Annotated in this window: 51 protein-coding genes and 4 tRNA genes (1 of these 55 running past the window's edge); 28 read left to right on the top strand and 27 right to left on the bottom strand. The window is 55.8% G+C overall.

Features of this window, described 5'->3' with window-relative positions; all coding sequences use genetic code 11:
- The 3 genes in view from HMPREF2756_RS01060 to HMPREF2756_RS01050 are tightly spaced (at most 50 nt apart) and all read right to left on the bottom strand, a layout consistent with a single transcriptional unit that may run on beyond the window.
- Positions 1–634, bottom strand: partial view of a 1,4-dihydroxy-2-naphthoate polyprenyltransferase gene (locus HMPREF2756_RS01060; RefSeq protein WP_070617323.1) — the 5' portion only. Its footprint begins 281 nt before the window's first position; only the first 634 of its 915 coding nucleotides appear in the window; its start codon is at positions 632–634; its stop codon lies off the left edge, out of view.
- Between the two features lie 50 nt (positions 635–684).
- Positions 685–2,190 carry an AMP-binding protein gene (locus tag HMPREF2756_RS01055; RefSeq protein WP_246825774.1) on the bottom strand — a complete coding sequence of 502 codons (1,506 nt, stop codon included), beginning with the start codon at positions 2,188–2,190 and terminating at the stop codon, positions 685–687.
- Between the two features lie 32 nt (positions 2,191–2,222).
- Positions 2,223–3,176, bottom strand: coding sequence for a 1,4-dihydroxy-2-naphthoyl-CoA synthase (locus HMPREF2756_RS01050; protein ID WP_023133243.1), 954 nt, complete (start codon positions 3,174–3,176; stop codon positions 2,223–2,225).
- Positions 3,177–3,484: 308 nt separating this feature from the next.
- Between HMPREF2756_RS01050 and HMPREF2756_RS01045 the strand changes: the two genes are divergently transcribed.
- Positions 3,485–4,867, top strand: coding sequence for a hypothetical protein (locus HMPREF2756_RS01045; protein WP_070617321.1), 1,383 nt, complete (start codon positions 3,485–3,487; stop codon positions 4,865–4,867).
- A gap of 109 nt (positions 4,868–4,976) precedes the next feature.
- On the opposite strand, the gene putP is transcribed toward HMPREF2756_RS01045, so the two are convergent.
- Together putP and gluQRS are read right to left on the bottom strand one after the other, a co-directional pair.
- Positions 4,977–6,473 carry a sodium/proline symporter PutP gene (gene putP / locus HMPREF2756_RS01040; protein ID WP_070617319.1) on the bottom strand — a complete coding sequence of 499 codons (1,497 nt, stop codon included), beginning with the start codon at positions 6,471–6,473 and terminating at the stop codon, positions 4,977–4,979.
- Between the two features lie 301 nt (positions 6,474–6,774).
- Positions 6,775–7,767, bottom strand: coding sequence for a tRNA glutamyl-Q(34) synthetase GluQRS (gene gluQRS, locus HMPREF2756_RS01035; protein WP_371440697.1), 993 nt, complete (start codon positions 7,765–7,767; stop codon positions 6,775–6,777).
- 173 nt (positions 7,768–7,940) lie between these two features.
- On the opposite strand from gluQRS, the gene HMPREF2756_RS01030 reads away from it, so the two are divergent.
- Entirely contained in the window at positions 7,941–8,834 is an 894-nt protein-coding gene (locus tag HMPREF2756_RS01030) for an MBL fold metallo-hydrolase (protein WP_070617317.1), read from the top strand.
- A gap of 155 nt (positions 8,835–8,989) precedes the next feature.
- Here HMPREF2756_RS01030 and menD read toward each other — a convergent pair whose 3' ends face one another.
- Both menD and HMPREF2756_RS01020 read right to left on the bottom strand, forming a co-directional pair.
- Positions 8,990–10,921 (bottom strand): 2-succinyl-5-enolpyruvyl-6-hydroxy-3-cyclohexene-1-carboxylic-acid synthase, encoded by a 1,932-nt coding sequence (menD, locus tag HMPREF2756_RS01025; RefSeq protein ID WP_210393481.1) that lies wholly within the window; start codon positions 10,919–10,921, stop codon positions 8,990–8,992.
- A gap of 102 nt (positions 10,922–11,023) precedes the next feature.
- On the bottom strand, positions 11,024–12,076 hold the full coding sequence (locus HMPREF2756_RS01020) for an o-succinylbenzoate synthase (RefSeq protein ID WP_070617315.1): 1,053 nt from the start codon (positions 12,074–12,076) through the stop codon (positions 11,024–11,026).
- A gap of 141 nt (positions 12,077–12,217) precedes the next feature.
- Here HMPREF2756_RS01020 and HMPREF2756_RS11380 point away from each other — a divergent pair, with 141 nt between their 5' ends.
- Positions 12,218–13,708, top strand: a complete 1,491-nt coding sequence (locus tag HMPREF2756_RS11380; RefSeq protein WP_246825773.1) for a phosphatase PAP2 family protein — start codon at positions 12,218–12,220, stop codon at positions 13,706–13,708.
- A gap of 140 nt (positions 13,709–13,848) precedes the next feature.
- Positions 13,849–14,226, top strand: a complete 378-nt coding sequence (locus HMPREF2756_RS01010) for a cupin domain-containing protein (RefSeq protein WP_246825772.1) — start codon at positions 13,849–13,851, stop codon at positions 14,224–14,226.
- 214 nt (positions 14,227–14,440) lie between these two features.
- On the opposite strand, the gene HMPREF2756_RS01005 is transcribed toward HMPREF2756_RS01010, so the two are convergent.
- The 3 genes from HMPREF2756_RS01005 to HMPREF2756_RS00995 all read right to left on the bottom strand — a co-directional run bounded on the left by HMPREF2756_RS01005 (position 14,441) and on the right by HMPREF2756_RS00995 (position 16,996).
- Positions 14,441–15,244: an amino acid ABC transporter ATP-binding protein gene (locus tag HMPREF2756_RS01005; RefSeq protein WP_070617312.1), complete on the bottom strand. Its 804-nt coding sequence runs from the start codon at positions 15,242–15,244 to the stop codon at positions 14,441–14,443.
- Positions 15,245–15,271: 27 nt separating this feature from the next.
- Positions 15,272–16,075 (bottom strand): amino acid ABC transporter permease, encoded by an 804-nt coding sequence (locus tag HMPREF2756_RS01000; protein ID WP_013397707.1) that lies wholly within the window; start codon positions 16,073–16,075, stop codon positions 15,272–15,274.
- 87 nt (positions 16,076–16,162) lie between these two features.
- Positions 16,163–16,996 carry an ABC transporter substrate-binding protein gene (locus tag HMPREF2756_RS00995; RefSeq protein WP_070617310.1) on the bottom strand — a complete coding sequence of 278 codons (834 nt, stop codon included), beginning with the start codon at positions 16,994–16,996 and terminating at the stop codon, positions 16,163–16,165.
- A 303-nt stretch (positions 16,997–17,299) separates the two neighbouring features.
- Between HMPREF2756_RS00995 and HMPREF2756_RS00990 the strand changes: the two genes are divergently transcribed.
- The 5 genes from HMPREF2756_RS00990 (at position 17,300) to HMPREF2756_RS10875 (ending at position 22,623) form a co-directional block, all read left to right on the top strand.
- Positions 17,300–18,025, top strand: a complete 726-nt coding sequence (locus tag HMPREF2756_RS00990; RefSeq protein WP_004005403.1) for a demethylmenaquinone methyltransferase — start codon at positions 17,300–17,302, stop codon at positions 18,023–18,025.
- Positions 18,026–18,093: 68 nt separating this feature from the next.
- Positions 18,094–19,155: a polyprenyl synthetase family protein gene (locus tag HMPREF2756_RS00985; protein WP_070617308.1), complete on the top strand. Its 1,062-nt coding sequence runs from the start codon at positions 18,094–18,096 to the stop codon at positions 19,153–19,155.
- A gap of 119 nt (positions 19,156–19,274) precedes the next feature.
- Complete coding sequence (locus tag HMPREF2756_RS00980) at positions 19,275–20,585, top strand: hypothetical protein (protein WP_070617306.1); 1,311 nt, start codon at positions 19,275–19,277, stop codon at positions 20,583–20,585.
- A 290-nt stretch (positions 20,586–20,875) separates the two neighbouring features.
- Positions 20,876–22,486, top strand: a complete 1,611-nt coding sequence (locus tag HMPREF2756_RS00975) for a sodium-dependent transporter (RefSeq protein ID WP_004005400.1) — start codon at positions 20,876–20,878, stop codon at positions 22,484–22,486.
- Positions 22,486–22,623, top strand: coding sequence for a methionine/alanine import family NSS transporter small subunit (locus HMPREF2756_RS10875; RefSeq protein ID WP_080513847.1), 138 nt, complete (start codon positions 22,486–22,488; stop codon positions 22,621–22,623). The genes HMPREF2756_RS00975 and HMPREF2756_RS10875 overlap by 1 nt, the downstream gene beginning before the upstream one ends.
- Positions 22,624–22,771: 148 nt before the next feature.
- On the opposite strand, the gene rarD is transcribed toward HMPREF2756_RS10875, so the two are convergent.
- Both rarD and HMPREF2756_RS00965 read right to left on the bottom strand, forming a co-directional pair.
- Positions 22,772–23,881 (bottom strand): EamA family transporter RarD, encoded by a 1,110-nt coding sequence (gene rarD, locus HMPREF2756_RS00970; RefSeq protein WP_070617304.1) that lies wholly within the window; start codon positions 23,879–23,881, stop codon positions 22,772–22,774.
- Between the two features lie 246 nt (positions 23,882–24,127).
- Positions 24,128–25,630: a DUF6882 domain-containing protein gene (locus HMPREF2756_RS00965; protein ID WP_070617302.1), complete on the bottom strand. Its 1,503-nt coding sequence runs from the start codon at positions 25,628–25,630 to the stop codon at positions 24,128–24,130.
- A 254-nt stretch (positions 25,631–25,884) separates the two neighbouring features.
- On the opposite strand from HMPREF2756_RS00965, the gene HMPREF2756_RS00960 reads away from it, so the two are divergent.
- The 3 genes from HMPREF2756_RS00960 to HMPREF2756_RS00950 all read left to right on the top strand — a co-directional run bounded on the left by HMPREF2756_RS00960 (position 25,885) and on the right by HMPREF2756_RS00950 (position 29,555).
- Complete coding sequence (locus HMPREF2756_RS00960; RefSeq protein WP_070617300.1) at positions 25,885–27,240, top strand: SseB family protein; 1,356 nt, start codon at positions 25,885–25,887, stop codon at positions 27,238–27,240.
- A gap of 189 nt (positions 27,241–27,429) precedes the next feature.
- Positions 27,430–28,197: an ABC transporter ATP-binding protein gene (locus HMPREF2756_RS00955; RefSeq protein ID WP_070617298.1), complete on the top strand. Its 768-nt coding sequence runs from the start codon at positions 27,430–27,432 to the stop codon at positions 28,195–28,197.
- The gene (locus HMPREF2756_RS00950) at positions 28,194–29,555 is read left to right on the top strand and encodes an FtsX-like permease family protein (protein ID WP_070617296.1); all 1,362 of its coding nucleotides are present in this window, start codon (positions 28,194–28,196) and stop codon (positions 29,553–29,555) included. Before HMPREF2756_RS00955 ends, HMPREF2756_RS00950 begins: the two co-directional genes overlap by 4 nt.
- A gap of 115 nt (positions 29,556–29,670) precedes the next feature.
- On the opposite strand, the gene HMPREF2756_RS00945 is transcribed toward HMPREF2756_RS00950, so the two are convergent.
- Together HMPREF2756_RS00945 and HMPREF2756_RS00940 are read right to left on the bottom strand one after the other, a co-directional pair.
- Positions 29,671–31,161, bottom strand: a complete 1,491-nt coding sequence (locus tag HMPREF2756_RS00945; protein WP_070617759.1) for a catalase — start codon at positions 31,159–31,161, stop codon at positions 29,671–29,673.
- 129 nt (positions 31,162–31,290) lie between these two features.
- On the bottom strand, positions 31,291–31,869 hold the full coding sequence (locus tag HMPREF2756_RS00940) for a Fur family transcriptional regulator (protein WP_070617293.1): 579 nt from the start codon (positions 31,867–31,869) through the stop codon (positions 31,291–31,293).
- A gap of 293 nt (positions 31,870–32,162) precedes the next feature.
- Here HMPREF2756_RS00940 and htpX point away from each other — a divergent pair, with 293 nt between their 5' ends.
- On the top strand, positions 32,163–33,044 hold the full coding sequence (gene htpX / locus HMPREF2756_RS00935; protein WP_070617291.1) for a zinc metalloprotease HtpX: 882 nt from the start codon (positions 32,163–32,165) through the stop codon (positions 33,042–33,044).
- Between the two features lie 106 nt (positions 33,045–33,150).
- Here htpX and HMPREF2756_RS00930 read toward each other — a convergent pair whose 3' ends face one another.
- A complete protein-coding gene (locus tag HMPREF2756_RS00930) occupies positions 33,151–33,642 on the bottom strand; it encodes a YajQ family cyclic di-GMP-binding protein (RefSeq protein ID WP_070553935.1) in 492 nt (163 codons plus the stop codon).
- 149 nt (positions 33,643–33,791) lie between these two features.
- Between HMPREF2756_RS00930 and HMPREF2756_RS00925 the strand changes: the two genes are divergently transcribed.
- The 3 genes from HMPREF2756_RS00925 (at position 33,792) to HMPREF2756_RS00915 (ending at position 34,919) form a co-directional block, all read left to right on the top strand.
- Positions 33,792–34,148 carry a hypothetical protein gene (locus HMPREF2756_RS00925; RefSeq protein ID WP_004005392.1) on the top strand — a complete coding sequence of 119 codons (357 nt, stop codon included), beginning with the start codon at positions 33,792–33,794 and terminating at the stop codon, positions 34,146–34,148.
- Between the two features lie 145 nt (positions 34,149–34,293).
- A tRNA-Tyr gene (locus HMPREF2756_RS00920) sits at positions 34,294–34,375 on the top strand.
- Positions 34,376–34,553: 178 nt separating this feature from the next.
- Positions 34,554–34,919 carry a thioredoxin family protein gene (locus HMPREF2756_RS00915; protein WP_004005389.1) on the top strand — a complete coding sequence of 122 codons (366 nt, stop codon included), beginning with the start codon at positions 34,554–34,556 and terminating at the stop codon, positions 34,917–34,919.
- A gap of 101 nt (positions 34,920–35,020) precedes the next feature.
- Here the strand turns inward: HMPREF2756_RS00915 and HMPREF2756_RS00910 are convergent, their stop codons facing one another.
- A complete protein-coding gene (locus HMPREF2756_RS00910; protein WP_246825771.1) occupies positions 35,021–36,160 on the bottom strand; it encodes a DNA-3-methyladenine glycosylase family protein in 1,140 nt (379 codons plus the stop codon).
- Positions 36,161–36,379: 219 nt separating this feature from the next.
- Here HMPREF2756_RS00910 and HMPREF2756_RS00905 point away from each other — a divergent pair, with 219 nt between their 5' ends.
- From HMPREF2756_RS00905 to HMPREF2756_RS00885, 5 genes are all read left to right on the top strand, one after another.
- Positions 36,380–38,134 carry a DUF2079 domain-containing protein gene (locus tag HMPREF2756_RS00905; protein ID WP_070617289.1) on the top strand — a complete coding sequence of 585 codons (1,755 nt, stop codon included), beginning with the start codon at positions 36,380–36,382 and terminating at the stop codon, positions 38,132–38,134.
- A gap of 538 nt (positions 38,135–38,672) precedes the next feature.
- The gene (locus HMPREF2756_RS00900; protein WP_371440696.1) at positions 38,673–40,685 is read left to right on the top strand and encodes a DEAD/DEAH box helicase; all 2,013 of its coding nucleotides are present in this window, start codon (positions 38,673–38,675) and stop codon (positions 40,683–40,685) included.
- Between the two features lie 207 nt (positions 40,686–40,892).
- A tRNA-Thr gene (locus HMPREF2756_RS00895) sits at positions 40,893–40,964 on the top strand.
- 29 nt (positions 40,965–40,993) lie between these two features.
- Positions 40,994–41,067, top strand: a tRNA-Met gene (locus tag HMPREF2756_RS00890).
- Between the two features lies 1 nt (position 41,068).
- Positions 41,069–41,140, top strand: a tRNA-Thr gene (locus HMPREF2756_RS00885).
- A gap of 73 nt (positions 41,141–41,213) precedes the next feature.
- Here HMPREF2756_RS00885 and HMPREF2756_RS00880 read toward each other — a convergent pair.
- Positions 41,214–42,152, bottom strand: a complete 939-nt coding sequence (locus HMPREF2756_RS00880) for a cation diffusion facilitator family transporter (RefSeq protein WP_004005385.1) — start codon at positions 42,150–42,152, stop codon at positions 41,214–41,216.
- 169 nt (positions 42,153–42,321) lie between these two features.
- Positions 42,322–43,317: an LLM class flavin-dependent oxidoreductase gene (locus HMPREF2756_RS00875; RefSeq protein ID WP_048753197.1), complete on the bottom strand. Its 996-nt coding sequence runs from the start codon at positions 43,315–43,317 to the stop codon at positions 42,322–42,324.
- Positions 43,318–43,438: 121 nt separating this feature from the next.
- Here HMPREF2756_RS00875 and HMPREF2756_RS00870 point away from each other — a divergent pair, with 121 nt between their 5' ends.
- The 5 genes from HMPREF2756_RS00870 (at position 43,439) to HMPREF2756_RS00850 (ending at position 46,487) form a co-directional block, all read left to right on the top strand.
- Positions 43,439–43,894, top strand: a complete 456-nt coding sequence (locus HMPREF2756_RS00870) for a MaoC family dehydratase N-terminal domain-containing protein (RefSeq protein ID WP_070450932.1) — start codon at positions 43,439–43,441, stop codon at positions 43,892–43,894.
- Entirely contained in the window at positions 43,894–44,355 is a 462-nt protein-coding gene (locus tag HMPREF2756_RS00865; protein ID WP_070617285.1) for a MaoC family dehydratase, read from the top strand. Before HMPREF2756_RS00870 ends, HMPREF2756_RS00865 begins: the two co-directional genes overlap by 1 nt.
- Before the next feature lie 141 nt (positions 44,356–44,496).
- Entirely contained in the window at positions 44,497–45,606 is a 1,110-nt protein-coding gene (locus HMPREF2756_RS00860; protein ID WP_070617283.1) for a UDP-N-acetylmuramate dehydrogenase, read from the top strand.
- 198 nt (positions 45,607–45,804) lie between these two features.
- Positions 45,805–46,065: a type II toxin-antitoxin system Phd/YefM family antitoxin gene (locus HMPREF2756_RS00855; RefSeq protein WP_048778386.1), complete on the top strand. Its 261-nt coding sequence runs from the start codon at positions 45,805–45,807 to the stop codon at positions 46,063–46,065.
- 2 nt (positions 46,066–46,067) lie between these two features.
- A complete protein-coding gene (locus HMPREF2756_RS00850; RefSeq protein ID WP_070617281.1) occupies positions 46,068–46,487 on the top strand; it encodes a type II toxin-antitoxin system VapC family toxin in 420 nt (139 codons plus the stop codon).
- A gap of 95 nt (positions 46,488–46,582) precedes the next feature.
- Here HMPREF2756_RS00850 and HMPREF2756_RS00845 read toward each other — a convergent pair whose 3' ends face one another.
- Together HMPREF2756_RS00845 and HMPREF2756_RS00840 are read right to left on the bottom strand one after the other, a co-directional pair.
- Positions 46,583–47,119, bottom strand: a complete 537-nt coding sequence (locus tag HMPREF2756_RS00845) for a DUF1697 domain-containing protein (RefSeq protein ID WP_070617279.1) — start codon at positions 47,117–47,119, stop codon at positions 46,583–46,585.
- A 3-nt stretch (positions 47,120–47,122) separates the two neighbouring features.
- Entirely contained in the window at positions 47,123–47,560 is a 438-nt protein-coding gene (locus tag HMPREF2756_RS00840; RefSeq protein WP_070617277.1) for a MarR family winged helix-turn-helix transcriptional regulator, read from the bottom strand.
- Between the two features lie 69 nt (positions 47,561–47,629).
- On the opposite strand from HMPREF2756_RS00840, the gene HMPREF2756_RS00835 reads away from it, so the two are divergent.
- Entirely contained in the window at positions 47,630–48,136 is a 507-nt protein-coding gene (locus tag HMPREF2756_RS00835; protein WP_083301638.1) for a DUF1453 family protein, read from the top strand.
- A gap of 23 nt (positions 48,137–48,159) precedes the next feature.
- On the opposite strand, the gene HMPREF2756_RS00830 is transcribed toward HMPREF2756_RS00835, so the two are convergent.
- The 3 genes from HMPREF2756_RS00830 to HMPREF2756_RS00820 all read right to left on the bottom strand — a co-directional run bounded on the left by HMPREF2756_RS00830 (position 48,160) and on the right by HMPREF2756_RS00820 (position 52,755).
- Positions 48,160–49,878 (bottom strand): hypothetical protein, encoded by a 1,719-nt coding sequence (locus HMPREF2756_RS00830; RefSeq protein WP_070617275.1) that lies wholly within the window; start codon positions 49,876–49,878, stop codon positions 48,160–48,162.
- 308 nt (positions 49,879–50,186) lie between these two features.
- A complete protein-coding gene (locus tag HMPREF2756_RS00825; RefSeq protein WP_070617273.1) occupies positions 50,187–51,515 on the bottom strand; it encodes an MFS transporter in 1,329 nt (442 codons plus the stop codon).
- A gap of 427 nt (positions 51,516–51,942) precedes the next feature.
- Positions 51,943–52,755, bottom strand: coding sequence for a hypothetical protein (locus HMPREF2756_RS00820; protein ID WP_013397678.1), 813 nt, complete (start codon positions 52,753–52,755; stop codon positions 51,943–51,945).
- Between the two features lie 278 nt (positions 52,756–53,033).
- Between HMPREF2756_RS00820 and HMPREF2756_RS00815 the strand changes: the two genes are divergently transcribed.
- Positions 53,034–53,378 (top strand): PGPGW domain-containing protein, encoded by a 345-nt coding sequence (locus HMPREF2756_RS00815; RefSeq protein ID WP_070617271.1) that lies wholly within the window; start codon positions 53,034–53,036, stop codon positions 53,376–53,378.
- Between the two features lie 245 nt (positions 53,379–53,623).
- Here the strand turns inward: HMPREF2756_RS00815 and asd are convergent, their stop codons facing one another.
- The 4 genes from asd to HMPREF2756_RS00795 form a co-directional block, all read right to left on the bottom strand.
- Complete coding sequence (gene asd, locus HMPREF2756_RS00810) at positions 53,624–54,763, bottom strand: aspartate-semialdehyde dehydrogenase (protein ID WP_070617269.1); 1,140 nt, start codon at positions 54,761–54,763, stop codon at positions 53,624–53,626.
- 211 nt (positions 54,764–54,974) lie between these two features.
- The gene (locus HMPREF2756_RS00805) at positions 54,975–55,661 is read right to left on the bottom strand and encodes a dihydrofolate reductase (RefSeq protein ID WP_070617267.1); all 687 of its coding nucleotides are present in this window, start codon (positions 55,659–55,661) and stop codon (positions 54,975–54,977) included.
- A gap of 8 nt (positions 55,662–55,669) precedes the next feature.
- Positions 55,670–56,578: a thymidylate synthase gene (locus HMPREF2756_RS00800; RefSeq protein ID WP_070617750.1), complete on the bottom strand. Its 909-nt coding sequence runs from the start codon at positions 56,576–56,578 to the stop codon at positions 55,670–55,672.
- Between the two features lie 248 nt (positions 56,579–56,826).
- Positions 56,827–57,423, bottom strand: coding sequence for a hypothetical protein (locus HMPREF2756_RS00795; protein WP_070617265.1), 597 nt, complete (start codon positions 57,421–57,423; stop codon positions 56,827–56,829).
- Positions 57,424–57,464 lie beyond the last annotated feature (41 nt).

The raw sequence follows: 57,464 nt of genomic DNA, 5'->3' as shown, positions 1-57,464 counted from the left end.
AATCCCCAAGCCGCACCGCTAGCGTAAGCTTGCCGGATTCACGGTCGGTCGGAATATCGCGCACGTTATTTGCCATGAGCAGGGCGCAGGATATGAGTCCGATAGCTATCGCAGACACCCACCCGGTCACTGTCAGCTCATGAGACTGCGTGTAGAGGGTACCTAAGGTGGCGACCAGTCCGAAGTAGACAAACACGAAAATATCGCCCAAACCCATGTAACCGTAAGGGTGTTTACCGCCGGTATACCCCCAAGCGGCGAAGACCGCGGAGGCGCCAATCGCCAAGAACCACCACTGGTTTGCCAACGCCACCAGAATCAAACCGGAACACATGGCTAGAGCAAAGCACAAAAACGCGGCGTATTTGACAGATTTCGCGCTTGCCGCGCCGGAACCGACAAGGCGCATCGGACCAACCCTGCCCTCATCGGTGCCTTTGATACCGTCGGAATAATCGTTTGCGTAATTCACCCCGACCTGTAGAAAAAACGCCACCAAAAACGCTAAAAACGCATACCAGGGCTTGAACGCATCAATCTCGTACGCTGCGGCTGATCCGGCGATGATAGGGGCGACGGCAAGCGGTAAGGTGCGCAGGCGTGCGCCTTCAATCCACTCTGCGGGTGTTGCCACGGTGATCCCTCCGGTAGCGAGCGTGCGAAAACTGATTCTTGGCGGGGTCTTTAGCCCCTCGTATTTGTGTATTCTCTGTACAGCATACTGTATATAGCCTGCCGGTCGGGTTTGCCCGTGCTTGCGGTCGGAAAATCGGCGAGTATCCTCAGAAATTTGGGGGCACCCGCCGCACCTAGCTTGTCGGTGCAGAACTCACGCAGCATATCGCATGTAGCCTCGGAGGTATCGGGTGCACTCTGCGCCCCGGATGCGCCCCGCAGCGTGATCGCGGCAGCCACCGCCGAGCCCCAGCGCGCATCGGGAATGCCCATGACCACAGCCTCACGCACCGCCGGATGGCTTTCAAGAACGGCGGCAACTGCCCGAGCGGAAACTTTGACCCCTCCGGTAATAATCACATCATCGGAGCGTCCCACAATGTTCAGCATCGGGGCGCCCTCGTCCTCTGGCGCATTCGGGGCAGTGGGTGTGAGCGAGCCGTAATCGTCGGTGCGGTACCACCGGCACCCGTCGGCATCAACGAAGAAATGGGATGCGGTGCGCGCGTTATCGCCCATATACCCGCTGGCAAGGTGCTCACCACCAAGCCAAACGCGCCCGGTATTCTTGGTGTGCCCTGGCGCAGAGTCGCCGTTCTGCCCGGCATCCGCAGCAGAACTCGCCACAAAACTGTCTAATAAACCCGCGTCCTCGGGAACCACACGCAGCCGCACCCCGGGCAGCGCTACCCCCGAATAGACGCACCCACCGGCGGTTTCTGCGCTGCCATAGGTGGTGACCACGTTCAACCCAAGCTCTCGTGCTGCCGTCAGCAGGGACGCGCTCGCCGGGGCACCGCCAAGCAGGATGCCGGTGAACTGGCCGAGCGCATCGTAAATCTCTGACCCCAGTGCGGGGCTGGCTTCGGCGGCTTCTAGGAGCTTATGCACCTGCGTGGGCACAAGAGAAACGAACCGGCGGGCGCAGCTGAGCCGTTCGGCGGCATTCAGAAATACTTCGGGCGTGAAACTAACCCCGTCGGTAACCGATGCAGCAACTACCGGTGTCGTTCCGGCGAGCACCGACCGGGCGAGAACCTGGGCTCCCGCCACATAGTGCGCGGGCAGGGCAAGAAGCCATTGCGCCGGGTCCTCAGAAACCACCCGCCGAGGCTTCGACGAACCGATCGAAGGGTAGTCAGCAAAAAACCTCTCGGTCGCCCGAGCGGATGCCCGCAACGCCCGCACGCTTAACGCCGTCTGTTTGGGGGCACCCGTGGACCCGGAAGTACCCACCACGAGGGCAATAGACTCCGAGTCTTCTATTCGCCCGCGCGGGTCTTGATTATCGCGAGCATTGTTCGGCAAGTCCCCGGTGAGAGAGCGCTCGAAGGCGCGCAGAATCTCTTGCGGATCGGCGGGCTCATCGGCGCTGAGGAGAACCGCGTGCGGATGCAGCGCATCCTGGCGTGGGGCAGGAAGCGGCGTGAGTGAACCGGGGAATGCGCCTATCGCGGAGTCCGCCTCGCCGCTATTCACCCGGGACTTACGGGGAACGCGAGGGCCTTCCGACACAACAGAACGGTTATTCTGCAACGCGTGAAACCCTAGAAGTAGTAGGGATAGTTCGACCAGTCGGGGTCACGCTTTTGCAGAAACGCATCGCGCCCCTCCACAGCCTCGTCGGTCATATACGCCATGCGGGTTGCCTCGCCCGCGAAAACCTGCTGCCCGAGCATACCGTCATCGGGCAGATTGAAGGCGTACTTGAGCATGCGAATAGCCTGCGGAGACTGCCGGGCAATATGAGCCGCATATTCCAGGCCCTTATTTTCCAGTTCTGCGTGGGGCACCACATCGTTAACGGCACCCATCTCGTACATGCGCTGTGCATCATACTCTTTGGCGAGGAAGAAGATTTCGCGCGCAAACTTCTGCCCAACCTGCCGCGCCAAAAGCGCCGAACCGTAGCCTGCGTCGAAAGAGCCGACGGTCGCATCGGTCTGCTTAAACTTGCCGTATTCTTCGGAGGCAATAGTCAAATCCGCAACCACGTGCAGGGAATGCCCGCCGCCCGCAGCCCACCCGGAGACCAGAGCGATCACGACCTTGGGCATGGTACGAATAAGACGCTGCACCTCCAGAATATGCAGCCGCCCGGCACGTGCAGGGTCAATAGATTCGGCGGTGTCGCCGCTGGCGTAATGGTAGCCATCGCGCCCGCGGATGCGCTGGTCGCCGCCCGAACAGAACGCCCACCCGCCATCTTTGGGGGAGGGGCCGTTCCCGGTCAGAAGCACAGTGCCTACATCCGAGGTCATGCGGGCATGATCGAGCGCCCGGTAGAGTTCATCCACGGTATGCGGGCGAAAGGCGTTACGCACCTCGGGCCGGTTAAAAGCAATGCGCACGGTCGGCAAGTCGCGCAGGATTTCGCCCGTCTCGTCGCGCTGCACCTGGCGGTGGTAGGTGATATCGGTAAAATCCTCAAACCCGTCAACGATGCGCCAGTGCTGCGGGTTGAAAATATCGGAAACCTGGGGAGGGAACGTAACAGTCATGCCCCCTATTTTACGCAGTATGAACCCGCCCATGTTCCAGACCCGAGAGGATACTTCCGTCCCCCCTTGAACGATAAGCCGCGAAGCAGATGTAAATCGTACACACATTTCCCCGATAAAACCCGTTGTTTCCTTGAAGAAATATTGCAGGCCTGGGCACCATATTCAAGGGTTTTGTCGTGTGTTTACCCGATATCGTGATAAATACGACGAAACATGTCACATTCATATCCCTTGCGCATCCACTCCTGCTATAAGATGCTGGAAGAGCCTATTTATGCCCGCCCAGCCACCAAGGACAGAAGAATATGTCAGAGTACACGTCGCGAACTTCTGCAACACCCGATGATTCCCTCATCCACCTTCATGCAATGCGGCATGAACGGTATGCGGCGGCGACCGCGCTTTTAGGGGAGAGTGGATTTGCCACGCGCGTGGGAGGGTTTAACGCTCTGGTGCGTCTTGCCGATGAGTGGCTTGCAGATAATCGAACCCCCGAAGAACAGCGCCTTGCCGAGGCACAGGTTATTATCGATACATTTTGCGCGTGCATCTATGCCCCATTCCTGCCCGCCTCCAGGCATAAAGACTACATGCGGCTCAACCGAGAACCGAAAAAACGCTGGGATTCCCAGAAAAAAGCACGCTTCCGCGCCGAACAAGCCGAATTTCGTGCTGAGGCGCGGTTCCGCCAAACCGTTCTCGATACCATTCACCTGCGGGTTATGACCCGCTATGAGGGACCGGGACCGTGGAGCCGCCTCTCCTTCGACTTTTCGGGCAGCGTGTTCTTCTATCCGGTCAGCTTTGGGCGCTCGCAATGGGAAGGACGTCTGAACCTGCGTGGGTGCACCTACTACGCTGAAGCCGATTTTTCGGGTTCCACCTACACCTGGTACTTAGATTGCAGCAATTCCGCCTACTACACAGAGGCCGATTTTTCGGGTTCCACATACAACGGAGGGGTTAACGCGAGCTTCTGCAACTACCGCGGGAACGTCGATTTCAGCGAGTCCGTGTACCGTGCCAACGCCAGCCTGAGCTACAACGTCTACTGGGGCGAGGCTGCCCTGAACGACAGTATTTATGAGGGGCACGCCGATCTTGCCTGCTGCACCTATGTGGGTCACGCAAGTCTGGGGAACTGCGATTACAGGCGCGGCGCAGACCTGTTTTTGAGCACCTACGCGACTTTCGCCGATCTTGACCGGTGCACCTATGGCGGGCGTGCGAACCTGAGCAAGAGCGTCTATTACGGTCGGGCATGGTTCTGGCATTCGACCTATTTGCAGGAGGCCACGTTCGGGGATTCTATCTATAACGATTCCGTCGATTTCTCCGATTCGCATTTTGCCGGCCCCGTCAATCTTGAGGATTCGGCATATCTCGACACCACGAACTTTCAGAACACGATTTTTGAGGAGGACAGCCCCTCTTTCGCCCGGAGCGTGTATGTTCCCGAGAATAACGAGCACACGGGGTACAACTATGGGGTGGTGCGCGTGCTGACGCTGGACGAATTGCAGCATCTCGACCAGCTGCGAGAGCCGCGCTACGAGATTGAGCAGGAACTCTTCAACGTTGATGACGCTACGGATGCGAAAACGTACCGTATCCTGCGTAGAGCCTTGCTGGAGGCGAGCCACCCGATCCAGAAATGGTGCCAGGAACTGATGGCGGGCACGCTCTAAAAGCCGTGTGAATTAGTCCCTAGCCAGAGGCTAGAGCTGAAAATATTAAAAATTTGCCCCGACCCGTGCATTACGGGTCGGGGCAAATCTGTGAGCAGAAGTTCAGACCTTAGCCAGCCTTGGCGAGCTCTGCGGCCTTATCGAACTCTTGTTCAATTTCTTCGTTCTTCTGGTAGGTAGCCAGAGAGACCACGACGGTCACCAGGAAGGCTAGGAAGAACCCGGGGATCATCTCGTAAACATCGATCGTTTCGGTGAGGTTGAAGATCTGACGCCAGAAGAAGGTGACGACAGCACCCACGACCATGCCCGAGACCGCACCCGGTAGGGTGAGCTTACGCCAGTACAGCGAGAGGATCACGATTGGGCCGAAAGCCGAACCAAAGCCTGCCCATGCGAACTCCACGAGCGAGAGAATCGAGTTGTTCTTATCGAGCGCCATGAGAGTCGCGATGAGCGCCACAATCGCTACGCCCGCACGTCCAAGCCAGAGTGACTGGTTTGAGCTGAGCTTCTTCTTCACAAAGACACCGTAAAGATCTTCCACGAGAGCCGAGGAGCAGACCACTAGCTGCGAGGATAGCGTGGACATAATAGCCGCGAGAACGGCAGCCAGAATCATACCGGCGATAAAGGGGTGGAAGAGAATCTGCGCGAGATCCAGGAAGACTGTCTCCGCACTTTCCTTATCGGTGAGAGAAACTTCGGGGTGGGTTGCAAAGTAGGCTACGCCCACGAACGCCGTGCTGATGGAGCCTACCACGGTCAGGAGCATCCAGCTCATACCGATGCGACGCCCGGCTTTCGCATCCTCGGGAGTGCGCAGCGCCATGAAACGCACGATAATATGCGGCTGTCCGAAATAGCCTAGGCCCCAGGCGAGCGCCGAAGCGATGCCGATAAACGTAGTTCCCGCGAAAAGTCCCAGGGCGTCGGGGCGAACGTTGGCGACGGCATCCGTGACGTGGTCGAGTCCGCCCATATTGGTAATAGCCACGATCGGCACAGCAATCAACGCGGCGAGCATCAGAAGACCCTGCACCATATCGGTGTAGGAGGCACCCATAAAGCCGCCGAAGAAGGTGTAGAACATGGTGATACCGGCGACGAGAAGCATACCGGTGAGGTAGTCCTGGTGGAATGACGACTCGAAGAATTTACCGCCAGCAACCATGCCGGAGGAGACGTAGAAGGTGAAGAAGACGAGGATAATAATACCTGCAAAAATACGCAGAATATTGTATTTATCGTGCAGCCGGTTGCTGAGGAACACAGGGACGGTAACGGCATCGCCAGCGACTTCGGTGTAGCTGCGCAGACGGGGTGCAATATATTTCCAGTTGATCCATGCGCCGATTGTCAGACCGATAGCAATCCATGATTTGGAAAGACCGGCTAAATAGACAGCGCCGGGCAAACCCATCAGGAGCCAGCCGGACATATCTGCGGCGCCTGCCGAGAGAGCCGCGACGGTGGGGGAGAGCTGTCGTCCTCCAAGCACATAGTCGTCAAGGTCGTTATTTTTACTGTTTGCCCACAGACCAATCACAATCATGGCGATAAAGTAAATCGCCAGTGCGATGACTTGGAACGTACCGTCGGTCATCTCTCATTCCTATCTAGTGGTTGGGATTCCGTCACGTAACTATCTGTGTAATTATGCGCAACTCTATGACTTTATGAGTGGCTTGGGATACAGTCTAACCGCTCGGAATGGATTTACCAACTCGTAATGCATTCAGCGTGTTTGCATACTACTGAATATATATTCACATCATACGAGGCATGCCGTGGTAAAGCGTGGTTTTATGTGGGAAATTTTGGTGAAACAACCCCGAAAATTCGCGGCTCTTGAGGTTGCTTTGACCACAACGTGAACGGGTGGCGTGTGGTGATGCTTTTGCTTCTTATAAATCTAAAGGATTTGTAACGATCCACGGCTTGGGGCTCATGGCTTTAGGATCGAAGTATTCCAGAAAATCCTGCGCCGATTTCGGGAACTTTGGGGCATCAGGAATGGGAATAGAGGCGCGAATCCACTCCAAAATATCGGGCTCTACAAACCCTGCATCCCGAAGTTGCTTTAGTGTTACCGCGCCGTCGCGTTTCGCTAGACGCTTACCTTCCGTGTTGAGGGCTAGGGGGACGTGGGCATAGTGGGGCGGTTCATACCCTAGGAGTGCTGCCAAGTATGCCTGGCGTGGAGCGGAAGATAATAAATCGTCTCCGCGCACCACCTGGGTCACGCCCTGATAATGGTCATCGACCACGACGGCTAGGTTATAGGCGTAGGTGCCGTCGTTGCGGCGAACCACCACGTCATCGACGGCGCCCGTGTACTCACCGGCAAACATATCCTGTACCGTAAATTCACTGATTTCGGCGCGCAAACGCAGGGCGGGAGGGCGTATCTCACGGCGAGATTTACGCTCGGTATCACTCAGATTGCGACATGTCCCTGGATAGGAGCCGGGGATGCCGTGCGGTGCTGAGGTTGCCTCCAAAATCTCGCGGCGCGTGCAATAGCATTCGTAGAGCAGCCCCGCATCCTGGAGTTTCTGCACGGCGGCATCGTAGGCGGCAAGTCGTGTGCTCTGGCGTAAAACATGGTCGTGGCGCCTCGGGTCTTCGCCAGGCGTTGCATCCCAATCGAGCCCCAAAGATTTTAAATCGGCAAGCTGCTGTTCGGCGGCACCGGGGCGCACGCGATCGAGGTCTTCGATGCGCATCACAAAGCGCAGTCCCTCTTGTCGTGCGAGAAGCCATGCGAGAATTGCGGTGCGCAGATTGCCCAAATGCAGGTCTCCAGAGGGGGACGGTGCGTACCTGCCCGCGCCTGGTGAAGCAGGAGCGTGCATTGCAAAAGAATCCTGGGCGGTGCTGCTGCTGTGTAAGCTCATGGTTTTAATCCTAGCGGCACCTCTAAAAGTGCCTCACGCCATAGGATTCGACAAAAAATAACAAAATAATAACAATCTCACGGGAAACTTCGTGATAGACGTTCGCAAGTTTGTTATCAAACCTTTATAAAAATATTCCGTATCTGACGGTAAAGTCGAGTACCGTTAGAAGTATGGCAACCACGATTGAACTAGCGGACGGTGTTTATCGTATTGCAACCGATAACTACTGTCTAAATACCGGACTCATTCTCGGTCTTGAGAAAGCACTCGTGATCGATACCGGTGCAGGACCTCGACAGGCAACCGAAATTTATGATGAGGTTCGTCGTATTACCCGTATGCCTCTTGTCGTCGTCAATACGCATGCACACCCCGAGCGTTACTTCGGAAACGACGTTTTTGCGGCTATGGGCACCGAAGAGTTTTGGTCGCACCCGCGGGCGGCGCGCGCTATCAAGAAATACGGGGATAGGCAGCGCCTGTATGTGGAGACCCTAGAACCTGAGATGGCACACCACCAGGGAGCGGCAACCGATATCGTGGTGCCTAATCATCTGGTTGCTCAAAGCGGGGAAGGCATTACCTTTACCCCGGTTGATCTGGGGGAGCGCTCGGCAACCCTCATCTACTTGGGTCCGGGACATACCGAGGGCGATATCTTGGTGGGTATCGACGATGTGCTCTTTACGGGTGGTCTGCTGGAGCAGGGAACCGACCCATCCTTTGAAGATTCTTTCCCCGATCGTTGGGTAGAGACCCTAGGCGCGCTTCTTGAGCTTGATCGTTACCGCGTATACGTGCCCGGCTGCGGCGACCCCGTAGAGCGTGATTTTGTGGAGCGCTCTCAGGAGACCATGAAGAAGGCTATTTATGCTATTCGTCATTCGACTATTGACCCGAATGATGCGAGTACCACCGCCGCCATGTATCACCTGCCATATGCACCCGGACCTACCCGGTTCTTGCTAGATCGTATGGCGCAGCTTGAAGGTACCGAGGTGCCTACCGACAGCTCTGAAACCACCGGATACACCGGTCCTATCACGATTGGCATCCTGCACTAGCATAAGCGCAGACATATGACAGTCGGGTATGACATATATCGTCATATTCATAAGAATTTCTGAAAACCTCCGCATAGAGTACGTACCATTTTGAGGCTGTGGTGCGTTCCTGCGTGGAGGTTTTACTCTGTGAGTCTTAGAAGGAGCAAGGCGCACTAAGCCTGGGTATCGAAAATATCGTTCGGGCGGTGAATGCGCACCCGAATACCTGACTCCTCACCGAAGCCCGCCGCCATGCGTTCCAAATCCGTATTCGGCGCCGCCTGAACCGTAAAGAACCTCTCGACGGCGCGGGCAAATTGTGGATTCTGGGCGAGAGCGCCGTGTTCCAGCGCGGTGAAAATGCCGCCTCCGGCGTCGTCGTAGACGACGACGTCAAGATCGGGCAGAAGCTCCGTCATGGGCAGGTTCAGTGCAGAAATATCGTATTGAAAGGTCAAATCGCCGCATATGAGGATAACCGGAATCGGCGCGCCCGCCACATGGGCGGAAGCATCGACAGCCGTGCGTGCGTTGCCGGTGGGGTAGTAGCCCGCTAAAGAAACACCGACAGCCGTTGCGATAAGCCCGTCAATGCCGGAAAGCCCGCGGTTTGCGAGAACCCGTGCGGGCGCATCGGCACCAAGAGCGGGGGCGATAATATCTAGATCGCGCACAATACTCGACGAGCCGACGACAAGGGTACGGCGCTGCTGTGCGCATGTATTCCAGGTTTGGAGTGCAAGCGTCTGAGCGGGAATTCTAGCAGGCTGAGAAGTATGTGCACCGTCTTGGTGACATTCTTCGGATGGAGCAGAGGCCTGCGGCTGCACTGTTTCAGACTCGGCACAACGATAGGCTTCGATCAACGTGAGCGATGCCTCTTGAGCCCGCCGTCCGGCAGTGACCCAAGCATCAAGCCAGGTATCATCGGCTCGCATGCCCGATCCCATAAGCGCAAAGGCTTCAAGTTCGGAGGGCGAATCAATCTCGCGAATGGCACGAACCCCAGGCTCATACCAGCTGGCGCGCCGAGGCGCATAGTAGGCATGCTGCACATCGGTACGCGCTAAAAGCGCAGAAATAGCGCGCGAAAGCGTAGGATGCCCGCATAAAATAGTTCGCTCGATGCTCTGCCCCAGCTCGGAAGCCGCATGTTCCCCGAGTACCGTCGTGTACTGGGGAATCGAGGTAGCGCCGTGCCGCGCCTGCGAAGAAGGCTCCGCCAGCAGCGGCAGATTCAACGCGCGGGCAAACTCAGCGGCGAACGGCCCGGCACCGTCTCCCGCGATCACCACCGTTTTCGGGCAGTCTGGTGCGTCTTCGGGTTTAAGCGGCGAGGACTGAACCGCCTGTTCATGCTGCATCAGCCAAAACTTCTCGGCAGGACTCAGCTGCGCAGGCTCAAGCTCAACGGGGTACGATGCGGCCCCCGGGGCAATATGCTCGGCAAGCGATGCGGCCCAGGTGGGAAGAATCTCGGCTGTCCGAGCCGAAGGTGTGAGCGGGGCGTCGAAACACACGTTAATATGCGCCGGCCCCACGGGCTTATCGCTTGTGCGCGACCAATCTTGCGCATCGCTGCCGGTCAGCGCCGCTAAACATGCCATAAAATCGGCAGTCTGCTGCCCAGGATTATGTTCGGGGTACGAGGTCAAATCAGCACTTGCACGCACAAAGGGAGAGAAAAAATCGGTTTGAACCGTCGTCTGATTAGCACCGGTTCCACGCAGCCTTACGGGACGGTCCGCGCTCATGATCGCCAGTGGAACCCCGGCATGGTAAGCCTCCATCACGGCGGGCAAATACTCACCCAGCGCCGTTCCCGAGGTACACACTAACCCCACGGGCAGCCGCGAAGCTTTCGCGATACCCAGCGCCGTAAACGCTGCCACGCGCTCATCAACGCGCACGTGGGCAACCAACGCACCTGCCTCTTCGGCCGCCGCAACCGCATACGCCAGGGGAGCGCTTCGAGAACCTGGGGAAACCACCACATGCCGCATGCCCGCGCGAATCAGGGAATCGAGCACGGCGACGGCGGAGAGCATGGAGTCTGGAGCGGGGGGAGTTTGAACGGTGTCGGCACGGTCGGGGTTTTCAGTCACCCGTCTATTCTAGACCGGTGTTTGGGCGTGTGAAGAATATGGGGTCCCTAAACGGGCAGTTAGCCCCCAGAACACTGACCAGAGCGTTCAGAACATACCTGGCTAAAGACTCGTGTGCAAGGCTTCCTGAAGCACCAGGTAGCACCGTCGGATGCGCTCCACCCAGGCATCCCGCACTTCGCTCTCTGCTTCAACGCGACTCAGCGCCGATTCCGTAGGTGCAACCTGCCGCATCTGGAGTTCGCCATCGCGAGCAAGCAGCGAATTTTCGGTCACATCGGCGCTCATCAGTGAGACCGTACTCAGCCCGCACGCATAGGGAAGATTCGGCAGAGCCGCCGCCAGAGACACACCGGTTGCGATACCTACGGAAGATTCCAGCGCCGAAGACACCACCGCGGGTAAACCCGCCTGTTCAACGATCTTTAGTGCGCGCCGAGCCCCGCCTAAAGGCGCCGCCTTGACGATAAGCACATCGGCGGCGTGCGCCTGCGCCACCTTGAGAGGGTCACTAGCCTTACGCACGGATTCGTCGGCGGCGATGAGCATCGAAAGGCCGTGCTCGCGCACCAGGGCACACACCTGCGCAAGCTCCTCAACCGTGGCGACGGGCTGCTCGGCATAAAGCAGATCGTACTCGTTCAGCGCCGCAAGGGCTTCGAGAGCATCGGGGACGCTCCACCCCGCATTAGCGTCCACCTTTAACCGCGCGTTCGGGAGGGCACGCCGCGCCGCCGCAACGCGGGCAATATCATCGTCGAGAGTCTGCCCCTTTTCAGCAACCTTGATTTTAAGCTCGTGGATGGTTCCACGATAGTTGTTCAGCACTTCGGGAACCCGCTCGGCGCTCACCGCGGGAAGGGTCGCGTTCACCGGAATAGTGGTTCGTCGAACGGGCGGCGCCCCCAGCCAGGCGGACTCTAACGCACAGGCTAACCACGCCGCCGCCTCATGATCGTCATACTCTAAAAACGGCGCGAACTCGCCCCATCCGGCGGGACCCTGTATCAGCGCACTCTGGCGCCGATTGACTGAGCGGAAGGTCACCCGCATGGGAATATCAACCACTCGAACGGCGCGTAAAACCTGCTCTAACGGCGGCAAAGCTAAGCCCTCAGTGATGAACCCGTATCCCAACGGCGGCACGGATGACATGGCGTTTCTCCTTAAGGTATTCTCGGTAAACTCCCAGCTTGGAATTTAGAAAACACGTATTTTTCATAGCTTAACCTGAGATAGTGTTTTCTATGTCGTGTTTACAGACACCGCATCACAGACATTTTGGAGGGAAAAAGTATGTCACAGGGTCCTCACACATCGCGTGGTCATGTTCCTCGCCATACCAGTACCTCAAATGACACGGACGATGCTACGCGTATTCTATCTCCTCAGACTTTAGCCGATAACGACAGTGCCGATGCCGATGCGACGGTTCCGTTATCGAGCATCCAATCTTCCTATGAAACCGATGATGATGCGACCGAATTTCTGGACCTCCAGGACCTGCCATCTTCCTCACCAGATACGGACGCAACCCGCGCCATCCCAAACCCGCACGAGGCGCCTAAACCCCGTGAAAGCTCTGACACAGTAGCCCTCGACGCTCTTGACGATTCTCCAACCGAAGCCATCAGCGCATCGCAGGATCCGCGTGCTCACTACGTTCAGCACACGCGTGCCGCCCAGCCGCAAACTCGTGTGCAGCCGGATATAACACCTTCAGCTGATTCCCCCGCCACGGTCGCCATGCCAACGGGTGCTCCCGGTATGCAGACCACGCCCCCGGGCACGCAGTACAATGCCGCCGCGCATCCCCACGCCGCTAACCCGACGATGAGCGCCGCGAACTATGCCGGATACGGCGCTCGCCCGAACCCAGCGGCCCCCGGGGCAGGCGTTCCTGCAGAAGCACCCATTCCAAATGATCCGCCGAGCACCAAGGTTGTAGCGCAGCACCTGGGCGTTATGGTGCTGTTCGGTGCCCTGCTCTACGCCACGTTCCAGTTCTTCATCTACAGCCGTACCGGGCAGCAGCTCGACGAAAATGCGTTTACCGAATATGCCAGCCAGTTCGCGGAATACCAGCGTCCCACCCTGGCGGCGCTCGATAACCTGCCGACGATTACCGGCGTAATCGCGGTGATCGGCATTATTATTGGGCTGATCTGGAAGCACCGCATCCTGCCCGCTATCGTGGGTATTCTTGCGGGTACGGGCGCGTGTTTGAGCGTCCACGTTCTCAAGAATTATGTGATTACCAAGCCTAATTTCGGTATTCAGGAAGCCCTCTTGAACTCCGCGCCGAGCGGACACACGGCATTCGCCGCTTCTGCAGGTGCCGCGTTGTTCATCGCAGCGCCTCGCGCGCTTCGACCCACGATTGCGGTCTTGGCGGCGATGGCGACCTGCGCTACGGGCGCATCCACCATTATTAACGGCTGGCATCGCCCAGCGGATGTTATCAGTGCGATTTTGGTAGTTGCGCTCTGGACCGTTCTCGGCTTGGGTGTTCTTCGTTACCTGCGCCGTGCAGAATTCAACGCACCGACCCCTCGCGTGGTGGGAGCCATTGCGGTGCCGCTGCTGACGATTGCAAGCCTGTTTCTCTCCTTCTGCGCGGTCGCGATGTATGCGGTCACCATGTTTTCCACTATGCCCGGGGGAGTGTTCGTTGCCTCAACCTGCCTGATTTTGGCGGTTAGCACGGGCACCACGGCGATACTGGTGCGGCTTCTGCGCCCGCGTAACCAGGTATCTTCTCCCTATACGCGCGTGTGGGAATACTAGGGCCGTATCACGTTATGAAATATATATGTCACTGTTTGCCTACGCTCGTAAAACGGGCATAGAATTTAGTATAGTTCATGCAAATTTTAGGATGCGCGTATCCTAAAAGAACAACCATCATCGGCGAAAGGTTAGAACTCATGGCGGGTACTCACGAAGGGCGTGTGATTGTTTTCCCACAGCTCACCGAAGTTCTTACCCCCTTTGAGACTAAGCCGCAGGCAAAGAAAATCCTTGATGCCGATGGCGGCAGTATCACCCTAATGGAGCTGGCGGCCGGTCAATCTTGGCACGAACACCACAGTGTACATCCGGTGGTCGTGCAGGTGCTTAAAGGCAAGGTTGATTACAGTACCAAGGGGCAGAGCATTATTCTGGAACCCGGTAAACTCATCCACACCACGGCAAAGCTGTTGCACTCGGTAACGGCACTCGAAGACTCAACTCTGATGGTCATTATGCTGACCGGAGAATCATATCCGGAGCCTAATATCACTATTGAGGTTGAACAGGTCTAGGGCACAACGCCTTAGAAATAAATAAATCCCTTTAAGCACGGTAATGTCCCGTATCCAGCGACGGATACGGGACATTGTCGTATATTCTCCCCAACAGGCAAAGCTGTTATGAGCAGGTTTTCTGTGAAACGGTAAAAACCCCGCAGATACCTTCCTCACGGAGCACTTGGAGGAAAACGTATCTGCGGGGCTGGTCTGAAACAGGGCAAACGGGCTAGGCGTTTGCTGCCGCATCCTGATCTGCGGGGGTTTCATCCACGTGGGTGGGATCAAGCACACGCGCTAAGAACGTCTTGGTACGTTCATGCTGCGGGCTGCCGATCACCTGCTCGGCGGGTCCCTCTTCGACGACCACGCCATCCGCCATGAAGACGACCTTATCGGCGACATCGCGGGCGAAGCTCATCTCGTGGGTCACCACGATCATCGTCATACCTTCGTCGGCGAGATCACGCATAATCGTAAGAACATCGCCCACCATTTCGGGGTCGAGCGCGCTTGTCGGCTCGTCGAAGAGCATGAGTTCGGGGTTCATCGACAGCGCCCTAGCGATCGCCACACGCTGCTGCTGGCCGCCCGAAAGTTTACTCGGGTAGGCATTTTCCTTATCTGCCAGCCCCACTTTTGCCAGCTGTTCGCGGGCAATCTTCTCTGCCGTTGCACGATCACGACCCAAGACCTTAATCTGAGCAATCGTGCAGTTATCAAGCACGCTCAGATGCCCGAACAGATTGAACTGTTGGAACACCATGCCCATGCGGGTGCGCAAGGCATTAATATCGGCATCCGGATCGGTTACCTCGACACCGCCCACGGTAATGGTTCCTGCGTTGGGCTCTTCGAGCAGGTTTACGCATCGCAGAAGCGTTGATTTACCCGACCCCGAAGGGCCGATCAGGCAGACGACCTCGCCCGGTTCAACCTGAATATCAATACCGCGTAGCACCTCGTTTTTACCATAAGACTTATGTAGCCCCGTGATGCTCACCGATGCCGCCGATGTTACTGTGTCAGTCATGACAATCTCCCAAAGTCTTTGTCGTGGTTACTTGCGTGACGCGCCCGTGCGCTTCTCAAAATATGCGGATAGCTGCCCCAGCGGCACGGTAATAATCAGGTAGCACAGGCCCGCAACCACTAGGGGAGTGAGCCCTGCGCCGGATGCGGTAATACCTTCACGCCCGAATTTCGCCAGCTCGTACTGCGCGATTTGTACACCCAGCAGGTACACGAGGGAGGAATCCTTAGTCAGCAGAATAACTTCGTTAGTCAGCGGGGGGAGCACGATGCGGAATGCCTGCGGAATAATTACCGAGAGCATCGCCCGGGTGTGCGACATGCCCAGCGACCGTGCCGCCTCATACTGACCTTTCGGAACCGCCTGTAGGCCGGCACGCAGCACCTCGCTGATATAGGCAGAGGACACCAGTCCGAGGGAGAGTGTTACCGGAATGAGGTTATCGACAAACCGGATTTTGAAGGCGAGGGGAATGCCGTAGCCGAAGGCAAAGAACACCAAGAGCGCCGGAATGCCACGGAAAATTTCGACATAGATTGTCGCCAGCCACCGGTAGGGTGCGATCGATGAGATACGCATGAGTGCCAGGATAAGGCCAAGGCTTAGACCCACGGCGAAACCCAGGGCCGTGTAGATCAGGGTATTCTTGAGCGCTACTGTAATAACGTTCGGGAACTGCTTTTGCGCAACCTCAAGGTTGAATACCTGGCTGGACAGTGTTTTCCAGTCGGCAAGGGCAATAATAAGAACCGCGATAACCGCCAGCAGAGCATACTGGGAGTACCGGAACATAGCCTGTTTTTTGCGGGGAGATAGTTTATTCTGTGCCATCGTTACACTAACGTAGTCTGTGTTGATCGTGATATTCAGGATGCGCGGCGCACGTTAGCGAACGTACGCGCACCGCGCTAATCGCGGTTAGTTTGCGCTGGATGAAGATGCGGATGAGGGCGAAGACTTAGTCTTGGTCCACTTTTCCTTGATCTTATCGAGTTCGCCGCTGGACTTGAGCTGCTGAATTGTCTTATTTGCTTTATCCAGCAGGGCTTTCTTTTCGGGGGCTACCGCACCGGCAATCTGGTCGGCATTTTCCGAGGTCTGATAGGCGATCTTGAAAGAGTCGGGGTCTTTGGTCAGAGCCTCAGAAATAACCGAGAGGTTTGCCGAGACGGCCTGCACCTGACCGGTCTTCAATGCCGAGAACATGAGTTCGTTGTCCTCGTACTGCACAACGTCCGCGCCTTTTTCTTTGGCATAGGATTCGCCGCTGGTTGCCTGCTGAACGCCGACTTTGGCGTTCTTAAGATCTTCGACGGAGGAGATCTTGGAATTTTTGGGAACCAGAATTGCCTGGTTGTCTTCGAAATAAACGTCGGTGAATTCCATTTTGGATTTCCGCTCGTCGGTTACGCTGATACCCGCGAGCGCAATATCGCATTGTCCGCTGGTGAGCCCGGTACCCGAATCGAGGCCTTCAAAGCTGATGGAGGTGAGTTGTGCTTCTGCGCCCAGGTCTTTGGCGATAGCGTTTGCGATATCTGCATCGATACCTACGATTTTTCCGTTTTCTTCGTATTCGAAGGGCATGTAGGGGGTGTTGGTGCAGACGGTGAGGACGCCGTTGTTGATAAGGTTTACCTCTCCGTTTTCGCCGTCGGATGCGGTTGAGACGCATCCGGTGAGGACGAGGGGTGCGAGCGCGAGGATCGCGAGGGACTTTTTGAGGTTGGGTTTTGCGGTGAAAATCGACATGGTGTGCTCCGTGTGTAGAAAATTTTGATGTTTTCCATTGTGCACCTGTGCGATAAAGAATGCAAGTATGCCTATAAATATTCACTATTTTTCTGATTAAATGAAGAATTATGTATGCATAGTATGCATAAAACCAGGAATACTGTCGCGCCGTGGCGGGCGGCGGGAGAAACGTGCTGCACGTGCGCAACACCGGGCACAAGAGTGCATATTTTCGTGAGTTAAAGTGTTCGCCACCTCAGATGACGCATCAGGAGGTGCTCAACTACCCCACGGGCGGCAGAACATGCCACAATTGAAGGCGTGAGCAACGTAGAGAAAAATGTTCAGGGTACCCGCGCAACCCTTGACAAGAAGACCGGCGATATCGCCGCCATGTTTGACACCGTCGCGAAGCGCTACGACCTGATGAACGGCATCTTATCGCTGGGACGGCACATCTACTGGCGCAAGCAGACCGTTGCCGCCGTAGATGCGCATCCCGGGCAGAAGGTCCTCGACGTTGCCGCCGGTACCGGAACCTCATCTGAGCCTTTCGCCGACGCCGGGATTGATGTTATCGCCGCGGACCTTTCCGAAGGAATGCTGGAGGTCGGGCGCAAACGCCGCCCCGATATGACCTTCGTGCGGGCGGATGTCACCGACCTTCCCTTCGAAGACGACAGCTTCGATGCCGTCACCATGTCTTACGGTTTGCGTAACGTTGCAGACTATCCCCGTGCGCTGAGCGAACTGTACCGGGTTACTAAGCCCGGCGGGCGCATCGTGGTACTGGAATTCTCAACCCCAACCTTCGCCCCTTTCGGTAAGGTGTATAAGGAATACATTATGAAGGCGATACCGCCCGTAGCGCGCGCGATCTCCTCGAACCCGGAATCCTATGTATATTTGGCGGAGTCGATTATCGATTGGCCGGATCAGAGAACCCTTGCCCACAAGTTCGCGCAGGCGGGCTGGCAGGACGTCAAATATCGTAATCTCAGCGGCGGAATTGTGGCCATTCACCGTGGTTTCAAACCCCAAAACTAACACTCAGCACATCATCATTGAGCAACACACAGTATACAGCTACGCACCAACACACCGGAGAAGGCATCGTGAGCACCTCAGAGCAATCCATTGCAGCCACCGACCTGATGGCAGGACTTGATTTCAACCTGCCCGCCGGGTTTGAGCTCATTGCGTCCGACCCGCAGCTTGGCCCCCAGATTCTTACCTCACTGGCGCGGATTGAAGAGCGGCTTGCCGAGGCTATCAGCTACACCGATAAGCTCGCCGATGTTGCCGCCCGACACTTACTGCTCGCCGGTGGAAAGCGCGTGCGTCCCCTCTTGACTCTGCTTGCCGCCGCCGTGGACGGGCAGATTAACGACGACGTGATTGAGGCCGCAGTGGTCGTCGAACTCACCCATCTAGCGACCCTCTACCACGACGATGTGATGGACGATGCGCCCAAACGCCGCGGAGTCGATACCGCCCAGACCATTTGGGGAAATTCCGTCGCCATCCTGACGGGTGACCTCATTTTCTCGCGTGCCTCGCTGCTGGTCTCCGATCTGGGTACGCGACCCATGAAAATTCAGGCGCAAACCTTCGAAAGCCTGGTGCTGGGACAGCTCTACGAAACAACCGGCCCGCGCGAGAACCAAGATATTCTCGATCACTATATTGCCGTGATCGAAGGGAAAACAGGTTCGCTGATCGCGGCGGCGGGGGAGTACGGCTCACTCTTGGCGGGCGCCTCCGAAGAGGTTATTCAGATGCTCGCCACCTACGGCGAACTCGTGGGCGTGGCATTCCAGCTCGCCGATGATGTGATTGATATCGTCAGCGATGGTGCGTCCTCCGGGAAAACCCAGGGCACCGATCTGCGTGAGGGCGTGCCGACCCTGCCGACCATCCTGCTCAACCGTGCCGCAGAGGCCGGGGACGAATCAGCCCGTCAGGTTCGAACACTCATTGAGGCAGACCTCTCGAGTGACGATGCGCTTGCCGCCGCCGTATCCGCGCTCGCCGCGCATCCGGTCACGCAGGAAGCGTGGCAGATAGCCTATAATTGGGCGGATCGCGCGATCGCGGCCATTGCGCCGCTGCCGGATTCCACCGCGAAGGCGGCGCTGGAATCCTTCGCGCATGCCGTGGTGCATCGCGAGGGCTAAACTGCGTGATACGGTTGCTTCAGGAAGACTTCTTCACGAGAATGTGTATATCGATGCAGCGTAGTGTGTGAAGAACGCCCAGGTGGAGCTGAACTCGATAGAGTTCTTTAAGGGAAACTATGGCCCACAAGACCGTTACCGCATATCAATCTGCCGCAATATTCTTCAGTTCGGTTATAGCGGCTGCGGCAACGTTTGCTATATCGGTTATTGCTGCATACTTTTTATCGCACAGTGAATTTAGGCAGTTTCAGTCCGCATTCTGGCCTCTCGTGTTCGGAATTTACGGCATAACCGGCGCTATTCAGCAGGAAACAACGCGGGCAGTCGGGGCGTCCCTTCTGCAGAATCCGGAATCACGAACACACACCAATAGACTTTCATATTCCGCCGTGGCAGCCCTGTTAGGCCTGGGTATTGCCGCGATCGTCGTCATGACTTCACCGCTGTGGTCCTCTGCTTTCCCCACCTACCCGCAGATGAGTGTTGTACTGATAGAGTTTGGCGTCGTAATGTACGCCGTCTACGCTGCGGTTAGCGGCGCATCCGCAGGGCGGGATTCCTGGTATTTTTACGCCGTTTTAGGTAGCGGTGAGGCACTGATACGTTTGGCGGCAACACTGGCGGCGGTAGTGTTGTCGTGGCACCTGCTCGGATTTGAGACCGCCGTTGTCGTCGCCTCGCTGATCTGGCTTCCGTGCGTCGTATTTTCACGTACCGGGCGGCGCGTCTGGCACGCGAGCATTGATGTTAGTTCGCGGCGGTACACACGAAATATTGTGATGCTCATGCTTTCGTCCGCCGGTGCATCGATTCTTATGACGGCGTTTCCCTTTTTCTTACAGTTCACAACGCAGGATCAAAGCGCACAGTTCAATGCCTTGGTCGCTGCTATTGGGGTTACACGTTCGCCGATTATGATGCCGCTTCAGGCCTTTCAAGGGGTCGCCATATCGGCTTTCTTAAAGCACCAAGATCACCCACTGCGCGCTTTAGCACGCCCGTGTCTGTGGGTCCTGGGAATCGGCGTTTTCGGCGCACTGCTTGCCTATCTTATCGGACCTTTTCTCTTTGACATTTTCTACTCTAAATATGCCGGTCTTGCACCCGGAATGATGCTTGCTATGTTGACCCTTGAATCCGCGATTATCGCCGTGCTTGTGCTCGCCGGAAATCTGGCTATTGCCTTGAATATGCACCGTTTATATGTGAGCGGTTGGGTTTGTGCGGCTGCGTTGGCCTTGCTCCTGCTGCACATGCCGCTGGATGTGGTGAGCCGTACCGAACTCGCCCTCGGGGTTGCTCCGCTGTGCGGATTCACGGTAATTCTGGTGGGAATCTTGAGGGGTTCAAAGGTAGAGAGCCGTAAAAGTACCGATAAATCCGGTCTCTTCCAGGATGCACCTGCTGCTCGGCATGAGAGGCCGTGAGGGCTGAAGATCGAGAAGTATTAGTTTAAAAATGCTTGCGTTTATCTATTACATTCCCCTCATAAATCCCACAGAATCCCACATGATGGGCTATCATTGACCAAATAGCCTACATCAGGTAAACCTAAAGAACGTCTGTGCCCATACATCATTGAGAGCACAGAGCACCCGGAGAGTCGCGCCCAAACCCTAGCGCGCCTCCGTTCACGACGACATGCTCCGTCTACCCTCAAAGGCGCATCGTCGCGTGACGTGCATACATGAACATCTAGACCGAGGTAACCACTATCATGGGTACAAAACCCGCCAAGACCCCGGCGAAGCGTGAAGGCTTCTCCAGCCGCAGGGTCTTCCTTTTTGCCGCCATCGGCTCAGCTGTTGGTCTGGGAAATATTTGGCGTTTCCCCGCTGTTGCTTACAAGAACGGTGGCGGCGCCTTCATGATCCCGTACATCGTGGCGTTGCTGACCGCAGGACTCACCTTCCTCTTTTTCGACTACGCGATTGGCCACCGCGGGCGCGCATCGTCTCCGTTGGCATTCCGCCGCCTCAACCGCAAAACCGAGTTTATCGGCTGGTGGCATATGGGCATTAGCGCGGTTATTGCCATCTACTATGCCGCAGTTATCGCCTGGGCAGTGCGGTACATGATTTTCTCATTCAACCAGGAGTGGGGCAGCGACGCGAAAACCTTCTTCATGAAGGACTTCCTGAAAGTGGGGGATCCGAAGCTTTCCTTTGACTTTAACCCCGGCATTCTCATTCCGCTCGTGCTGGTGTGGATTTCCCTGATCGTCATCATGGCGCTGGGCGTACAAAAAGGCGTGGGTGCCGCCAATGTGGTGTTTATGCCTCTGCTGATCTTTATGTTCGTGGGTCTGGTTGCGTACTCGCTCACCCTGCCCGGCGCGATGAACGGCCTGAACACCCTGTTCACTCCCAACTGGGGTGCGCTAACTAATGGCGAGGTGTGGGTCGCCGCCTACGGTCAGATCTTCTTCTCGCTCTCCATTGGCTTTGGCATTATGGTGACTTACGCATCCTACCTGAAGCCCAAGACCGACCTGACCGGCTCGGGTGCCGTCGTGGGCTTCGCCAACTCCGGATTTGAGCTGCTGGCGGGTATCGGTGTGTTCGCGGCGCTGGGCTTCATGGCGCAGGCACAGGGTATCGCCGTGGATAAAGTTGTCGAAGAAGGAATAGGTTTGGCTTTCATTGCCTTTCCCACCATTATTTCGCAGGCTCCGGCGGGAGCGCTCATCGGGTTCCTGTTCTTCGGTTCGCTCCTCTTCGCAGGGTTCACCTCGCTCATCTCAATTCTTGAGGTCATTATCGCCGGTGTACAGGATAAAGCAGGCACCTCACGCCTGACCTCGACTATGATCGTGATTATCCCGCTGGCGATTATCTCGACACTGCTGATGCCCACCGCATCCGGCCTGTACATGCTGGATATACTCGATACCTTCGTGAATAACTTTGGCATTCTTGCCGCTGGTCTCACCTCTATTGTCGTGATCACCTATGGCGTGCGGGCTCTGCCGACCCTGCGGGAGCACCTGAACTCTGTTTCCTCCTTCAAAGTGGGTTGGATCTGGATGATTCTCTTAGCGGGCGTTACCCCGCTGATCCTGGGGTACAGCCTGATCTCCACGCTCGTGAAGACCATTAATAAACCCTACGGAGGTTACCCAGCAGATCTGCTCGGCATCTTCGGTTGGGGCATGGTGGCATTACTGGTTATTGGCTCCATCGTGATTTCATTCCTGCCGTGGTCGCATAAGTCACGTGCTGCCGAGGAACCTCCGGCACCGCCCGTTATCGGCGGTAAACTCGCCCACACGCATGTGGACGATGCCGCGTTGAAAGCACATGCAAAAACACAGGGTGAGGAGGCATAATGAGCGGTGCAGCTATCGCTATGATGATCGTGGCAATCCTCATTATCTGGGGCGGCCTGGTGTTTGCCCTCGTAAACCTGAGCAGGCACCCCGAAGAACCTGAGGATGATGCTGTCGAGCAGGCAGCCACCGAATAATACCGTTTACGCGCGCGGGCAGGTCTGCGGACTGTGCCCGGTACGTAGAAATATAGAATACTCGCGCACTCGGCGCGAATAAAAAGTGTTGGCATGAGAACTCTGACCGGTTCTCGTGCCAACACTTTTATGCATATACGGCAAGGGCTCAGGATTTGTCGGAGGCACTCGCTGCGGAATCTTCGGTGTCTTCGGGCGAGAGCTGCACCGCGTCCAGAAGATAGTTCTGTTCACGGTCATCGCCGCCCTCAGAGGACTGAGAAATCTGCACAATAGGGATCATGCCGGTCTCGACCGCCGTGAGCTTCGACGGGCGCGAAGTGCGTGAGGCGCGCACCGCATCCACCGTGAAAATTACGATAGCCACCCAAATTAGAGATAAGCCAATCCACTTATCCGGGGTAATCCTATCGTGCAGCACGAAGAGCGCCAGGAAGAACTGAATGGTCGGTCCCATATACTGCACCATGCCGATCACCGACAGAGGCAGCGCTCGCGCCGCCGCTGAGAAAAGAACCAGCGGAGTTACCGTGACAATGCCGGTGGAAGCAAGCAGCCAGAAATGCCCGGGGCCTTGCGAAAACAACGTGAGCTGTCCCTGCGTATTCATCCACCACAGCACCATGAGCGCCACCGGAAGCAAAATAAAAGTCTCAAGCGATAGCGACACCACCGGATGCACACTCGACCCCACCCGCGCCTTGAGCAGCCCATACGTTCCGAAGGTGAAGGCAACGCCTAATCCCAGCCACGGAATCTGCCCGTACACCACGCTCATAATCAGCACTGCCACGGTCGAAATCCCGATAGCGACCCACTGAATTTTTCGCAGCCGCTCGTGCAGGAACACGACTCCCAACACCACGGAGACCAGCGGGTTAATAAAATACCCCAGCGACATGTCAATCGTATGCCCGTGCGTGGTGGAGTACACATAGATCATCCAGTTCGCGCCGATCAGCAAAGACGCGACCGTCAAAATACCCATAGTGCGCGGGGTACGCACCGCCTGGTTAAACGGCTTGGTCAACCGGAAAATAGGGAGCAGAACCGCGCAGAATGCCAGTGAAAAAATCACACGCGAGAGCACAATCTCCAGCGCAGACGAAGACGCCATGAGATAGAAATACAGCGGCAGCATACCCCAGATCGCGTAGGTGGTGAAAAGGCAGATAAAACCATTGCGGGTCTGTGCAGCGTGTGCCGCCGTGCCTGGTGCGGATGTGGATGCTGTAGCGCTGTGAGCGTTCTGCGCCATAGTGTGAGGGATCCTCCCTACCTGTGAACGAAAGATGAGATGTGAACTTCTAACAACTCTACTCCTACCGCACTCTCGCGCACGAGTACGAGGCGCCGACTGGCGGAGGCGAGTCGCCTATTAAACGCCGATGGGGCGCAACATAATACAGCGTTGCACCCCACCGGAATGATGAAATTCCTGGGTCAGGATAATATGCCGCAGGTACGGGGTAAAGACCCTGTACACCTGCTGGTACCGCGTTGTCTACAGACCGAAGAACCGCGAGAAGAAGCCCTTCTTCTTGCCGGTTTCCTGAGTCTGCTCCTGCTCCTCGTGCTGATCAGCCTTCTGTTCGGCGGGTTCGATCACCGGAATTGCAGTTGCCGGGGTGTTCTCGGTCTGCGGTGCGGATGCGTCGGTACCTGAAGCGGCAGGTTTGGGTGCCTGCTTCGGCTGTTGCTGGGCACCTGCCGCAGCGGGCTTCTGTGCGCCGGGCTGAGGAGTGGTCTGTCCCTGGCCTGCACTCGCGCCGGGTTTGCCAGCTGCGCGCGGGGTGATCGATGTGCGGGAATTCGAGGTATCGGAGGCACTGGGTTTCGTCGCCTTAGCCTGACCCGCAGGTGTGCCGGTCTGTGCCGCAGCAGCGTTCGGAACGACATCGCCGGGTAGGGTATTGACCGTTACGCGACCGTGCTCGGAATCCTCGCGTGGATCCTGATCGAAGGGAGCCTCGGTATCCGGGTAGAGGTTCTCGGTCGTGCGTACACCCGCCACCGGTTTCTGCGATGCGCCAGCGGGTACAGTGCGCTCTGCGGCCGCCGCAGGAGCCTGAGGCTGAGCCGGTGCTGCCTCTTCCTGCTGTGCATTTTCCTGCGCGGGGGTGCTCTCTGCTGCCTGTGCTGCCTCGGGCTTCTGCGCGGTGGGTGCCTGCTCGGCTTCGGCACGTGCCGCCGCACGCTCTGCCGACTGCTGTTCGCGCAGAGCCACCTGCTCTGCAGCCTCGGCGGCGGCAGCCTGCTCAACTTCAGCGCGTTCAGCCGCCAATTCCGCACGGTACTGCTCAGCCTCTGCGGCAAGCTGCGCAAGTTCTTGGGCGGTAACCTCGGGCTTCGCGCGCTCAATACCGCTGATGCGCCCCTCATCGAACCACAGCCGCAGGGCGCCGTCGGTCATGGTGAGTACCACGGTGGCCTCGGTATCCCAGGCGGTATGGAACCCGCGCTGACGCGCATAAGAATTAACGGCGAGTGGATGATCGTGAATATCTTCGCTTTGCAGAGCCTTCGCAATCACGCGCCCTACACCTTTGTACGTGGGCGCATCCAGGGTCAATTCGGGGCTGTCAATCAGGCTCCACGCCCGCACAGACCCCGACGGCAGAGGATAGTGAGCGTATAAACCGGTCACCGTTTTCGTTGCCAGAGTCAGGCGACGCGCCAATCCCTCTGAGAGCGGAATTTCGTCGGTACTCAGCTCCAGCACTGAATCGCGTTCACCGGCATCTCGCGCCTGCAGCGCCGCTGAGACTACCGCATTTGGAAAATATCCCAATTGCTGCCACGACCAAATCCAGGTTCCACGGTTTTCAGATTCGGTACCGAGCAGGTAGGGTTGAAAAGACACCGGATCGGCGGCCTTGAACGTGAGGGACTGTTCGGCGAAGTTTACGTCGTAGTCAGCAGACCCAATGAGTTCAGCCAACCGCGCCTGGTATTCGGTCGAGATAAAGATTGATGCGTCAATAAGATCCTGCAAAGAATTCGTCATAGGTTAAGGGTAACAACCTTTTTGGTGTGAGTACCCACAAACTGTACCAATTTTGTGGGTCGGATGGAGAAAAAATTTGAACAAGAGACAACTCGGTAACCGATGCTAGAGCACACACGCAAAAGTGTGTTCCCTAACCTATCATGACGTTATAAATCGGCGTGACGGCGGATGCTTCGCTAAAATCAATAGAGTAGCGGGTAGCTTCCCGCCGGGATCTAAGATGCAAGCTGACGATAAAGGAATGGAAAACCATGACGGATACCCGACGTTCTGAACCGACGAGTAGAGCCGCCCGCACCCAGGATGCGCTCAACCGTATCGGTAGCTGGCTTCTTGATGTCGTCAAGGCTGAGCCCGGGTGGAGCGAGATGATCCTCGACGTAAAACCCCTCGCCGGGCAGGTCTATATTCGCGTGCGTGAATTCCGTGACGGCGAAGAGTACATCGGTTCGGTGGGTCCCCTCAAGGAAGATTCGCCCGTACTGCCCGATCTTCGCAAGCTCCAGCGCGCCGCCTACGACGGCAACTGCGGCACCTGGTTTACCGCATCTGTGGTGGTGGCGGCCAATAACTGGCCCGAACCAAAGTTCAGTGTGGGGGCATCTTATAACCGCGACGAAGAACCGGAGAACTGGGGTACTGAAGGAACCCTGAGTGCTTCGGATGTGCGCGAGCATCTGCACATGTTCCCGCGCGATTCCGAGCGTATTCCCGCTTGGGCAACCGAACGTATGCACGGTCGAGCTCGTGATGTTTCGGGCTTGCATAAAGAAACCGATTACGAGGTTCCCAATCCCTACCTCGCCGCTGCACTCGAAGCTTTCAAGAAGGACGTCAAAGAACGAACCCTCATTAACGTAGTGCGCACCATGCTCGGCGGCGATTTGCTCGTGGATGCTTCCGGCTCAACTATTGTTCCCGCAGGGCACCTTGATATTGGTCCCGAATCGCAGCTGCGCTACCAGGTTATTCGCCTTGAAAACGGGATGCAGGCGCTATGCGTATTCTCGTCGGCAGAGTATGTTTCGAAAAGCTACATGCGTGAAAACTCCGACGATGACGAGCTGATTCTGCGCGAACCCGCCGTCAAGATTTTCATGGATTTCTTGAGCAACCCCGACCTTGATCTGATTGCGATAGATCCGGGTTCCAACCACGAATGCTATATTGAGCGCGCCCAGGTGCAGTGGGTTGTGAACTCGCCCCGCAACGACGGCGCGAAAATGGCTCTTATCAACGACAATATGCAGCAGCTTCTCGGTTCGTTGGTGGCACCAAACTCTATTCTGGTGGTGGCCATCGACCCCAAGAGTAAGGTACAGGGCCCCGCATTCGTCCCGGATAATGAAGGCAACCCCACGAATATGCTGGCGTTCACCTCGCCAATTGAAGTTGCCGCTATTGACCCCGCGATTGAGGTGCGCGTAGCGCATGCGATTGAGGTGCTGACCCTCGCGGAACAGCTCAACGCCCCGGGCATTCAGATCAATTACTTCAACCCCAGCGCTGTGCTCGACATCAAGCAGATCCGCGAGCTCCTCGATATTGTGCGTGAACAGGAAGCGGTCTTCGGCGCTTCTCCCGCTGGTGCTGGTGCATCCGCATAGTTCGTAAAATCCGTCACGCTAAAATCGCCCGGAAGAAACACCCATACGGTGTTATCTCTTCCGGGCGATTTTTGCGTTTGGAAAGGTTGTATTATACAGGTCGGCTTCTATAATGTGTAGCAAAGCTGTTCTCATGCAGTCAGGGAATGACGATATACCCATCATCGACCCGAGCAGGAGATATACGTAATGGCCTTTTCTCATACATCAGAAGAGATAATTACCGGAGCGGGAATATATAAGTCGTTCCCCTCCGCCGGTTCGCGAGAGCAGCTATCAGTGCTGAAGGGAATTGACCTGCAGATTCAGCGGGGGAGTTTTACCGGAATTGTAGGACCTTCAGGCTCCGGTAAATCTACCCTCTTGAACTGTCTAGCGGGTCTTGAGCCGCTGACCTCCGGTACTGTAACTATAGCCGGTACAGATATTAGCTCTCTTCGCGGCAATAAACTTGTGGCATTCCGGCGCGATCACCTTGGGTTTGTTTTTCAATCGTATAACCTGATTCCGGCGCTGACGGCTTATGAGAACGTTCTGCTCCCAGCACAGCTTGCCGGGCTACGACACGCGCATCGTCGTGCTCGTGAGGCGCTGCATGCAGTGCACATGTTAGATTTTTCTCGCTCTTTGCCGAACCGTCTCTCAGGTGGTCAGGCTCAGCGCGTGGCTATCGCCCGTGCCTTAGCAAGCGGTGCAGAACTGATTTTTGCGGACGAGCCCACCGGCGCTCTCGACACTAAAACTGGGAATCTGGTTCTGGATATACTGCGCCATCTCGTCGATGAAGAACATCGGACTATCGTGATGGTAACCCACGACTTGGAGGCAGCATCCCGCACAGATACCGTTTTTGTGATGCGTGACGGAACTCTTCACGAAACATTAGAAAGCCCACATACTCCCGAAATTCTAGCGGCTCTCGACCGTGCGGCTACCTACGAAACGGATGCATCATGATGGTAAAGGTTGCGGTGAAACAGCTGCGCCGCACGTGGCGCGTGTGGGTAGGTGCCCTTGTCATGGTGATTGTAGGGGCGACGGGAATTACAGCGGTTAGGTTGCACCTTGCAACGGCCAGTACTATGCCCTCGGAGAAAGCCCGAGCAATTTTCTCGTTGGCATATGGCGAAGTAGCGTTTCTCATCGTGGCATCGGTGGCAATGCTCGCCTCCACAGCACGTTATGCTGTTGCGGCAACCCGTGCAGAGTATGCCCGGCTGCAATTGGTCGGTGTACTTCCTCGACAGGTCTTTACGATAGTGCTCGTACAGCTTCTAGCGGTAGGAGTCATAGGCGTCGTCTTTGGCTGCGGGCTGGGCATAGTGTGCGCTCAACCAATGCTTGATTATACGGTTCATCAAACAACCCTTCAGCAGACAGTACCGGTTGTTTATCTGGCGCATTCTATAGTAATAAGCGCTCTTATCGTGCTGGTCGTAACACTCTTCAGCGGAGTGCGGTCTGCACGGGCGGCTAGCCTGATGCCAGCGCTTTGGGCACTTCGTGAAACAGAAGAAACACCTGCCGTAAAATTCAGCTGTGGACGTTTGATCCTTACTCTCGTTTTGGCAGGATGCACCATAGCATTAGCAGTGGGTATACAGTTTGTCCGTATTGATCCTCACCAAGAGCGTGTAGGCGTGGTTATTTCAGGTGTAATAGGATTAGGTATTCTCCTGGGGCTTTGCCTGATTTCACTGCTGGCAGCACTTGCTCCGCTCCTCTCGACAGGGTTTATCAGCGTATGGAGCGCCATAATTCCCATGAGGTTATCGGCTTCATGGAGTATTGCCCGTAGGTTCATACAACATAGCGGCGGCAGGAGCGCAGCAACTCTAACCCCCGTTCTGATAGCGGTAGGATTGCCTGGAATTCTCTACACAGTATATGACACGATAGCAACGGGCATGAGTTCCGGTTCCGGTACCAACTCGGGTGGGCTGAGCGTTATTCTATCTCCTGCGCTTCTCACCGCGACTATAGGAGCTGCGACCATTATTTTTATGGGCTCCTTGAGTCGAAGCCGTGATTTTGCATTGCTGGTGCTAACCGGTGTTTCACGAGCAGTAATAGCGCGTATCGTGGTTTTTGAATCTCTGATGTATGCGCTCAGCTCGTTTCTGCTGGCTCTAGGGGGTATGGCCGTCGTCGGTCTTTCTGTATCAAGCCGATTCCCCGCTGAGACCAAAGTGACCAGCGCACTTGGCTGGGATGTGGCGGCGGTATCAGCAGGGTGCGCCTGGGTTATCCTATGCCTCGCCAACCTTGCGCCTGTACTGAGGTACAACCGCCTCAAACTTGTCAGCACAACATAACCGGTTAAAAATACGGGGTCGGTGACTCCACCTCACTGAAAGTCACCGGCCCCATAGTAGCAGCCAGCTGTGCGTCATGTTCTCGAATCTACAGGAGAACAGACGCTGCCGTATCTTATGAACCAGATGCGGCGGCTGCCACGGCCTCGCGAACGCGAGAACCGAGCTCAGGGTGAACGCTATCCCAGTATTGGAACGCGCGTTCACGAATCTCGTCGGAACGAACAGCACCTACGTGACCAGAGATGTTGCTGATCAGGCGTTCGCGTTCTTCGTCGTTCATGGTTACTTCGTAGAGGGTGCGTGCCTGCGAGAAATCATCGTCATCCGGGCGCAGGGTGTAGGCGGTGCGTACCAACTCGCCATCAGACTCCCAGCTACCTTCGCCAGCGCGTTCCGCATCCGCATGCGGGCCGCCCAAACTATTCGGCGCGTAGGTGGGAACGGAGGGGTCGTTGAAGTTGTAGCGCATCGAGCCGTCATGCGAATAGTTGTTCACCGGCGCCGCATGGGGTGCGTTCACGGGCAGTTGCGCGAAGTTGGTGCCGATGCGGTAGCGATGCGCATCCGGGTAGGAGAAGATACGACCGAGCAGCATCTTATCGGGCGAAGCCGCGATACCGGGCACAAAGTTCGAGGGGGAGAAGGCAGCCTGCTCGATTTCGGCGAAGAAGTTCTGCGGGTTGCGATCCAGCACCATGCGACCCACCTTGATCAGCGGGTAATCCGAGTGCGGCCAAATCTTCGTCAGATCAAAGGGGTTAATGCGGTAGGTCTTCGCATCCTCGTAGGGCATGATCTGCACATAGAGCGTCCAGGTGGGGTAGTCTCCACGCTCGATAGCCTCGCGCAGGTCGCGGCGGTGGAAGTCAGCATCCTTGCCCGCCATCTCGTTGGCTTCATCCTGGGTGAGGAAATCGTTGCCCTGCTCGGTCTTGAAATGGTACTTAATCCAGAAGCGCTCACCTTCGGAGTTAATCCACTGGTAGGTGTGCGATCCGAAGCCATCCATATGGCGCAGGGTTCGGGGCAAACCGCGGTCGCCCATCAGCCAGGTGACCTGATGTGCTGATGCCGGATTGAGGCTCCAGAAATCCCACTGCATGTCGTTATCGCGCAGACCCGAACCGGGCATACGCTTCTGCGAGTGGATAAAGTCGGGGAACTTGATGGCATCGCGAATGAAGAAGATAGGAGTGTTATTACCTACCAAGTCGTAGTTACCTTCGGTGGTGTAAAATTTCACCGCGAAACCGCGGGGGTCACGCCAAGTATCGGGGGAACCGGACTCGCCCGCCACGGTCGAGAAACGAATCAGCAGCTCAGTTTTAACGCCCGGCTGAAAGAGCGCCGCACGGGTGTACTGCGAAACGTCTTCGGTAGTTTCAAAGTAGCCGTATGCGCCGGTTCCCTTCGCGTGCACCACACGCTCGGGTACACGCTCACGGTTGAACTGAGCGAGCTTTTCAACAGTGTAAGCATCGTGCAGAACGATGGGACCATCGGCGCCCACGGTGAGCGAATGATCATCTGAAGCTACCGGCGTGCCAGTGCTCGTGGTGGTGTAAGAACCGGGATGAATGGGGTTCTGTGGGGTCTGATACATATTTGCTTCTTCCTGTGTTTTTGATGATGCTATGTGGTTTTCGACGAGCATTCTTCCTGTTTTAGGGTGCAGCTAACGAACACTAAGGCGCTGTTTCACGCCCGGAGTAAGGTGTGGGAATGTGGTTCGTTAGTGCTGAACGCTCGCTGCGGCTTGCACCTGGCTCTTCGCCAGTTCTGCTTCTGCCTCTGTTTGACAGTCTGCGCAGACGCCTCGATACAGTACGTCTGCGCTGATAATTGCCATGCCGTGGAAGTCGCTGGGAGTTAGGCAGGGTGCTGAGCCAACAGCGCAGTCTACATCCTGAACTTTTCCGCAGCGAATGCAGAATGCGTGGTGATGATTATCGCCCGTGCGAGTCTCGTAGAGCCCCGGGGTTCCCGGCGGCTCAAACTTATGCAGCATGTCGATATTCGTCAGATCTGTGAGGATCACATACACCGACTGCACGGTAATGGTGGGAATCTCTTGCCGTACAGCTGTAACTATTTCTTCGGCATTAGTATGGGGATGAGCCTGAACTGCACGCAGGACAGCAAGCCGCTGTTTAGTGACCCTGCGCCCCTTAGCGCGCAAGTTTTGCGACCAAGATTCCGTGAGAAGCTCGGTCGCGGATTCTGCTGCCAACGGTAGCACGCCGGTGTGGGAGCATCCGTGAAGAGGATGCTCGGGTTCCGGGTGTGCGTTCGTATCTAGGGGTTCGGTCATGAACAATACTCTACCGTTAATCTGACTTTTTCACAATTATAATTACGATAAATTCATAATAAACACCGTGGTCAGGGTACTTTCGCCATGACACTATGTCGCTAAAACCCCGAATTTCTGGCCGGTAGCAGAATACTCTGAGACTTCATGTGACCTTGCTCGCATTCATGGAACCTGTGGGTGTGAGAATATGAAATACACGCTAGTGGCGAATCTGGATGTCTGCCTTGTATATACCCCGTATGCTGTAATCTAATACGTTCACGGCAACACGATTTCTAAAGGTACACGCAATGCACAAACACTATAACGGGCTTAAGACCGCCTTTCTGCTGGGCGGTATGGTCGGTCTGCTGATGCTTATCGGCGGCGGTCTTTCAACATACTTCCGCAGCTCAATTTTTATCTGGGGCTTCGCCCTTGTGAGCTTAGGTACCGTTGCATATTCATACTGGAACTCCGATAAACTCGCGCTACGTTCCATGAACGCCTATGCCGTTACCCGCGAGGATGTTCCGGTTCTGTATGACATTGTCGAGGAACTTTCCTCGCGCGCCGGTCAGCCTATGCCGCGCCTGTATGTGGCGCCCACCCAGACTCCAAACGCCTTCGCGACCGGACGTAACCCGCGCAATGCCGCCGTCTGCTGCACCGAAGGCATTTTGCAGCTTCTTGACGAACGCGAAATGCGCGGTGTGCTTGGGCACGAGCTTATGCACGTCTACAACCGCGATATTCTTACAAGCTCGGTGGCAGCCGGTATTGCAACTCTGATTACGGCGGCGGCACAGATTGTTGGCTTCGGCTCCATGATGGGAGGGAACCGTGAGCGCGGCGGCGGAAACTTCTTGAGCATAATCCTGATGTCGCTTCTGGCTCCCATTGCTACGGCGGTTATCCAGATGGCTATCAGCCGCACCCGTGAATACGATGCCGATGAAGATGGTGCAAAACTCACGGGCGATCCGATTGCACTTGCCTCCGCCCTGAATAAGTTGGAGAAGGGTGTCTCGCTCTACCCTATGGATCCCAAGAATCAGCAGGTTGTGAATACCTCGGCCTCTATGATTGCGAACCCCTTCGGTGGCCTGAAGAACTTCATGTCTACTCACCCACCGATGGACAAACGCATCGCCCGCCTGCAGCAGATGGCGCGTGATAACGGTCAGCTATAAAACCTGCATACGTGTTTGTCTTATAGGCGAAAGGCGGGGTGGTTACCAAAACTGGTAACCACCCCGCCTTATTGGTGCGCTGATGCCGCGTGCACAGCAGAGGTGTCTAGCGATAATTCACGAACTGCAGATCAACGTCAAGATCTGCGCCTTTAAGCAGTGAAATCACGCTCTGCAGATCGTCACGAGACTTCGAGGATACGCGCAGCTCATCGCCCTGAATCGTAGCCTTCACGCCCTTAGGCCCTTCATCGCGGATCAGTTTGGAAATCTTCTTAGCCTGATCCTGTGCGATGCCTTCCTTGATGGAGCATTCGATGCGGGTCTCTTTGCCAGAAGCGTAGGGATCACCCGCATCCAGGGACTTTAGCGAAATACCACGTTTGACGAGCTTTGACTGGAAGACGTCGAGCACTGCGAGAGCTCGTTCTTGGGCGTTTGCCTTAATGAGAATCTTCTCGCCCGAGAAGTCGAGTTCAGCACCGACACCACGGAAATCGTAGCGCTGCGAAACCTCTTTTTGTGCCTGGTGTAGGGCGTTGGAGACCTCTTGTTTATCAACCTTTGAGACAATATCGAAAGAAGATTCGCTTGCCATAAACCTATGTCCTTTCGTTGTGTTTGTGCGGAATACGACGTTATCTTTCCCTCATAGAATACCTGTTTTCTGTTGCGCTCACAGATAATTTTCAGGTTCTTTGATGCGTTTCTCAGCTGTTGTTAACCTTGAACATCCAGAATGGAAACATGGCTACACAATACTCGTCAACGACTGGCAGCGTGAATCGCGAAGAAGCTCGCGATGCTGAAACCCTGCTGTTCCTTGACCTCTACAGTTCGATTGGTTCTGAACCTGAGAACATCCCTGAGGCAGAGCGGGTGGACGCGGTTCAGAGCGAAGACTCTTCGGATGTTGTTGAGCCTCCTGCCTTCGAGGGAATCGGCTCAACGCTGACAGATCCCAAACTCGTTGCCCGCTTCGAGGGAGTGCGGCGCGATCTTGCTCGTGAGATTCGAAGTGAGATGTGCACAGTTGAACAGGCGCTACGCTATCTTGAGCATTTGGAAATTACGCTTCTGATGGAGCAGGACGGCGACCTGTAAACTCGCCTGAAAAACAGCCTCCGAAAACGAAAAACAGCCCAAAAAGTTGTATTCGTCACAAAGCTAGGCTCTGGCTTCACAAGTTCATTAAAAACCTGTACAGTAGTCTCTGTTCGCTTGAGCGAACTTCTAGCCTAGCTAGTTCGGCAGATTACCCGAGCGGCCAAAGGGGGCTGACTGTAAATCAGCTGGCACAGCCTACGGGGGTTCGAATCCCTCATCTGCCACCCTAAAAAGAACCCGGTTACTTCGGTAGCCGGGTTCTTTGCATGTGGTACCTTCGCGCACCCGCTAAAAATGCCCGCTCACGGCAAAAAGACAGGGTTTATGACGCGCTTTAAACTATTTGTTAGTCTGTGAGTGAAAAATTAGCGCAATGTACGTGCAGGGTGTAGCGTTATCTCCATGGCTACTATTGAAATCACCCAGCAGAACCTTACCTCGACTGTCGAGGGCAACGATATCGTATTCCTCGATTTCTGGGCAGACTGGTGCGGTCCCTGCAAGCAGTTCGCTCCCGTCTACGAGGCAGCCTCCGAGAAGTACAGCGATATCGTCTTCGGCAAGGTGGATACCGAGGATCAGAGTCAGCTGGCACAGGCCGCAGGCATTACCTCCATTCCCACCATTATGGGTTTCCGCGGCGGTATTCTCGTCTTCTCCCAGCCCGGCGCGCTCAACGAGTCCCAGTTCGAGCAGGTGATTACTTCGATCCGCGAACTCGATATGGATAAGGTTCGTGAAGAAATGGCAACTGCAGAGCAGAACTAGCCATTTCATCATAGAGATAGTTAGGTGATAAACCCGCCCGGTGAAGGGCAGTTTATACGTGTGGAGTCGGTACTTTTTACGGTACCGGCTCCACACGCATATTAAAAATCCCGGTAATCCGGAATACTGATACGCGCACCATACCGGGGCTTGCGAATGCCCGCCTCCTGAATAAGGCGCACAACTCGCTGCCGGTGACCGGCGTAAGGGGCAAGCAGACGGAGCATTCCGGCATCGTCGGTGCGTTCTCCTGTAAAAGCAAACCCCACTGTATGCGCTAAGTGGTAGTCGCCCACGCTGACAGCATCTGGATGCCCGCAGAAACCTTGAAGAGTTTCCGCCACCGACCAGGGGCCAACTCCCGGAATATCGTCGAGAGCCGCCGCAAGGTGCGCGATACGACCGGTTGCCCCAAGGCGTTTGAGCGCATCGGCACGTTGGGTAAAACGGTAAACCGTGCTGTATCGGGCGGAATCTACTCGCGCACGATGCCAATCCCATGAGGGAATTGTGGCTAGAACCTGAGCGGTAGGGTATATCCGCAGGTAAGGAGGCTGTGCCGGATTGCCGCTGAAGGGCGCGGACTCGCCGTATCGCCTGACAATCCAGCGCAGTGCGTCAAAAGCCTCCGGCTGGGTCACCCGCTGTTCTAAGATTGCTACCAACATATGCCGGGTGAGCTGTCCGGATGCGCTTAGCCGCAGCCCCGGATTATCACGATAAGCACGCCGAATTTTCAGTGGCAGATGCTCAAAAGCGGGAAGCTTCGCAAACTCTTCTCGGGGATCGTGCAGGCCCAGCCACGCGGGCATAAGGGAGGCAAAGTCTTCAAGCTCGCTGTAGACCTGTTCGGTAGGGAATGCATCGTCGGGTGTAGCGGGGGAGGACTCCGCCCACAGGCAAACCTGAACCGGAGCATTCAGCGCAGAGGTTGCGCCCTCGAAACGACGGGTAAAGTACAGGGTCGCGGGCAGCTGCAGGGACGGCGTGTGCGCCCCGGTCCACAGGGTATCGTCCGCCGCGTGTGAGCGCTCAGAACGCGGGGCGCGCAGACGGCAAAAAGTCGGATCGGTCGGGCCGCGCTGTAAACGACCGAGTGTCTGCCCTACATGCACCGGAACGTGTGGGTAAATAAGAGCCTGTACCCCTACCGTGATGCGCGCCGTCAGTGCTGAGGTGCGCATCGGTAAACGGGAAAGCTCGATGCGGTATGCGTCATCAGGTACGGATTCGGTGGGCACAGCATCCTTAGTGTGTCGGCTAGAAAATATACGCGTGAGATATATCTTGAGTTAACTGCGTAAAGAAGGCGCAGATCTCGGGATAACGTTTAATAATAGGATACCCTGAGTAGTAACTATATATTTCACAGGTGAGCGGGCGCACCGGCGACGTAGCGTGACTTAAGAACGTGTGTGCTTGCCACCGGGCACCAAACACAACAAACACGAGGAAAACGCATGGCGGCTGAGGTGAGTGCACCCGACTCGGAACCTACCGAGAAATCGGCGAAAACTTCTGCATCACAACATACCGGGGCACATCGTTCGGTGACCGCGGGCAGAGTACTGGTGGCGATTATGCTTGCCCTAGCGGTTTTTGCTCTCTATTGCTATTACTCCGTTCAGCAGCTTAAGCACTGGATTACCCCTTCATGGGATCTTGCGATTTTCACGCAGATGGCGCAGGCATATTCGCATTTTGACATGCCAATTGTGCAGATTAAAGGAACCGATTTTAACCTGTGGGGCGATCATTTTCATCCTATTCTGGTGCTCTTAGGGCCTGTATATGCGGTTTTCCCTTCGCCGCTGATGCTCTTGGTGGTTCAGAATTTTATGATTGCTGCCAGCGTCTATATGATGGTGCGGTTTACGCAGCGGGCGTGTGCCTTCTCCTCAAATACCAAACCCGAACCTGTGGGAACTTTCGTGGGTGTTCTTCTGGGTGCTGCCTTCGCCCTCAGCTACGGTGTGCAGCAGGCGGTGGCTGCGCAGTTCCATGAGGTTGCCTTCGCTCTGCCGTTCTTGTGTGGGGCGCTGGGTAACCTGGTGCTTGCCGGTCGCATCAACGCTGATGAACGCTCCCGCTATATTATTCGCGCCTGCCTGTGGGCGGCACCGCTTGCCTTCGTCAAAGAAGATATGGGCGTTACTGCCGCGATGATCGGTATTGTCGCATTCATCCGAACTGGGTGGATACGCAAAGGGCTCGACGAACTCTTCCCCCAGAATCCTGAGGGTAAACCGCTGCCGCGGGGTGAGCGCATCCGCAACACCTTTAATTCCTGGGTGAAAACGCGGGGTGCCGCTGAATCAACCATGCTGATACTCTGGGGTCTCTTCTGGTCTTATGCAGCGGTTGCGCTTATTCTTCCGCTCTTTAACGCCAACGGGCAGTTCGATTACGGCGATAAGGTTGATGTATACGGCGCTTTCGCAGATCCGCTCGGTTCTGCGATCACCATCTTTAACTATGACCAGAAGGTCTGGACGATTCTGCTGCTGCTTTTCTGCGGCGCTATTATCTGGGTTGCGAGCCCGTTCGCTATCGTCATTCTGCCCACGCTCCTATGGCGTTTGCTCTCAAATACGGAGGCGTACTGGCTGAGCACCTGGCACTACTCGCTCGTGCTGATGCCCGTGGCGTTCCTCGCTCTTCTAGAGGTTATCCTCAACTTGCGGTACGGGAAGGTGCTGGCGCATCCTAAGCCGCTTGCGGAAGACGAAGAATCAGAGGATGAACCGGCAGAAACCGGGGATAAACCCATCGGATGGGTAGAGAATCTTCGCCAGTCCGTCCGCCGTGTTCCGCTCTGGTTCTTCCCGGCGGTTGCGCTGCTGGTCTCGGTGATTCCGACCGTTACGCCCACGTCCGACCAGCCGCTTGCCGATTTGACCAAGTCTTCGTTCACCAGCAACCGGCTGACGGCCTCCGAAACGAGCCGTATGCAGGCTGTTGAGGCGGTACCGCAGGATGTAAGCGTTGCGGCAGACCTCTCGACCCTCACCCAGCTGATTCCGGGGCGAACCGTCTACTGGATTGGGCATGCGGGAGAACCGGCACCCGACTACGTGGTGATCGATAAGCGCGGCTCAGCGTGGGGAGGTAACCCGCCCCAAAACACCGCACAGTATGCTGCTGACCGTTATGGGCACCCCTATGCGCAGGTGGGTACTTACGGTTCCCTTGAGGTCGTGCGTAAAATATCTTAGGCGTACCCATCCCACCGCCCTGCGTGCTGCATTCCGCAAGCGCGCAGTAGTATGGGGAAATAGCCTTGCACATCCATGTTTCCATGACCTGAAGGGGCTATTTTGCTTAGAAACCGCGGCGAAAAACCGGGGTTTGCGCGCATCCGGCGCGTTGCCGCACCAAAGTAGGGTACACTTATAAATACGGGTACCCCCGATACAGGTCTTGTGCGCCCCAACCGGTCGAATCGGTTACTAACCTCATTCTTGGCGCCGAACTCAAAATCACCGAACTCAGTATGCTATGCCGCCTCGTGGCGTCAATACACATCGCACCTCATTCCAGATGTGCCGAGACTTGCGTGTCACCGAGAAATTCAAGACCAACCCCCAGCGTAGAGAAATCCTATCCCTGAGTGCCTCCGCCTTACCGGATGCCCGGGTTGTGTTGTCTTGCTCGCCTGACAATAAGGCGCGCAGAATGTGGCTGGAATGTGTAGGGGAATCCGAACGGCGCCGAAAAGCGTGCGCCCGAACACCCCAGCAAAATGAGGAAAAAGTGACTGAAAATATTCCTGCCGAAAACGCTGAACAAGGCGCTACGCTCGGCAATACCGAAGAGACCTTATCTGTAGAAAAAACCGTTGAAGAATCTTCCCTAGAAACCGGTGAAAAACTCGCGAACGAAAAAGCAGACGCTGCAGAAAGCATGACAGCAGAGCCTAGAGAAGACAACGCGGCCACTAAGAAGAATACTGAAGACAATACTCACGAAAGCCCCGAAGAAGAAGGCACCCGATTCACCGACCTGGGGCTAGACCCCCGAGTGCTCTCCGCACTCGAAGAAGTCGGCTACGAGAAACCTTCCCCCATCCAGGAACAGACCATCCCGCTGCTGCTGGACGGCAAGGACGTGGTGGGTCTGGCGCAGACCGGTACCGGCAAAACCGCAGCCTTCGCGCTGCCCGCGCTCTCCCGCATGGCAGAACTTGCCGATATCAACGGCGTTTCCCGAGACACCCAGGTGCTTGTACTTGCCCCCACCCGTGAGCTCGCCCTGCAGGTTGCCGAGGCCTTCTCCTCCTACGCAACCCACATGGAAGACTTCACTGTGCTTCCCATCTACGGCGGCTCACCCTACGGACCCCAGCTTGCCGGACTGCGCCGCGGCGCACAGGTAGTCGTCGGCACCCCCGGGCGTGTGATCGACCACCTCGAAAAGGGCTCGCTCGACCTCTCAAACCTGCAATACCTGGTACTGGATGAGGCCGACGAAATGCTGCGCATGGGCTTCGCCGAAGACGTAGAAACCATTCTCGAAGGTACCCCGGACGCCAAACAGGTGGCACTCTTCTCAGCCACCATGCCCAACTCGATCCGCAAAATCGCTCAGCAATACCTCAACGACCCCACCGAGGTGCGCGTCAAAACCAAGACCACCACCGGGGCGAACATCCGCCAGCGCTACATGCAGGTCATGCACTCCCACAAACTTGACGCCATGACCCGCGTGCTCGAAGTCGAAAACTACGACGGCATTATCGTCTTCGTGCGCACCAAAAAAGAAACCGAAGAAGTAGCCGATAAACTCAAAGCACGCGGTTTCCAAGCGGCAGCTATTAACGGCGACATTCCCCAACAGCTGCGCGAACGCACCGTGGATGCGCTGCGCGACGGACGCATCGACATTCTCGTAGCAACCGACGTAGCCGCCCGCGGACTGGATGTTGAACGCATCTCCCTCGTGGTGAACTACGATATTCCGCACGACACCGAATCCTATGTGCACCGCATCGGGCGTACCGGTCGAGCCGGACGCGACGGCGAAGCGATACTCTTCGTAACTCCGCGCGAAAAATACATGCTGCGGCAGATCGAAAAGGCAACCCGTCAAAAGGTTGAGCCAATGCATATGCCCACCGCGCAAGACGTGAACAGCAGCCGTAAACAGCGCTTCGCCGAGCAGATCACCGAAACGATCGAAACGGAAGACCTAAACTTCTTCCGCAAGATCATCGAAGACTATGAAAACGAGCACGACACCACGGCAGAAGACATTGCCGCCGCGCTCGCCGTCATTGCACAGCAAGGTCGCGCCTTCTTCCTCGATGAAAACGACGATATTGCCCGTAAATCCCGCGCTTTCGCCGACGACACCAAGGACCGCGGCAAACGCGGGCCCAAGAAGGGGCGAAACCACAGCGACGAAGGCATGGTGAACTACAAACTCAACGTGGGCCGCGCCTCTCGGGTTAAAGCCTCTGCCATTGTGGGCGCGCTTGCAAACGAGGGCGGTATTAAGGGCTCACAGATCGGCTCGATCGATATTCGCCAGCACTTCACGATCGTGGGTCTTCCCGAAGACCTGCCCAAGGGTTTCTTCGATCGTCTGCGTGATACCAAGATTGCCGGTGAGTTCATCAACATCCGTAAGGATCGGGGGCCTCAGGGAGGCGGTGGCCGCAGTTTCCGCCGCAACGATCGCCGCGATGGCGGGTTCCGGTCCCGTCGCGATGATCACCGTGGTGGTCGGGATGATCGCCGCGGAAAGTCACACGGTAAACGCTACTAGTCTGTGAAAGTTAGCCGTAAAATAAGGCGTTTCGTTATTTCATAAAAGCGGGATGCGCCCGCCGGTATTGTGGACGGAAAAACCGGTGGGCGCATCCGCGAATAAACGGTGTAAAAACGCCTATTTTTAGGGCTAAAACAAAGTGTCACAGAACACCTAACCCTTATTTGCGCGGGTGGTTTAGGATACTGTAAACTTTTATCTGTTGCCCCGATAGCTCAGTGGTAGAGCGCCATCTTGGTAAGATGGAGGTCCCGGGATCGATTCCCGGTCGGGGCTCTCGCATTGGCCTGCAAGGTTGATGTTCTGGCGGTGTAGCTCAGCTGGTTAGAGCGCACGACTCATAATCGTGAGGTCGACGGATCGAGCCCGTCCACCGCTACGCCCCGATAGCTCAGTGGTAGAGCGCCATCTTGGTAAGATGGAGGTCCCGGGATCGATTCCCGGTCGGGGCTCAGCTAAGCCTGTCTCGTATGAGGCAGGCTTTTTTGTTTGTGCCTTTCGGGTGGCTAAATGGGTCACACGTATCTAAGGGTGTTGGGTCTCTTCGGGTTCTGTCTGCCCGAAAAGCGCATTCTCAAGCTGGAAGGTCGAGTGGCTAATAGATACCTCGAAATGCTCGGATACGCAGGTTCGGGCTTGCCGCAAGATTTCCAGGGCCTCACCATTCGTGAAGCATTTATCGGCGATAACGATATGAGCGGTCAGTACGGGCAGACCCGTTGCTATGGTTGAGGCATGTATATCGTGAACCTCATGTACACCCGGCACGGTCAATATATGGCGACGCACTTCTTCAAGATCCAGCCCTTGGGGAGAGAACTCCATCAGTACACCGGTGGTCTCACGCATGAGCTTTGCCGCGCGAGGAACAATTAGCGCCGCAATGAATAAGCCCGCAATGGCATCGGCCTGCATGAAGCCGGTGAAGACTATAACGAGTGAAGAGACGATGACGCCCACGGAACCAAGTGCATCGTTGAGGACTTCAAGGAACGCAGCGCGCATATTAAAGTTCGCATCACGGCGCCCAGAAAGCACCATGATTCCGGCAATATTTGCCGCCAAACCAATGACGCCGAAGAGCAAAAGTTCGGAAGCCGGTACCTCTGGAGGCTCGAAGAGACGATGAATCCCTTCAAAGGCCGCATAAAGACCGACCGCCATCAGTAAGGTGGCTTGGGCGAGTGCTGCAAGAACTTCGATGCGTCGGAATCCCCAGGTTCGTTGTGCCGTTGCGGGCTTCAGCGCGAGAGTCGCCGCTATCAAAGCGACTAGCAGTCCGGAGGCATCGGTGAGCGCGTGCGCCGTATCGGTAAGAAGGGCGAGACTGCCCGTCATAAGAGATCCGACGAACTGGATTACGACAATCGCTGCAGCAAGCCCAAAGGCGAGTGCAATTCGCGGACGCAGGTCTGGGTTCTGGGAACGGGTGCGGGCAGAAGAATACTGGTCTTCCGAGCTCATGAGCGTACCTTTTGTTGTTCTGGCATGTCTTGGTGTGGGGAAGGGGCTTACCAATAATATATAAAAGTTATTTTATATATCTAGGGTAAAGCCTCATAAACCTTATGCCAAGACATGCCAGAAGTATGTGGTAAATCGCTCAGAAGAGGTGAGATAAATCCTCGTTAGTCTAATTGGTTTTCTGGAAAATCGGCAGCTCCGAAAGCAATTCGTAGCTTCGAATGCGGTCTTCAAACTCCCACGGCGTGCTCGTGATAATCACTTCGTCTGCACCGGTGCGGGCAACCAAATCTTCGAGCTTGCTCTGAACCGTTTGCGGGGAACCGACCACCGCCTCCTGAAGCATTGAGGAGATATGCCGTTTCTCGGCAGGACTCCACAGCTTTTCCATATCGTCGACTGGCGGAGAAAACTGCGGACGCCCGCGAATAATCCCTAGGGCGTGCTGTTGCGCAGTCGTGAAAAGATGCTGCGCCTGCTCATCCGTTTCGGCAACCAGCGACCCTGCGCCCACAATAACGTAGGGTTTATCCAGGGTTTGAGACGGGGTGAAGTTATTGCGGTAGACATTGAGCGCATCCTGCAGGGCAGCCGGGGCGAAGTGTGAAGCAAACGAGAACGGCAGACCCAGCTTAGCCGCCAAAGAAGCCCCGAAAGTTGATGACCCCAGAATATAGAGCGGCACATTGGACCCTTGCCCGGGGATAGCGTGCACGCGGCGCATGGGGGAGGGCTCACCCAGATACCGCTGAATCTCTTCTACCTCGGCGGGGAAATTCATAGCTGCAGAATTATCGCGACGAAGCGCCTGCGCGGTCATAGGGTCGGTACCGGGTGCGCGGCCCAAACCCAGATCAATGCGCCCGGGATGGAACGCCTCTAAGGTGCCAAACTGTTCTGCCACTACATAGGGGGCGTGGTTGGGGAGCATAATGCCGCCCGAACCCACCCGGATGCGCTCGGTTGCGGCAGCGAGCTCTGCCATCACCACGACCGTCGCCGAAGACAGCAGCGAACCCGCGTTATGATGCTCGGCAACCCAGAAACGGTTGAACCCAAAACGCTCAGCCGCCTGCGCCGCCTGAACCGTCTTGCGCATGGTCTGCGCGTGAGAATCATCGGGGCGCGTGGGCATAAGATCAAGAACCGAGAACGGGATAGACATGATGGCTCCTTTCAGAACGAGAAAAAGTACCCTTTCAGTCTACGCTCCCTATGCTCATGGATACCTTCATGTTCGCGGTAAGCGGCGGCAGCTACGGTACCAACCCGATAGACTGGTGGGTATGAGTATTAACCCTGACATTGTGGGTCGCGTGTACCCCGCCGAGGGCACCTACGTCGTCGGTCGCGAGAAGATCCGGGAATTTGCCCGCGCCGTACACGCCGAAAACCCTCTGCATCATGACGTTGAGGCGGCACGCGCCGCAGGCTACGCAGACCTGATCGCCCCGCCCACCTTCGCTATCATCTTGTCCCAAGCAGCCGATGCCGCACTGATCGGCGATAAATCTGCGGGCATTGATTTCTCTCGTGTGGTGCACGCCGACCAGCGCTTTACGCATCACCGCCCCATCGTGGCGGGGGACGAATTGCGCACCGAAGTTCATGTGGATTCCGTGCGTGTGATGGGTGCGGGCGCCATGCTCACCACCCGCGAAGAAATCACCGATGCCGACGGAAACCCCGTTACCACCTGTATCTCATCCCTGCTGGTACGTACCGACGAGGAGGGCGAATAATGTCCGTAAACTTTGCAGAACTCGAAAAAGGGCAAGAGATCGGCACCCGAACCGTTGAGATTGCGCGTGCATCGCTGGTGCGGTATGCGGGCGCATCCGGTGACTTCAACCCGATTCACTGGAACGAGCGTTTTGCCCAGTCCGTGGGGCTTTCCGGCGTGATCGCGCACGGTATGCTCACGATGGGCACCGCCGTGCAGCTGGTGAGCGATTGGGCGGGCGATCCGGGTGCAATCGTGGACTACCAGACTCGCTTTACTAAGCCTGTTCCGGTTGCGGATGCGCCCGGCGGCGGCAACCCGGACACCCCCACGAATGCGCTGACGATCACCGGCAAGGTAGGCGCCATGGATGAGGATGCGCGCACGGCTCGCATCGACCTCACCGTTACCGCTGACGACGGTGAGGGCAGTCAGCAGAAGGTTCTGATGAAGACTCAGGCCGTGGTGAAATTTGCCTAGCCCACGCGCTTACAATCGATACTCTGTGTGATTGTGCGTTGTTGAGTTATGGCAGACCCGCTCTGACTACGGGGTGGGCCTGCCATAAGGTTTAGCTGACCCTAACGGAATAAAACGTGACAGACCGGTATTCTTAAAGACATGACTGAAAAGCTGCTGAGTGAGATCACTACCGCCCAAGTTGGCGGCCCTGCCCGCACATACATCCGCGCTACGACTGAAGCCGAGATTGTCGAGGCCGTTTCCTCCGCCGATGCCGCCAACGAACCCGTGCTGATCGTGGGCGGCGGCTCAAACCTGCTGGTTTCTGATGCCGGGTTTGACGGTACCGTTGTGCATATTGCATCCACCGGGGTTGAGGAGCTGCCTATTCCCGCATGTGGCGGCGCGAATGTGCGCGTGCAGGCGGGTACCGTGTGGGATGATTTCGTGCAGTTGAGCATTGAAAAAGAATGGTCTGGCCCGGCGGCACTGTCAGGTATTCCCGGGACCGTGGGTGCAACCCCCGTGCAGAATGTCGGCGCCTACGGGGTGGAGGTTAGCGAGTTCATTGCGTCCGTGCGCACCTGGGACCGCGAGACGGGAAAGTTCAAGACTTTTGCGAACGCCGATCTGCGTTTCGGCTACCGCGATTCAATCCTGAAGCAAAACATGGTGAACGGTTCACCGCGCTATGTGGTGCTGACCGTGGATTTCCAGTTCACGCTCGGCAGCCTGTCTTCACCTATTAAGTATGGGGAACTGGCGAAGGGCTTGGGTGTGCAGGTGGGGAAGCGTGCCGAATCCGCGCTGGTGCGGGATAAGGTTCTGGCGCTGCGTGCCTCCAAGGGGATGGTGCTGGATGCCTCCGACCGCGATACCTTCTCGACCGGCTCGTTCTTCACTAACCCGATTGTGCCGGTATCTGTGCTTGATTCTTTGCCTGAGGATGCGCCGCGCTTCCCGGTAGTAACGCGCACCGGAGTGTTCGGAACCGAGCAGCAGGAGAGCGAGGAGCATGTGAAGCTCTCCGCCGCCTGGCTGATTCAGCACGCCGGGTTCGAGAAAGGCTTCGGGCTCGAAGGCGATGCGCGCGAGATTGCGGGTGGTCGCGCCTCGCTCTCGACCAAGCATACGCTGGCGATTACGAACCGTGGGGATGCCAGCGCTGAGGATATTTTCGCGATCGCCCGGGCGGTACGTGCCGGTGTTGCCGAGAAATTCGGGATCGAGTTGGTGCCCGAGCCGGTTGTGGTGAACGGGAAGATTTAGAGCTCTCTAGCCCTGTTATTCCCTGCGATTCCCGTGGACAGATAAGTATTTTGACGAACAGATAACGGATTGTTATCTGCTCGTCAAAATCCTATCTGCTCGCGGTTTGTTGGGTCTGTAAGTTCAGAAGTTTTCTTGCCATTCTCAAAGGCTTAGCCTATGCTTTGTAGATATATCACTACATAAGGAGTTGCTGTTATGACCGTGATGACCAGTCGAGAATTCAATCAACACGTCAGTCAAGCCCAAAAGGCTGCACAGTCTGACCCTGTCATTATTACCAATCGGGGTGAACCTGCATACGTGCTCATGACCTATACCGAGTATGAGAAGACTTTGCAGTCTAAATCCGTTCGGAGTGGTTTGGACGCTTTGATGCCACTCGACGCCGCCGATATTGAATTAGAACTACAGCCGCGCAGCCGTGCCCAGCGTCGTCCCGTAGATTTTGAGGATTAGCCGTGTATTTGCTTGATACGAATATCCTCAGTGAAACCCGGAAGATAAGAACGGGTAAGGCTAATCAGGGTGTGATCGATTGGCTCGCTGACACACCTGAGCATTTACTATATGTCAATGCTGTGGTGCTGATGGAAGTAGAACGAGGCATTTTGGCGAAAGAACGTAAAGACCCGCAACAGGGCGAGGTTCTGCGTCAGTGGTTTGAGCATGTAGTAAAGCCTACTTTTGTGGAGCGCACTTTCGTTGTGGATGAAAATACAGCACGAATTTGCGCTAAACTTCATATCCCTGACCACGCACCCGAAAACGATGCGTGGGTTGCTGCCTCTGCTATTCAACATAATCTGGTGTTGGTCACGCGTAATACTGATGATTTTGCCCGCACAGGCGTGAGACTGCTGAATCCATTCCAAGAATAGTTACGGCAGTGTATTTATTTATATTCGCGAGCAGATAAGATTTTGAGAGCAGATAACAATCCGCTATCTGCTCGCGGTTTAGCGGGATGGCGTTGTTAATCCAGCAGGTCTAGGATCTTGTTGCAGGTTTTAGCATTGCGCAGGGTCAGCTGGTTTGCGAAGGCTTTCTTCGACATGAGTTTGCCGTACTGCGTTTTCTTGTAGTCGGGCGTGCTGTAGTTGCCGAAGTAGACGGCGCAGGTTCCTATGTGAAGCACCTCGTCGGGAACATCCAGCGTTTCGAGCTCGGCAGCGAGCGCATCGCGATCAGCATCAGTGGTGAAAAACATGGCGTCCAGGCGCGGCATATCCTCGTTCCACCACTCGGGCAGGTTGTGCGCATCCGCGCGGTATTCGTCAGCGGTGAGAAGCGAGAATGGAATCTCAAAATCGTAATGCTCCGCCAGCAGCTCGGTAATCTCCCGCGCCACGGTGATTTTATCCCGCGAACTCACAAATAGCAGGTTCCCCGAATTGATATAGCTTGTGACGTTCTCGTACCCCAGCGCAGCCAGCCGCTTCTTCAGCGCGGGCATTGACACCTTACGCAGCTTCCCCAGGTTAACGCTCCTGAGTAAAAGAATGTACTGCATATGCTATGACTCGCTTCTTGAGTCTGCGCTGAGCAGGGTAAAAATGTGGTCGAGGTGTTGTGTGACATCCGCTATCTGATGTTCCGACAGGCTCGGATAAAGTCGATGTATAGCTTGGCGAATGGCTTCATCGGGGTTTATAGACTTGATGTCTTGCAGTAGCTGAGGGCTTGCCTGAAGCGTCTTGCGGCGCTGATCTTGAGAGTCGGTACTGACCGTAACCGCACCTTCTGTGACCATGGCATTAACCATTGTCGAAACACGGCTCTGTGCTAGGTGGGTGCGCTCTGCTACCTGGTTGATAGTCGTGTTGGGGTGCTGCACAATATCCTCAAACACCATCGCTTCACTTGGATGTACCGACATATGGGTAAGTGACCCAGCCGTGATAGTAATATCGCGCAGCATGCGTGCAAGTTGATACAGTTCCCCCAGAGTCATAATTCCAGTATAAAAGGTGAGATTCAGGCTTAAATATATCTGCTAAGATATATCTGTGGAGATATATTTATGACGCTGATAGATATTTTGATTTCTTGTGCCCTGATGATGTTGGTCCTACGGCAAATTAGAGGGCGAAAACTCACAATTTTTAGCCTCATCTGGCCAATACTTCTCGTCGGATGGGCTGTTATTGAATATATGACGGGCTTCCCCCTGCATAACAACGGGTGGATGCTCATCATTGGATGCATAACGATCGGGCTAATTCTCGGCGTGGCGTGCGGTATGACGACGGCAGTATATACACAGAACCGCCAGATATATGCGCGTGCAGGCGGCTGGGCTGTCGTTTTCTGGCTGATCGGGATGAGCGGACGTCTTGTTTTTGGCTTATATGCAGAACATGGTGGGGCGGAACAGATTTATCGATTTTCTCTCGACTGCTCCATTCCTATGGACGCATGGGCCAGCGCCCTTATCATGATGGCTCTCTGCGAGGTTATGAGCCGCACCTTTGTACTAGCGTGGAAACTAATTCATGCACGCCAAGCTCTGCCTGCTGCCGCATCATGATGCTGCACTTAGCACATCTGACCTTACTCTTTCGTAGCAGTGGAAGCCTCGTAAAACCACGGCACCGCTGCATCGTCTTCATTCTCCTGTGAGGGTACGCCGGGGGCAACCGGAAGATGCGGAATCAGCAGATCCACCTCGTCGCGGCGCAGAATCTCGGGGTCGGTTACCGCAGGCACGAACCCGGGAACCCGATCCCAGCTCCAGTAGTAGAATTTCTCGGGTGAGCTCCACGCGATCGTGCTGAACCCGCCGCTGGAGTTCTCATCAAACTGATCTTTGACCCGCGCCTCATACAGGTACGGTGCCCGCTGACCGGTTGTCGGATCCACCCCGTACCAGATGCGCGTGATGAGCGCCCGCAGCATGGTTTCACCCGTATTGACGTGCACCGACGAGACCTGGCCGTAATCATCGTAGAGAACCTTTCCTTCGCCCGGGGCGAGTACGGGCGGCTCGGTTCCCAGAGAATCCACAATATGCCCCACCAAGGCTTCAATATAGGCGCCGCGCCCGGGGACCTCATCGCGAAGCTCCCAGACCAGGTTTCCTTCCGCCTCTAGGGTCGCGACGGCGCACACCTCCCAGTCGGTGGCACGCCACGGGGTCAGATGCTCCGCCACAAACACCAAACGGTTATTCCAACGGCGCATGACGAGCGTAAAATCTACGCCAAACCAGGGCCGCGCATGATTCAAGTTAGGCATAATCCCCGAGATAGGCATTAGCTCGGCGTAGGTATCGTGGTCGCCCTTCATGGAATCCCAATCGGGTTCGCAGGCGTCCAGATACATTCTGAAGGGGGCGCTTTGCGGGCTTTGAATTAAAAACTCCCCGGAAACGAGCCTCTGCCACGGATACTGGGCGCCACGAACATCCTCACCCTGCTGAACCGTCATAGGCCAAGGCGTAAAGACCGCACCATACTCTGAGGCGGGCGGGTAGGAACGGGCGACCTGCCGGTAGGGCGCCGTCGGCAGATGGGGGAGTATGCGGCGCACATACTCGGGAATATTTTCCCCAGTCTCTGGGGGATAGATGAGAGGGTCGGTGTGTTCGAGAGTGTAGCGCGCATCCTCGGTCGGAACGCTCCACGCCAGCTGCGCCGGAGGGCGGCAGTAGCTCAAAACCGTTGCCCGGTAGTCGGTCGTCACGTCAAGGTATGTTCGAGAACTGTAGTCGGTAACGTACACCAGCCGAATAATATCGTCACCCTGGCGCATATGGTATGAATAGTAATGCTTGTCTTCGTTCAGGTCTAGGAACTCACCGTCCTCAAGCGCCGTATGCTCAACGCTGAGGCTGCGGTACAGTGCCATGAAGACCGCCTCAATATAGACCGAACGCTGCGGGTCATCATCGTGCTGTTCCCAGTGAAAAGCGAAATTACGATCCACCCGGGCGCGCGCGTACATGCGGTCAGAGGGCTCTTGCCAGGCCAGAAAAACGTGCGCCGTGAAGTAAAGATAATCCTCATCAGCTTCGAAACTAAACGTGATATTGCCTGAGAAATACGTGTACCGATGCACCAGATCGCCCCTAAACCGATGCGGGTTTTCGGGGTCGAAAGGGTAGGGGTTCAGCTCCGCCATCAGGTGAAATTCCGAACCGATATAGTGCAGCACCCCGGATCCCAGATACTCAGCAGGATGCCTGCCTGCGACCGGTTCACCGTTCTCAAGCGGCGCGGGCGTGTGGGCACTTGGCCAGGGAATATAGGTGACTGCGGGGGTTTCTGCCATGCCGCGCTCCTTGAGGTTGATGTCTAGACCGTTCTATCTCACCTGAGATACGCACTGAGCCCCACCCTGTACACCATCATGAGGCGGCAACACGCGATGTTTAGTCATCATAACGTATCGGCACCTGGAAATACGTCAGCGCCTCATGGTGTGTGTCTGCGGTGTGCCCCGCGGATTATGCACCCTCCCCTTGCCTTCTGTGACTCTATGAGCACCTGATAAACAAAGAAAAAGCCGAGAAGGTGAGAGATTCCCACCTTCTCGGCACACTATGTTTCACACTATTCCTGCGTTGGAGGTTTTAGCAGCTAGAGCGATTTCCCGCGCTTTTCGGGCAGGGCGAAGGTGGTTATTGCCGCGAGAAGGAACGCCGCCGCGAAAACAGCGAACAGTACCCCGGTGCCGCCGAAAGAGATGAGCGGCGGAACGATAAGCGGCGCCAGAATTGATGCGATGCGCCCCAGCCCGGCCGCCGTGCCGGTGCCGGTGCCGCGCAGCCGGGTGGGGAATGCTTCCGGGCTAATGGCGTAGAGCGCGCCCCATGCGCCCAGGTTGAAGAACGAGAGGAAGCACCCACTGAGGATAATGTAGAAATCCGAATGTGAGAGGCCGTAACACACCGCCGCGCCCGCCGAACCAGCCAAAAATACGGCGAGGGTGGCTCGGCGCCCCCACTTCTCAATCAGGTAGGCGGCCACTGCATAGCCGGGCAGCTGCGCCAAGGTCATAATCAGGGTAAACGCGAAGGACTTCACTAGGCTGAAACCCTGTGCGCTCAGCAGTGAGGGTATCCAGATAAACGCCCCGTAATATGAGAGGTTAATGCAGAACCATACGGTACACAGCGCCAGCGTGCGTTTACGCAGCGGCGCCGACCAGATGGAGGTTGCCTCCTGGGCGTCGTTGGCAGGAGTCTCAGGTGTATTGTCACGGTCGGTTTCATTCGCGTGAGTTCGTGTGCTGAGGGCCGCGGAGCTCTCAAATTCGGCAACCACACGTTCTGCCTCGTCAGTGCGCCCTTTCGACTCTAAGAACCGCACGGATTCGGGTGTTCCCCAACGAATAATCAGCGAATACAGTGCCGGGATCACGCCGATAGCAAGCGCCCACCGCCAGCCGTTTGGGTTCGGCACAACAAAGGTGCCGATAAGCGCCGCAAGAATCCATCCGAGCGCCCAAAACGCCTCCAAAATAACGACCACGCGACCGCGAATAGCGCGCGGCGAAAATTCCGACATCAGCGTGGATGCGACCGGCAGCTCAGCCCCGAGCCCCAGCCCCACGATAAATCGGAAAACCATCAAAACGGCTAGTGAACCGGCGAGTGCGGATGCGCCCGTCGCCAAACCGTAGACGAGCAGCGTTGCGGCGAAAATGTAGCGTCGTCCAAAACGGTCGGCGAGAAGCCCGCCGACGGTAGCGCCCAGAGCCATACCTAAAAAGCCGATGGAGCCTAGCCAGCTTGTTTCGGTGGGGGAGAGCGCCCACTGTTTGGTCAGTGCCGCCATGATGAAGGAGATCAGCCCAACATCCATGGCGTCGAGCGCCCAGCCGATACCGGTGACGCCCAAGAGCTTGGTGTGTTTCTTAGTAAAGGGGAGAGTTTCTAGTCGTGCTGTCAGAGAGGTCTTTGCCATGAGGAGCCTAAGATAATGCGGAAGTATTGATGAGGGTTAGGTACCTAAAGGGGAATTTTGTTCCCGTGTCTATAGTTTACATCAACATAAGGTAGTAATGACCTAAACATGTCATATAAAGTCTTAAACCCTCTGAGAGTCCCGGGAAATATAGTGTTCGCCCGCAGGCAGCACAGCACTGTCTAGCCGCGAGAACCTGGCGATACGCCCGAAAACGGCGCGAATACAGGCCATGCGGTCGTGATTCGTATCGACAATATCTCACGCCAGCAGAGGAGCCTGGGGTGTATTATCGGCATCTCGGGTGGAGGCAGGATGCGGTACCGCATCCTGCGAAACCTGACAGTGTGCCAGCACCTCACGGCCCACGGGCAGGCCATCACGTATCTAATACCGATTGGATATGCGGGGTGAGACCCGCAGTAACCTACGAGTGTCCCTGTGTATAGGCGGGCGCAGCGGGCAGATGCTCTAAGATGGCGCGCACATCGGCGGGGATCTTGGCGCCAATGACCGGATCAACAGTCAAAACGTTGTAGGCGTTGTGCCAGTAGCGTGCATCTTCTAGAGGGACGCTCCAGATGAGTCGGGCACTGGGATAGACGGTACCGCGTATAACAGCGCTGTAATCGGTTTCCGTGAGAACTCGCACGGGGTCATTCGTGTGTGCCTTAACATCAATCGCGCGAAGAACACGATCGCCGCAGCATAGGTGAGCGGAGTCCAGAATATTCCTCTCATTCATAAACTCCATATACTCGCCCTCGGCAAGAATGGGGGGCATCTTGAACATGCTTGCGTGAATGGTGTTGATAACGGTTTCGATAAATTCCATGCGCAAGGGGTCGGAATCGCGCAGAGTCCAGCTTAGGTTCAAATCTTTGTCAACAATTGCTACAGCATATTGATGATCGCGATTTTGCCAAATAGTATCAGAGGATACCGCAAACTGTAATTCATCATGAAATGCTCGATAATAAAACTGTAAATCTTGTGCAATATAAATATTGCTAAAAATAAGATCGGCGTAAAACTGGTATCCCGGAGGGTATCCGGGTTTAAAAAGGGGAGGAACGATGTATAAATCAACGTAATTATCATCGCTCGTTTCAAGATGCAGCTTACCGGGATGCAAATATTCTGCCGGATGCGCACCCGGCTCTGGCTTTCCATCAATCAGGGGTCGGGCATGGGGAACCGGCCAGAGTGTAAATTCTGTTGTATAGGAAAGTTTTTCCATGATTCTCTCTGCGTGTGTAGAGGTGCATTTCCTTAATATGAGGTAAAAGGTCTAAAAATAGAAGACATTGCCATATTGTTATCAAATATTTATAAACCTTGTCCGCTATTAGGGTGTTGTGATAACAATACTATAATCTTTTGGCGCCGCGATAGTGAGGGTGTCATAAAAGATATTTTTTACGATGTTAGGCTATCAGGGAGTTCCCAGGCGCGGGTGCTAGGCTGTTGATGTATCGTGTACGCACAGGTGAGAGCCGCCCTGAGAAGAGGTGATGTGTGAAAACCTTAGAGGATGAAGTTACAGAGAGTGAAACCAGCAAGTTTCACCTGTGGCTAGAGAAAAAGAAAGCTTGGATGCACGCTCACCCGGTGCTGAAACATCTCTACAAGCCTCTTGTGATTGCCGTAGGCGGCTTCTGTTTCATTGCCGGTCTGATTATGCTTGTCACACCTGGCCCCGGCTGGCTGTTTATCTTTATCGGTTTGGGAATCTGGGGAACCGAGTTCGCATGGGCGCATCGTCTGAATCAGCGACTCAAAAAGCTAGTAATTTCACTCTGGCACCGCTACGTAGCCTGGCGTGAAAAACGAAAAGCCCAGAAGGCTGCGCGTAAAGCATAGCCTGAAAGACGTACCTGTCTACTTTGAACCTGTGCCCCCGCATCCTGATTGAGGATGCGGGGGCACAGGCTTATCCGCTAGGTTCGGGGCAACCAGAAACCCTATTCACCAAGAGGCGCGGGTACAGGCAACGTTTTGCTCATTCCCACGCATATCGTTCAAAGCTTGTGGGCTAGGCTCAACATACGTAGGCGCGGCACCGTTCTTACGGCACCGCGCCCACGAGTTACTTTGAGAAGGCTACTTTAGAGCTTTCCGACCGCGATCTTGAGCATGCGGCGCACCGGCTCGGCGGCACCCCACAGCAGCTGGTCACCCACCGTAAAAGCACTAATGTACTGCGGACCCATCGCCAACTTGCGGATGCGCCCCACCGGAATATTCAGCGAGCCGGAAGCGGCGACCGGAGTCAGCCCCTCCATCGTGGCATCCTTAGTATTCGGCACCACCTGGGCCCACTGGTTATCTTCAGCGATAATGCGCTCAATCTCGGCAACCGGCAGGTCTTCGGTCAGCTTCATGGTGAGCGCCTGAGAATGCGAACGCATTGCCGCGATACGCACACACAAACCGTCCATAATCACACGGTCATCGCCCTCAAGACCCAAAATTTTGTTGGTCTCGGCATCAGACTTCCATTCCTCGCGGGACTGCCCATTGCCCAGGTCAGAGTCAATCCACGGGATTAGCGAGCCGGAAAGCGGAACCCCGAACTGCGCGGTATCCAGCTCACCCGAACGCTGCTTAGCGAGCACCTTACGGTCAATCTCCAGGATCGCCGCTGCCGGATCGTTAAGCTCGGCAGACACCTCATTGCCGAGGTCGCGGAACTGCCCCAGAACCTCGCGCATATGACGGGCGCCGCCTCCCGAAGCCGCCTGATAGGTCATCGAGGTGGTCCATTCCACCAGACCCTGTTTGAAGAGGCCGCCCAGCCCCATAAGCAGGCATGAGACGGTGCAGTTGCCGCCAATAAAATCTTTCACACCGGATTCGAGCCCGCGGTCAATCACATCACGGTTAATGGGGTCGAGCACGATAATGGCATCATCGTTCATGCGCAGGGCAGAAGCGGCATCAATCCACAGGCCCTCCCAGCCGGACTCGCGCAGCTTCGGGTGAACCTCTTTCGTGTAGTCACCGCCCTGTGCGGTCACAATAATCTTATGCTGGCGAAGCTCATTCAGATCGTACGCATCCTTCAGCGTAGAAGGTTCAAGCGTGCCGTCGAAGGTGGGGGCTTCACCGCCCACATTGGAGGTTGTGAAAAAAACGGGAGGAATATCGTTGAAATCGTTCTCTTCAAGCATGCGCTTCATCAACACGGAACCAACCATGCCGCGCCAACCTACAAAACCTACTGAGTCACCGGGATTAAAATTCATAATTTCTAGTCTACCCCGTGTGCCACATATCGCGTGGAACAGCGTCATAACCCCTAGTCAGTATGGGGAAAAACCAGGTGAAGCGCGAGGAGCGTGATGGGCTCTGGCGTAAGACGTTGCGAGGTGAACGAATGTACCCCAGACAAACGAGACTACATCTTGCCGTTCGCACAGGCGAACGTTGTTGTAGGGAATTTCCGCGCCAGGTACATCAGAGGCGGGCTAAGGTCTGAAACGAGTAGTACATGGGATTTTTCCCGCCTGAAGCATCCAGCAGGTAGCCGCGCTCGCTCTTCTCCCAAGCGCTTTCACCCAGGATGCGCCATCGCGCCGGTTCGTCCGCAGCCATAAATCCTTCTACCGCGAGTTCGGGGGCGTAGGTATCACCCGTAATCTCGTTACCTTCCTGACAATAGAAGAATGTGCGTTCGATAATCTCGACGCGACCAAAGGAAGGTAAATCCTCGCGGGAAAGCGCCTCCGCATAGACGGAGCCGCCGCCAATGATCCAGGCAGTAACTCGCTGGTGCGCCGCATCTGAGTGCTGGGTAGTGTTGGGTGTTAAAGGCGTGTTGTCCGCGAGGGTGAGAGCCGCATCCAGCGACGGAACCCAAAGCGCGCCATCGCGTTTAAGAGGCGCGGCTGAATCGCTCGTAATACTGCGGCTGATGACGATATTGGTGCGCTCAGGCAACGGTCGAAAACGCGGTGGAAAAGACTCCCAGGTGCGCCGCCCCATGATGACGGGCTTACCCATGGTGACGGTTTTGAAATGCGCAAGGTCTTCGGGGGCACGCCAGGGCATGGTGCCGTCGCGCCCAATAATACCCGCATCGGTCTGCGCCCAAATAGCGCCGAGGCACGGTTGTGCGGGGGAGGGGGATTCATCTTCACGCATCGATTGTCCTAAACCGCGATGGGGGCAGAAATCCCCGGATGATGCTTATAATCGATGAGCTCAAAGTCTTCATACTCGTAATCAAAAATAGAAGGTTTCTTCGTTTTGATAACGAGTTTGGGGTACGGGTAGGGTTCACGCGGGGGATATGGGTTACCTTCGGGGTCGTTGCCGTAACCGAGCTGCTTTTTCACCTGTTCTAGGTGGTTGGAGTAGATATGGCAGTCGCCGCCCGTCCATATGAACTCGCCGGGTTCCATGCCGACCTCGTGGGCGATCAGGTAGGTCAGCAGGGCGTAGGAGGCGATATTGAAGGGTACACCCAAGAACATGTCGGCGCTGCGCTGGTACAGCTGGCACGACAGTTCCTTCACACCGTCAGGGCGCTCGTGCACGTAAAACTGGAACATGGCGTGGCAGGGCGGCAGTGCCATCTCATCAACCTCGGCGGGGTTCCATGCCGAGACAATGTGGCGGCGTGACGACGGGTTCGTTTTGAGAGATTCGATCACTTTCGCGATCTGGTCGATGGTGCCGCCGTCGGGGGTGGGCCAGGAGCGCCACTGCACCCCGTAGACCGGGCCGAGATCACCATTTTCGTCAGCCCATTCATCCCATATAGTCACGCCGCGTTCCTGCAGCCAACGTATGTTTGAGGAGCCGCGCAGGAACCACAGAAGCTCGACCGCCACCGATTTGAAGTGCACACGCTTGGTAGTAATCTGGGGGAAAGAGTTACGCAGATCGAAGCGCATCTGCCGCCCAAATACGCCGAACGTGCCGGTGCCCGTGCGGTCTTTGCGCTGAGCATCGGCGGCAATAGCATCACGGTTCTCATCAAGAATTTCGCGCAGCAGATCCTCATAGGGGGTTGGGATGCTCTGCTGACCAGAGGCGTGATGCGCGGGTGCGGACATGCTCATGGTGACTCCTGGACGGGTCGATACGGCTCAAGGGGAAAATACCAGATTTCAATTGTACGAGAATTAGACACTTGATTGAGCCTATACATGCTAGGGGCGGAACAAGAGTTGTTTCATATTCTGAAAAGGCATCTTAGGGTGTAGGTTAGGGTTAGTTACTAGAGCCAGCCCAGCATTTTTTAGAAGGATTTTCGGCGGGACAGAAAAGTAAACGCTTTCCTCCGTAGTATCTTTGCTGGTTGCTAGTCCCAGCTCCTGAAAATCTCTAGGCGACGCTCAACGAGGGGCGGGTATTCTGCTCCTGGGTTATCCTCGTCGAAGCTTTCGATAATAGTGGCGTGGCCTTCAAAATATTCCACGACCTGATCAAGGTGGTTCCGAGACACCTCCATACCATAAAGTACATGCGGTGGATCGTAGTCTCCATTCCCATACCAAGAATGCCGATACCGTAAGTCATTATCCGCACTTTGCAGAATCTGCGCCATCCACTTTGCCTGCAAGTATTCAGGGCCTTTATCCTCTCGGAATAACGCGTCATACTCCCGCAACACCACGAAAACTCCCTGACTCAAATCCAACCAATGCAAATCTTCCATGTACTCATAGATTAGATTTACTGGATCATCAGGCATTCCATAAGGATATTCAATAGGCCTTAAAAGCTCCTTAAAATATTCATTCTCGATCCTTGCCTGGACAAGAGCAGAGCAAGAAAACTCAATAATTTTCCACCCTTGCTTTCGTAGCAGCTCTAGTTGCCGATCTAAGACGTTATCTTCCTTTACATACACAACTGGGAAGAAGCTGTTGCCGTACCCGTCGTCGTAGTATCCCATAAATTGGTTACTCCTTGGCTATCAGTGCGTTGTTAGCTGTT

This window comes from Rothia sp. HMSC067H10, assembly GCF_001810635.1.
Taxonomy (GTDB): domain Bacteria; phylum Actinomycetota; class Actinomycetes; order Actinomycetales; family Micrococcaceae; genus Rothia; species Rothia dentocariosa.
The sequence above is the reverse complement of the archived record's forward strand: the minus strand, read 5'-3'. Positions and strand labels throughout refer to the sequence as shown.

Coding starts and splice junctions, on each gene's coding strand:
- HMPREF2756_RS01045 (WP_070617321.1), top strand. CDS start 3,485: ATGTCAGAGTACACGTCGCGAACTTCTGCAACACCCGATGATTCCCTC.
- HMPREF2756_RS00905 (WP_070617289.1), top strand. CDS start 36,380: ATGGCGGCTGAGGTGAGTGCACCCGACTCGGAACCTACCGAGAAATCG.
- rarD (WP_070617304.1), bottom strand. CDS start 23,881: ATGGCGCAGAACGCTCACAGCGCTACAGCATCCACATCCGCACCAGGC.
- HMPREF2756_RS00875 (WP_048753197.1), bottom strand. CDS start 43,317: ATGTCTATCCCGTTCTCGGTTCTTGATCTTATGCCCACGCGCCCCGAT.
- HMPREF2756_RS00915 (WP_004005389.1), top strand. CDS start 34,554: ATGGCTACTATTGAAATCACCCAGCAGAACCTTACCTCGACTGTCGAG.
- HMPREF2756_RS00955 (WP_070617298.1), top strand. CDS start 27,430: ATGGCCTTTTCTCATACATCAGAAGAGATAATTACCGGAGCGGGAATA.
- HMPREF2756_RS00860 (WP_070617283.1), top strand. CDS start 44,497: ATGACTGAAAAGCTGCTGAGTGAGATCACTACCGCCCAAGTTGGCGGC.
- HMPREF2756_RS00840 (WP_070617277.1), bottom strand. CDS start 47,560: ATGACTCTGGGGGAACTGTATCAACTTGCACGCATGCTGCGCGATATT.
- HMPREF2756_RS00995 (WP_070617310.1), bottom strand. CDS start 16,996: ATGTCGATTTTCACCGCAAAACCCAACCTCAAAAAGTCCCTCGCGATC.
- HMPREF2756_RS00880 (WP_004005385.1), bottom strand. CDS start 42,152: ATGAGCTCGGAAGACCAGTATTCTTCTGCCCGCACCCGTTCCCAGAAC.
- HMPREF2756_RS10875 (WP_080513847.1), top strand. CDS start 22,486: ATGAGCGGTGCAGCTATCGCTATGATGATCGTGGCAATCCTCATTATC.
- asd (WP_070617269.1), bottom strand. CDS start 54,763: ATGAATTTTAATCCCGGTGACTCAGTAGGTTTTGTAGGTTGGCGCGGC.
- HMPREF2756_RS00805 (WP_070617267.1), bottom strand. CDS start 55,661: ATGCGTGAAGATGAATCCCCCTCCCCCGCACAACCGTGCCTCGGCGCT.
- htpX (WP_070617291.1), top strand. CDS start 32,163: ATGCACAAACACTATAACGGGCTTAAGACCGCCTTTCTGCTGGGCGGT.
- HMPREF2756_RS00795 (WP_070617265.1), bottom strand. CDS start 57,423: ATGGGATACTACGACGACGGGTACGGCAACAGCTTCTTCCCAGTTGTG.
- HMPREF2756_RS11380 (WP_246825773.1), top strand. CDS start 12,218: ATGTCACAGGGTCCTCACACATCGCGTGGTCATGTTCCTCGCCATACC.
- HMPREF2756_RS00845 (WP_070617279.1), bottom strand. CDS start 47,119: ATGCAGTACATTCTTTTACTCAGGAGCGTTAACCTGGGGAAGCTGCGT.
- HMPREF2756_RS01005 (WP_070617312.1), bottom strand. CDS start 15,244: ATGACTGACACAGTAACATCGGCGGCATCGGTGAGCATCACGGGGCTA.
- putP (WP_070617319.1), bottom strand. CDS start 6,473: ATGACCGACGGTACGTTCCAAGTCATCGCACTGGCGATTTACTTTATC.
- HMPREF2756_RS00835 (WP_083301638.1), top strand. CDS start 47,630: ATGACGCTGATAGATATTTTGATTTCTTGTGCCCTGATGATGTTGGTC.
- HMPREF2756_RS01000 (WP_013397707.1), bottom strand. CDS start 16,075: ATGGCACAGAATAAACTATCTCCCCGCAAAAAACAGGCTATGTTCCGG.
- HMPREF2756_RS00820 (WP_013397678.1), bottom strand. CDS start 52,755: ATGGAAAAACTTTCCTATACAACAGAATTTACACTCTGGCCGGTTCCC.
- gluQRS (WP_371440697.1), bottom strand. CDS start 7,767: ATGAGCTTACACAGCAGCAGCACCGCCCAGGATTCTTTTGCAATGCAC.
- HMPREF2756_RS00965 (WP_070617302.1), bottom strand. CDS start 25,630: ATGACGAATTCTTTGCAGGATCTTATTGACGCATCAATCTTTATCTCG.
- HMPREF2756_RS00830 (WP_070617275.1), bottom strand. CDS start 49,878: ATGGCAGAAACCCCCGCAGTCACCTATATTCCCTGGCCAAGTGCCCAC.
- HMPREF2756_RS00950 (WP_070617296.1), top strand. CDS start 28,194: ATGATGGTAAAGGTTGCGGTGAAACAGCTGCGCCGCACGTGGCGCGTG.
- HMPREF2756_RS00825 (WP_070617273.1), bottom strand. CDS start 51,515: ATGGCAAAGACCTCTCTGACAGCACGACTAGAAACTCTCCCCTTTACT.
- HMPREF2756_RS00975 (WP_004005400.1), top strand. CDS start 20,876: ATGGGTACAAAACCCGCCAAGACCCCGGCGAAGCGTGAAGGCTTCTCC.
- HMPREF2756_RS00865 (WP_070617285.1), top strand. CDS start 43,894: ATGTCCGTAAACTTTGCAGAACTCGAAAAAGGGCAAGAGATCGGCACC.
- HMPREF2756_RS00940 (WP_070617293.1), bottom strand. CDS start 31,869: ATGACCGAACCCCTAGATACGAACGCACACCCGGAACCCGAGCATCCT.
- HMPREF2756_RS00870 (WP_070450932.1), top strand. CDS start 43,439: ATGAGTATTAACCCTGACATTGTGGGTCGCGTGTACCCCGCCGAGGGC.
- HMPREF2756_RS00980 (WP_070617306.1), top strand. CDS start 19,275: ATGGCCCACAAGACCGTTACCGCATATCAATCTGCCGCAATATTCTTC.
- HMPREF2756_RS00925 (WP_004005392.1), top strand. CDS start 33,792: ATGGCTACACAATACTCGTCAACGACTGGCAGCGTGAATCGCGAAGAA.
- HMPREF2756_RS00855 (WP_048778386.1), top strand. CDS start 45,805: ATGACCGTGATGACCAGTCGAGAATTCAATCAACACGTCAGTCAAGCC.
- HMPREF2756_RS01050 (WP_023133243.1), bottom strand. CDS start 3,176: ATGACTGTTACGTTCCCTCCCCAGGTTTCCGATATTTTCAACCCGCAG.
- HMPREF2756_RS00930 (WP_070553935.1), bottom strand. CDS start 33,642: ATGGCAAGCGAATCTTCTTTCGATATTGTCTCAAAGGTTGATAAACAA.
- HMPREF2756_RS01010 (WP_246825772.1), top strand. CDS start 13,849: ATGGCGGGTACTCACGAAGGGCGTGTGATTGTTTTCCCACAGCTCACC.
- HMPREF2756_RS00800 (WP_070617750.1), bottom strand. CDS start 56,578: ATGTCCGCACCCGCGCATCACGCCTCTGGTCAGCAGAGCATCCCAACC.
- HMPREF2756_RS01020 (WP_070617315.1), bottom strand. CDS start 12,076: ATGTCATCCGTGCCGCCGTTGGGATACGGGTTCATCACTGAGGGCTTA.
- HMPREF2756_RS01030 (WP_070617317.1), top strand. CDS start 7,941: ATGGCAACCACGATTGAACTAGCGGACGGTGTTTATCGTATTGCAACC.
- HMPREF2756_RS00960 (WP_070617300.1), top strand. CDS start 25,885: ATGACGGATACCCGACGTTCTGAACCGACGAGTAGAGCCGCCCGCACC.
- HMPREF2756_RS00945 (WP_070617759.1), bottom strand. CDS start 31,161: ATGTATCAGACCCCACAGAACCCCATTCATCCCGGTTCTTACACCACC.